General features: G+C 69.1%; 45 protein-coding genes (2 of these 45 cut by a window edge). 18 read left to right on the forward strand and 27 right to left on the reverse strand.

From position 1 onward, the window contains the following. Positions 1 to 444: the end of an alpha/beta hydrolase gene (locus OG844_RS40760; RefSeq protein WP_406388324.1), read on the forward strand. Its footprint begins 1134 nt before the window's first position; only the last 444 of its 1578 coding nucleotides appear in the window; its start codon lies beyond the left edge, outside the window; the stop codon is at positions 442 to 444. A gap of 67 nt (positions 445 to 511) precedes the next feature. Here OG844_RS40760 and OG844_RS40765 read toward each other — a convergent pair whose 3' ends face one another. The 7 genes from OG844_RS40765 to OG844_RS40795 all read right to left on the reverse strand — a co-directional run bounded on the left by OG844_RS40765 (position 512) and on the right by OG844_RS40795 (position 7010). Continuing rightward, positions 512 to 1540 (reverse strand): NAD-dependent epimerase/dehydratase family protein, encoded by a 1029-nt coding sequence (locus tag OG844_RS40765; protein WP_406396006.1) that lies wholly within the window; start codon positions 1538 to 1540, stop codon positions 512 to 514. 86 nt (positions 1541 to 1626) lie between these two features. Next, entirely contained in the window at positions 1627 to 2337 is a 711-nt protein-coding gene (locus tag OG844_RS40770; RefSeq protein WP_406388322.1) for a lysophospholipid acyltransferase family protein, read from the reverse strand. A gap of 156 nt (positions 2338 to 2493) precedes the next feature. Further along, positions 2494 to 2652: a hypothetical protein gene (locus OG844_RS40775; RefSeq protein ID WP_351178871.1), complete on the reverse strand. Its 159-nt coding sequence runs from the start codon at positions 2650 to 2652 to the stop codon at positions 2494 to 2496. A gap of 66 nt (positions 2653 to 2718) precedes the next feature. Next, positions 2719 to 3669: a cytochrome c oxidase assembly protein gene (locus OG844_RS40780; protein ID WP_406388321.1), complete on the reverse strand. Its 951-nt coding sequence runs from the start codon at positions 3667 to 3669 to the stop codon at positions 2719 to 2721. 111 nt (positions 3670 to 3780) lie between these two features. Further along, a complete protein-coding gene (locus OG844_RS40785; RefSeq protein ID WP_406388320.1) occupies positions 3781 to 4806 on the reverse strand; it encodes a 6-phosphofructokinase in 1026 nt (341 codons plus the stop codon). A 202-nt stretch (positions 4807 to 5008) separates the two neighbouring features. Next, positions 5009 to 5737, reverse strand: a complete 729-nt coding sequence (locus OG844_RS40790) for a glutamine amidotransferase (protein ID WP_351178879.1) — start codon at positions 5735 to 5737, stop codon at positions 5009 to 5011. Positions 5738 to 5771: 34 nt separating this feature from the next. Next, positions 5772 to 7010, reverse strand: a complete 1239-nt coding sequence (locus OG844_RS40795; protein ID WP_329213472.1) for a MurT ligase domain-containing protein — start codon at positions 7008 to 7010, stop codon at positions 5772 to 5774. A gap of 114 nt (positions 7011 to 7124) precedes the next feature. On the opposite strand from OG844_RS40795, the gene def reads away from it, so the two are divergent. Then, entirely contained in the window at positions 7125 to 7670 is a 546-nt protein-coding gene (gene def, locus OG844_RS40800) for a peptide deformylase (RefSeq protein ID WP_406388317.1), read from the forward strand. Positions 7671 to 7690: 20 nt separating this feature from the next. Here the strand turns inward: def and OG844_RS40805 are convergent, their stop codons facing one another. Continuing rightward, positions 7691 to 8341 carry a TetR family transcriptional regulator gene (locus tag OG844_RS40805; protein WP_383175739.1) on the reverse strand — a complete coding sequence of 217 codons (651 nt, stop codon included), beginning with the start codon at positions 8339 to 8341 and terminating at the stop codon, positions 7691 to 7693. Between the two features lie 177 nt (positions 8342 to 8518). On the opposite strand from OG844_RS40805, the gene OG844_RS40810 reads away from it, so the two are divergent. Further along, positions 8519 to 9745, forward strand: coding sequence for an acyl-CoA dehydrogenase family protein (locus tag OG844_RS40810; RefSeq protein WP_406388315.1), 1227 nt, complete (start codon positions 8519 to 8521; stop codon positions 9743 to 9745). A 61-nt stretch (positions 9746 to 9806) separates the two neighbouring features. On the opposite strand, the gene OG844_RS40815 is transcribed toward OG844_RS40810, so the two are convergent. From OG844_RS40815 to OG844_RS40825, 3 genes are read right to left on the reverse strand one after another with little or no spacing between them, the layout of a single operon-like run. Next, on the reverse strand, positions 9807 to 10298 hold the full coding sequence (locus OG844_RS40815; RefSeq protein ID WP_406388314.1) for a glutathione peroxidase: 492 nt from the start codon (positions 10296 to 10298) through the stop codon (positions 9807 to 9809). Between the two features lie 32 nt (positions 10299 to 10330). Further along, positions 10331 to 10873: a GNAT family N-acetyltransferase gene (locus OG844_RS40820; RefSeq protein ID WP_406388312.1), complete on the reverse strand. Its 543-nt coding sequence runs from the start codon at positions 10871 to 10873 to the stop codon at positions 10331 to 10333. A 19-nt stretch (positions 10874 to 10892) separates the two neighbouring features. Continuing rightward, positions 10893 to 11468, reverse strand: coding sequence for a helix-turn-helix domain-containing protein (locus OG844_RS40825; protein WP_406388311.1), 576 nt, complete (start codon positions 11466 to 11468; stop codon positions 10893 to 10895). Positions 11469 to 11616: 148 nt separating this feature from the next. On the opposite strand from OG844_RS40825, the gene OG844_RS40830 reads away from it, so the two are divergent. After that, on the forward strand, positions 11617 to 12048 hold the full coding sequence (locus OG844_RS40830) for a hypothetical protein (RefSeq protein ID WP_329213486.1): 432 nt from the start codon (positions 11617 to 11619) through the stop codon (positions 12046 to 12048). On the opposite strand, the gene OG844_RS40835 is transcribed toward OG844_RS40830, so the two are convergent. The 3 genes from OG844_RS40835 to OG844_RS40845 all read right to left on the reverse strand — a co-directional run bounded on the left by OG844_RS40835 (position 12005) and on the right by OG844_RS40845 (position 15966). Beyond that, positions 12005 to 13336: a chloride channel protein gene (locus OG844_RS40835; protein WP_406388309.1), complete on the reverse strand. Its 1332-nt coding sequence runs from the start codon at positions 13334 to 13336 to the stop codon at positions 12005 to 12007. The genes OG844_RS40830 and OG844_RS40835 overlap by 44 nt on opposite strands. A gap of 129 nt (positions 13337 to 13465) precedes the next feature. Continuing rightward, positions 13466 to 14896 carry a DUF2252 domain-containing protein gene (locus OG844_RS40840; RefSeq protein ID WP_406388308.1) on the reverse strand — a complete coding sequence of 477 codons (1431 nt, stop codon included), beginning with the start codon at positions 14894 to 14896 and terminating at the stop codon, positions 13466 to 13468. Positions 14897 to 15012: 116 nt separating this feature from the next. After that, on the reverse strand, positions 15013 to 15966 hold the full coding sequence (locus OG844_RS40845; protein ID WP_406388306.1) for a DUF389 domain-containing protein: 954 nt from the start codon (positions 15964 to 15966) through the stop codon (positions 15013 to 15015). A gap of 87 nt (positions 15967 to 16053) precedes the next feature. On the opposite strand from OG844_RS40845, the gene OG844_RS40850 reads away from it, so the two are divergent. After that, positions 16054 to 17868, forward strand: coding sequence for a glycoside hydrolase family 15 protein (locus tag OG844_RS40850; protein ID WP_406388305.1), 1815 nt, complete (start codon positions 16054 to 16056; stop codon positions 17866 to 17868). A 54-nt stretch (positions 17869 to 17922) separates the two neighbouring features. Then, a complete protein-coding gene (locus tag OG844_RS40855) occupies positions 17923 to 18153 on the forward strand; it encodes a DUF6011 domain-containing protein (RefSeq protein WP_406388304.1) in 231 nt (76 codons plus the stop codon). Positions 18154 to 18167: 14 nt separating this feature from the next. On the opposite strand, the gene OG844_RS40860 is transcribed toward OG844_RS40855, so the two are convergent. Both OG844_RS40860 and OG844_RS40865 read right to left on the reverse strand, forming a co-directional pair. Next, entirely contained in the window at positions 18168 to 19046 is an 879-nt protein-coding gene (locus OG844_RS40860) for an acyl-CoA thioesterase II (protein WP_329213498.1), read from the reverse strand. 34 nt (positions 19047 to 19080) lie between these two features. Next, on the reverse strand, positions 19081 to 21594 hold the full coding sequence (locus OG844_RS40865; RefSeq protein WP_406388302.1) for a DEAD/DEAH box helicase: 2514 nt from the start codon (positions 21592 to 21594) through the stop codon (positions 19081 to 19083). Between the two features lie 156 nt (positions 21595 to 21750). On the opposite strand from OG844_RS40865, the gene OG844_RS40870 reads away from it, so the two are divergent. Further along, on the forward strand, positions 21751 to 22542 hold the full coding sequence (locus OG844_RS40870; RefSeq protein WP_406388300.1) for a metal-dependent hydrolase: 792 nt from the start codon (positions 21751 to 21753) through the stop codon (positions 22540 to 22542). A gap of 55 nt (positions 22543 to 22597) precedes the next feature. Then, positions 22598 to 24133, forward strand: coding sequence for an ATP-dependent DNA ligase (locus OG844_RS40875; RefSeq protein WP_406388299.1), 1536 nt, complete (start codon positions 22598 to 22600; stop codon positions 24131 to 24133). 63 nt (positions 24134 to 24196) lie between these two features. Here the strand turns inward: OG844_RS40875 and OG844_RS40880 are convergent, their stop codons facing one another. From OG844_RS40880 to OG844_RS40905, 6 genes are all read right to left on the reverse strand, one after another. Next, positions 24197 to 25558: an NAD(P)/FAD-dependent oxidoreductase gene (locus OG844_RS40880; RefSeq protein ID WP_406388298.1), complete on the reverse strand. Its 1362-nt coding sequence runs from the start codon at positions 25556 to 25558 to the stop codon at positions 24197 to 24199. 145 nt (positions 25559 to 25703) lie between these two features. Then, positions 25704 to 27485 (reverse strand): ABC transporter ATP-binding protein, encoded by a 1782-nt coding sequence (locus tag OG844_RS40885; protein ID WP_406388296.1) that lies wholly within the window; start codon positions 27483 to 27485, stop codon positions 25704 to 25706. After that, the gene (locus tag OG844_RS40890; RefSeq protein WP_406388295.1) at positions 27482 to 29320 is read right to left on the reverse strand and encodes an ABC transporter transmembrane domain-containing protein; all 1839 of its coding nucleotides are present in this window, start codon (positions 29318 to 29320) and stop codon (positions 27482 to 27484) included. Before OG844_RS40890 ends, OG844_RS40885 begins: the two co-directional genes overlap by 4 nt. Positions 29321 to 29583: 263 nt before the next feature. Continuing rightward, positions 29584 to 31020, reverse strand: coding sequence for a Gfo/Idh/MocA family protein (locus OG844_RS40895; protein WP_406388293.1), 1437 nt, complete (start codon positions 31018 to 31020; stop codon positions 29584 to 29586). A 376-nt stretch (positions 31021 to 31396) separates the two neighbouring features. Further along, positions 31397 to 34339, reverse strand: coding sequence for an FAD-binding and (Fe-S)-binding domain-containing protein (locus tag OG844_RS40900; RefSeq protein WP_406388291.1), 2943 nt, complete (start codon positions 34337 to 34339; stop codon positions 31397 to 31399). Between the two features lie 45 nt (positions 34340 to 34384). After that, on the reverse strand, positions 34385 to 34831 hold the full coding sequence (locus tag OG844_RS40905; protein WP_383175683.1) for a MarR family winged helix-turn-helix transcriptional regulator: 447 nt from the start codon (positions 34829 to 34831) through the stop codon (positions 34385 to 34387). A gap of 137 nt (positions 34832 to 34968) precedes the next feature. Here OG844_RS40905 and OG844_RS40910 point away from each other — a divergent pair, with 137 nt between their 5' ends. The 3 genes from OG844_RS40910 to OG844_RS40920 all read left to right on the forward strand — a co-directional run bounded on the left by OG844_RS40910 (position 34969) and on the right by OG844_RS40920 (position 38464). After that, positions 34969 to 36774, forward strand: coding sequence for an ABC transporter ATP-binding protein (locus tag OG844_RS40910; RefSeq protein ID WP_406388289.1), 1806 nt, complete (start codon positions 34969 to 34971; stop codon positions 36772 to 36774). A gap of 52 nt (positions 36775 to 36826) precedes the next feature. Continuing rightward, positions 36827 to 37444 (forward strand): hypothetical protein, encoded by a 618-nt coding sequence (locus tag OG844_RS40915; RefSeq protein ID WP_406388287.1) that lies wholly within the window; start codon positions 36827 to 36829, stop codon positions 37442 to 37444. 423 nt (positions 37445 to 37867) lie between these two features. Beyond that, positions 37868 to 38464: a hypothetical protein gene (locus tag OG844_RS40920; protein ID WP_406388286.1), complete on the forward strand. Its 597-nt coding sequence runs from the start codon at positions 37868 to 37870 to the stop codon at positions 38462 to 38464. 340 nt (positions 38465 to 38804) lie between these two features. Here OG844_RS40920 and OG844_RS40925 read toward each other — a convergent pair whose 3' ends face one another. Next, entirely contained in the window at positions 38805 to 40643 is a 1839-nt protein-coding gene (locus tag OG844_RS40925; protein WP_406388284.1) for an SMI1/KNR4 family protein, read from the reverse strand. 610 nt (positions 40644 to 41253) lie between these two features. After that, complete coding sequence (locus tag OG844_RS40930; protein WP_406396005.1) at positions 41254 to 42354, reverse strand: FAD-dependent oxidoreductase; 1101 nt, start codon at positions 42352 to 42354, stop codon at positions 41254 to 41256. 99 nt (positions 42355 to 42453) lie between these two features. Here OG844_RS40930 and OG844_RS40935 point away from each other — a divergent pair, with 99 nt between their 5' ends. Beyond that, complete coding sequence (locus OG844_RS40935; protein ID WP_406388283.1) at positions 42454 to 42876, forward strand: YjbQ family protein; 423 nt, start codon at positions 42454 to 42456, stop codon at positions 42874 to 42876. 268 nt (positions 42877 to 43144) lie between these two features. On the opposite strand, the gene OG844_RS40940 is transcribed toward OG844_RS40935, so the two are convergent. Then, on the reverse strand, positions 43145 to 45070 hold the full coding sequence (locus tag OG844_RS40940; protein ID WP_406388282.1) for a DUF262 domain-containing protein: 1926 nt from the start codon (positions 45068 to 45070) through the stop codon (positions 43145 to 43147). A 1373-nt stretch (positions 45071 to 46443) separates the two neighbouring features. Here OG844_RS40940 and OG844_RS40945 point away from each other — a divergent pair. The 5 genes from OG844_RS40945 to OG844_RS40965 all read left to right on the forward strand — a co-directional run bounded on the left by OG844_RS40945 (position 46444) and on the right by OG844_RS40965 (position 51966). Beyond that, on the forward strand, positions 46444 to 49176 hold the full coding sequence (locus OG844_RS40945) for a KGGVGR-motif variant AAA ATPase (RefSeq protein ID WP_406388281.1): 2733 nt from the start codon (positions 46444 to 46446) through the stop codon (positions 49174 to 49176). A gap of 724 nt (positions 49177 to 49900) precedes the next feature. Further along, positions 49901 to 50074 (forward strand): hypothetical protein, encoded by a 174-nt coding sequence (locus OG844_RS40950; protein WP_406388280.1) that lies wholly within the window; start codon positions 49901 to 49903, stop codon positions 50072 to 50074. Positions 50075 to 50442: 368 nt separating this feature from the next. Further along, entirely contained in the window at positions 50443 to 50571 is a 129-nt protein-coding gene (locus OG844_RS40955; protein WP_406388278.1) for a hypothetical protein, read from the forward strand. 196 nt (positions 50572 to 50767) lie between these two features. Next, a complete protein-coding gene (locus OG844_RS40960; protein WP_406388276.1) occupies positions 50768 to 50917 on the forward strand; it encodes a hypothetical protein in 150 nt (49 codons plus the stop codon). Positions 50918 to 51018: 101 nt separating this feature from the next. Beyond that, a complete protein-coding gene (locus OG844_RS40965) occupies positions 51019 to 51966 on the forward strand; it encodes an IS481 family transposase (protein ID WP_406388275.1) in 948 nt (315 codons plus the stop codon). A 52-nt stretch (positions 51967 to 52018) separates the two neighbouring features. Here OG844_RS40965 and OG844_RS40970 read toward each other — a convergent pair whose 3' ends face one another. Next, positions 52019 to 56122 carry a trypsin-like peptidase domain-containing protein gene (locus tag OG844_RS40970; protein ID WP_406388274.1) on the reverse strand — a complete coding sequence of 1368 codons (4104 nt, stop codon included), beginning with the start codon at positions 56120 to 56122 and terminating at the stop codon, positions 52019 to 52021. Positions 56123 to 56128: 6 nt separating this feature from the next. Continuing rightward, positions 56129 to 56440, reverse strand: coding sequence for a CU044_2847 family protein (locus tag OG844_RS40975; protein ID WP_406388272.1), 312 nt, complete (start codon positions 56438 to 56440; stop codon positions 56129 to 56131). Positions 56441 to 56930: 490 nt separating this feature from the next. Here OG844_RS40975 and OG844_RS40980 point away from each other — a divergent pair, with 490 nt between their 5' ends. Beyond that, a protein-coding gene (locus tag OG844_RS40980; RefSeq protein ID WP_406388270.1) for a hypothetical protein crosses the window boundary here: on the forward strand, positions 56931 to 57671 show its 5' portion. Its footprint extends 30 nt past the window's final position; only the first 741 of its 771 coding nucleotides appear in the window; it begins with the start codon at positions 56931 to 56933; its stop codon lies off the right edge, out of view.

Below are 57671 nucleotides of genomic sequence, written 5' to 3' on the forward strand. Positions count from 1 at the left end.
TCGGAGAACGGCAACGCTGTGTACACGGCGGTCGAGTGCGCGGACGCCAAGTGGCCCACCAACTGGTCGAAGTGGGACCGCGACAACACCAGGCTGCACAAGGACAACCCGTTCATGACCTGGGCGAACGCCTGGATGAACCTGCCCTGTGCGACCTGGTCGACGAAGCAGCAGACCCCGCTGGACGTCAGGACCGGCAAGGGCCTGCCGCCCGTGCTGATCGTGCAGTCCACGCGCGACGCCGCCACTCCGTACGGGGGCGCCGTCGAACTGCACAAGCGCTTCAAGGGCTCCCGCCTCATCACCGAGAAGGACGCCGGCTCCCACGGCGTCACCGGTCTGGCCAACCCCTGCATCAACGAGCGGGTGGACACCTACCTGCTCACCGGGAAGACCGACCCGCGTGATGTGACGTGCACCCCGCACGCCACACCGAAGCCGTGAGCGTCGATCTGAAGTGAGCGGGCGGGCGGCCGGAGATCCAACCGGCCGCCCGCTGCGCCGACCGGGCTCATGCCCTGCGGTCGTACCGTTCCAGCCAGGCGTCCTCCGCCGCGTAGTCGAAGAGGGCCTCGCCGTAGTTCCGCGCCATCTTCGGGAAGGCCTTCGTCCACTCCTGTCCGTGCAGTTCGGACGCGAGCCACTCGACGGTCCCCGGAAGTGATTGCGCATAGTCCGTCACGGGCACGTAGCCGAGCTCGCGCCGGGCGAGCGCCATGTCGTAGACGATGGGATGAGCGCTGGTCCACGGCGTCTCGCCGACGTGACCCTCGGGAGGGGCACCCGCCACCAGGACCGTTTCGGTCCTCCGGCCCAGCACGTCGTCGATGGCCGCGCCGATCTCGGAGACGGTCGGCGCCTGCGGATCCCCTGCGTTGAGCACCCGCGAAGCCGGCCGCAGAGCGGCGAGACGTATCAGCTCGGCGAGGTTGGACACATGGACCGGATGGAAGCGGGACCTCCCGTCGTACGCGAGCACCCGCCGCCCGCGTCCGTCGAGCAGACGCTTGACGAAGTACAGCTCGCGCGGCGTGCGGCAGTACTCCCCGTGTATCGCGCCCGCCCGCAGCAGCGTCACCGGGAGTTCGCCGCCGGCCGCGAGCAGCTCCTGCTCCAGCTGCATCTTCCGCGTCGCGTACGTCGCGTCGCCCGGGGCCACCGTGCGCTGTGTCTCAGGGATCGGCAGCGGATAGTGAGGAGTGCCGTCGGGCTCGCCCTGGGTGTCGAAGCCGCGTCCCCTGCCGTCCTCGTAGACGGCACCGCTGGAGATGACGACGGCCGAACCGACACGGCCGGTGAGCCCGGCCAACTGCCGGGCGTGGGCGCCGTCGAACGCCACCATGTCGACCAGGACGTCGCAGCCGTCGCCGAGCGCGGCGGCCAGCGCCCCCTCGTCCTCACGGTCGAGCGACACACTGCCGACGGCCGACCCCCACGCACCGTCCCGGCCGCCCCCGCGCGACCCCGCCGTCACGTCCCAGCCGTCCTCCGCCAGGGCCCGCACGGCGGCCCGGCCGACCTGCCCCGTGGCGCCCAGCACGAACGCTCGTCCTCTGCTCATACGGGAGACGCTACGGGGCGCCACGACGCCGGACCAGGGAGATCTGCCAGGAGCAGACTCCACGCTCAGCGTTGCCGCCGAGGGAACTTTCTGGACGGCTCCGCCTGCGCGGCCTTCACCTTGACCGCGTACTCGTCGACGTACTCCTGCCCGGAGAGGCCGAGGATGGCGTACATGATCTCGTCGGTGACCGCGCGGATCGCCGCCTTCTGGTCCTCGAGCCCGGCGTAGCGGGAGAAGTCCAGGGGCTCGCCGAAGCGGATGGTGACCCGCTTGATCCGCGGCACGACCTTCCCGGGCGGCTGGATCTCGAACGTACCGACCATCGCGCACGGGACGACCGGGACGCCTGCCCTGATCGCCATCACGGCGACCCCGACCTTGCCCTTGTACAGGCGCCCGTCGTGCGAGCGGGTGCCCTCCGGGTAGATCCCCAGCAGTTCACCCTTGCTCAGCACCCCCAGCCCTTCGCGGATCGCCGCCTGACCGGCCTCCTTGCCCGACCGGTCCACCGGAATCTGCCCGATGCTGTGGAAGAACGCCGCGGTGAGCTTGCCCTTGATGCCGGGGCCGGTGAAGTACTCCGCCTTCGCGAGGAACGTGATGCGCCGTTTGATGATCGCGGGCATCAGGAAATGGTCGGAGAACGACAGGTGATTGCCCGCGACGATGGCCGCGCCCTCGGCAGGAATGTGCTCCAGTCCTTCGATACGGGGCCGGAACCCCAGCCGGAGCAGTGGTCCGAGCACGACATATTTCAGGACGTAATAGAACAAGGTCTCTCCCACTCTGGTTCGGGCTGGTGACCGTGTTCAGCCAGGTCACAGGACACAACCTCGCACATCGCCGATCGGCGTGTGTGATCGCCTGCGGCCGGGCCCCACCGGTCATGCGGGACACCCATCGGTTGCCCTGTGAGACAGGGACGTAACTCAGGTGTCGCGGGTGGCCACCATTCCCAGGGTGGCCAGCCCCAGGACCACCCAGCCGAACCAGAGCCAGCCGTTGCTCCCCAGCGCCACCGTGTACGCCGTCACCGCGACCAGCGCCCCGACGGTAAGCACTCCCATGATCTTCGTGGATCCGGACATGAGCGCACTCTCCTCATCGGCCGCACGGCCGTTGAGGCCATGGTCACCCCACAGGCGTGCCCGCCGCTACTGCCCGCGTGCCTGCAATGAGGCGAGATAGGCGTTGTACGCGTTCAGCTCGCGGTCGCCGTCCCGGTCGGCCGCCCGGTCCGCACGCTTTGCCGTCCGCTGTTCGGAGCGGTACCACTGGAAGACCAGAGCGATCAGGACCAGCACCGACGGGATCTCGCTGAACGCCCAGGCGATGCCGCCCGCCCAGTTCTGATCGCTCAGCGGATCGATGCCGAGGGACGCCGGAGGCGTCTTGTACGTCTCCACCATCGGCCCGCTCGCCATCATCAGGGCAATACCGAAGAACGCGTGGAACGGCATGCCCGCGAAGAGCTCCAGCATCCGCATCACATAGCCCGGCCGGTGCGGCCCGGGGTCCACGCCCATGATCGGCCAGAAGAACACCAGGCCGACGCCGAGGAAGTGCACCATCATCGCCAGATGGCCGGGCTTCGACCCCATCAGGAAGTCGAACAGCGGCGTGAAGTAGAGCGCGTACAGGCTCGCGATGAAGAGCGGGATCGTGAACACCGGATGCGTGACGACCTTCATGTAGCGGCTGTGCAGCAGCATGAGCAGCAGCTCGCGCGGCCCGGTGCGGTCCCGCCCCGCGACCGGAAGCGCCCGCAGTGCCAGCGTCACCGGGGCGCCCAGCAGCAGGAGAATCGGCGACAGCATGCTGATCACCATGTGCTGCACCATGTGCACGCTGAACATGACCATGCCGTAGTCGTTGAGCTTGGTGCACATCACCAGGGCGATGGACAGCACGCCGACGACGAAGAAGGTGATCCGGTTGACCGGCCAGCCGTCGCCGCGCCTGCGCAGACGCAGCACCGCGTACCCGTAGAGAGCCAGCGCGGCGACGGAGCCGGCCAGGAAGAACGGGTCCGCGGAGAATTCGAGCCCGCGTCCCAGCGTGAACGGCGGCAGATCCATGTTCATGCCGTGCCCGCTGTGATCCATCTGTTCACTCCCGCCGGGGGCGTCCCCGATTCGTGCCGGTTGTCCGGTCCAGACTAGAACCGCCCCCGGCCGCGGCTGCGGGCGGGGGCGGTTCGTGGACCTTTGTGTCGGTCAGAGCACGCACTGGGCCTCGGCGTAGCGCTCGGCGGGAACCGTCTTCAGGGTCTCCACGGCCTCCGCCAGCGGGACCATCGTGATGTCGGTGCCGCGCAGCGCCGTCATCATGCCGAACTCACCGCGGTGAGCCGCCTCCACCGCGTGCCAGCCGAAGCGGGTGGCCAGGACGCGGTCGTACGCGGTCGGGGTGCCGCCGCGCTGGACGTGACCGAGGATCACCGGGCGGGCCTCCTTCTGCAGGCGCTGCTCCAGCTCGATGGAGAGCTGCGTCGCCACACCGGCGAAGCGCTCGTGCCCGTAGATGTCCTTGGTGCCCTGGTTGAACTCCATGGAACCCGCGCGAGGCTTCGCACCCTCGGCGACGACGACGATGGCGAACTTCTTGCCGGCCGAGAAACGCTGCCCGACGAGCGCGGTCAGTTCGTCCATGTCGAAGGGCCGCTCGGGGACCACGATGGCGTGCGCGCCGGCCGCCATGCCGGAGTGCAGCGCGATCCAGCCGGTGTGCCGTCCCATGACCTCGACGATGAGCACCCGCTGGTGCGACTCGGCCGTGGTCTTCAGCCGGTCGAGGGCCTCGGTCGCGACACCGACAGCCGTGTCGAAACCGAAGGTCACATCGGTGGAGGCGATGTCGTTGTCGATGGTCTTCGGCACACCGACGATGGGCAGCCCCGCCTCGGAGAGCAGGTTGGCCGCCTTCAGCGTGCCTTCGCCGCCGATCGGGATGATCGCGTCGAGGCCGAGGTCGGCGACGTGGCCCTTGGCCCGTTCGACCCCGTCACGCAGATGGGCCGGCTGGACCCTGGAGGAGCCGAGGATCGTGCCGCCGCGGGCGAGGATACCGCCGACCGCATCGAGGTCGAGCTTGCGGTAATCGCACTCGAGGAGGCCCTTCCAGCCGTCGTGGAAGCCGATGACCTCGTCGCCGTGATCTACCACCGCGCGGTGCACGACGGAACGGATGACGGCGTTCAGGCCGGGGCAGTCGCCGCCGGAGGTGAGCACACCAATTCGCATTGCCCGGGAAACCTTTGCAACGTGGGCCGACGACCGGACCACGTCGTCCGGTTGGATCCCCGCCACCCTACCGGCGCAAGGTGGCGGGACCGAAACCACCGTCCGCCTGCTGGACGTCCACCGGCCGTACACGGAACCCCACAGCTAGGTGCAGCCTGTCAACAGGGCGTGCCCGTAGGGAGACCGTGACGGCCGGGAGGAGTCAGGCGGGCTGCGTCGCCGCGGCGATCCGTTCGGAGCGGAGCGCCTCGTACCAGCGGTCGTCGCACGGCGGCAGCGCGTTCACATCGAGGGCCAGCTTCAGCAGGTGGTCCGCGATCAACGGATTGCGTGCCAGTACGGGACCGTGCATGTACGTGCCGAAGACCGTGTCGTTGTACGCGCCCTCGGTGCCGTCGCCCGTGCCGTTGCCCCGCCCGATCCGGGTGCGGGCGAACGGCCGGGCCGTCGGGCCGAGGTGCGTGATGCCCTGGTGGTTCTCGAATCCGGTCAGGGGCGGGAGCCCCAGGTTCGGATCGATGTCACCGAGCACGTCGCCGACGCACCGGGCGCCCTCGCCGCGCGTGGAGACCACATCGAGCAGCCCGAGCCCGGGCTCCCGCTCGCCGAGGTCGTTGATGAACTCGTGGCCGAGGATCTGGTAGCCCGCGCAGACGGAGAAGATGATCGCGCCGTTGGACGCGGCCCTGCTCAGCCCGCCGTCGCGGCGCAGCCGCTCCGCGGCGAGACGCTGCGGACGGTCCTCACCGCCACCGATCAGGTAGATGTCGCCCGAGGTGGGGATGGGCTGGTCGCTGCGCACGTCGACACGCGACACGTCGAGACCGCGCTGGCGTGCCCGGCGCTCGACCACGAGGGCGTTGCCCTGATCGCCGTAGGTGCTGAGGAGGTCGGGGTAGACCCACACCAGCCGCAGGCTGTTGTTGCTCATGCTTCGTCCTCTCCGGGGGTGGCCCGCGCCGGGGTCAGTTGCCGACACGACGGCGCAGATCCTGGAAGGCGGTGTAGTTGGCGATGACCTCGATGCGGCCGGGCGGAGCCATCTGGACGGCCTCGTCCAGGGTCTCGCAGACGCGGAAGTCCAGTCCGGCGACCTCGAGCCGCACCGCGAGGTCCAGCTTGCGGTCACCGAGTACGAAGATCGGGTGGCCGTACAGCTGGGTGTAGTCGACGTCCCACAGCCAGGAGGTGTCCGTGCCGTCCGCCCCTCGGGCGTTCACCGAGAGGATCACCGGGGTGGGCGGGGGGTCGATCAGGGAGAACGTCTCGAGCCAGCCCGCCGGGTTCTTCGCCAGCAGGAGGCGCAGCTCGCGGCCGAGGAAGGTCACGACGTCGTAGCGTCCCGCAACGGCCTGCACCTGGTACATCCGCTCCAGGGCGACCTGCGGCGGCACACCGAAGACCGCGGCGACCGCGGCCGAACTGGTGGCGTTCGCCTTGTTGGCCCGGCCCGGCAGCTGAAGGTGGATCGGCCATGCGGAGCCGTGCGGGTCCAGGACGTAGTCGCCGTTGAGCGCCCAGCTGGGGGCGGGGCGGCGGAAGCCGCACTCGCCGCAGAACCAGTCGTCGCCGGGGCGCTGCATCACACCGCCGCAGGACGGGCAGGACCAGGCGTCGTCCTTCCACGCCTGTCCGGCCGCGACCCACACCACGTTGGGGGAGGAGGACGCCGCCCAGACGATCAGCGGGTCGTCCGCGTTGGCGACGATCACGGCCTTCGAGCCGGAGAGGCCCTCACGCCACTTCTCGGCCAGCATCCGGGTCTCCGCGGCGCGGTCCAGCTGGTCGCGGGAGAGGTTGAGCAGCGCGATCACCTTCGGCGTCGTATCGCGTGCGACGCCGGCGAGATACTTCTCGTCGACCTCGATCACGCCGTACTTCGCGTCCGATCCGCCGGCCAGCGCGGAGGTGATTCCCGCGGGCATGTTGGCGCCGAGCGCGTTCGACACGACGGGCCCAGCGGCCCGGAGCGCCTCGGCGATCAGCCGGGTGGTGGTCGTCTTGCCGTTCGTCGCGGACACGAGGATCACGTCCAGGTGCTGCGCCAGCCGCCCCAGCAGGTCGGGGTCGAGCTTGAGCGCCACCCGGCCGCCGATCACCGATCCGCTGCCACGCCCCGCAGCGCGCGACACCGCCGCCGCGGCCTTGCCCGCCGTCACGGCGAGCTTGGCCCGCGGCGACAACGGCTCCGTGTTGCCTGCCATCGTCCTAGATCCTCCTTGCATCAGTCCGCGCCCAGCCTATCGATGTCCGGCGCGTCGACCGCACCTCGGCACCACGGGGAACGTGGAGGTCACGTGGAACGTACGCTTCTCCCCATGCGAAACCGCCCGATCCCCGGCAGTTCCGGACTCGTTCGCGCCCTGAGTCTGCTCGGCGACCCGGTGCTCCACCGACCGTGCGAGGAAGTCACCGACTTCGGGCCCTCGCTCGCCCGGCTGGTCGAGGACATGTTCGCCACCATGTACGCGGCGCAGGGGGTCGGGCTCGCCGCGAACCAGATCGGCGTCCCGTTGAAGGTGTTCGTCTACGACTGCCCGGACGACGAAGAAGTCCGACATCTGGGACATCTCGTCAATCCGGTGCTCGTCGAGGCGGACGGCATCACCGTACGCGGACCGGAGGGGTGCCTTTCACTTCCCGGCCTCGAAGCCGGCACCCAGCGCTTCGACCGTGCGGTGGTCGAGGGCAGGTCCATGACGGGCGAGCCGGTACGGGTCACCGGTACCGGCTGGTTCGCCCGCTGCCTCCAGCACGAGTGCGACCACCTGGACGGCAGGGTCTACACCGACCGGCTGACCGGACTGCGCCGCGCCAGGGCGCTGCGCGCGGCCCGGCGGGCGCCGTGGGGGCGGACGGACTGACTCCTCAAGTGGAAGGCGGTTCAGAAGCCCTGGCCGCCCGGCAGGTCGCCGGCCTCGGCCAGCCTGCCCCAGAGCAGGTCGGCGAGGCTGCGTACGAGCTGTTCGCGCGAGCACGGGCGGTCGCCGAGCCACCAGTCGCCGGCCGCATGCATCATGCCGACGATGCCGTGGCCCCAGATGCGGGCCATCTGTTCGCTGTCCGGGCCGAGGTCGACCCGTTCGGCGATCACCTTGCCGAGCTCCTCGCCGAGGCGGCGCAGCAGCGGGGCGGAGTGCCGGCCCACGTCGAAGCCCTGCTCGGGAGAAGGTGCCGCGTCGTCGGACGGGTGCATCAGGAAGCGGTAGACCTGGGGGCGGGCCTCGATCGCTGCGAGATAGGTGTCCAGAGTCGCCTCGACCCGCTCGCGCCGCTCGGAGGGGGCGTCGAGCGCGGCCCGCAGGGCACTCAGCAGTGCGTCCGTGTGGCGCTTGCCGAGCGCGCGGTAGAGGCCGCCCTTGTCGCCGAAGTGCCGGTAGAGGATGGGCTTGGTGATCCCGGCCTCCGCCGCGATCGCGTTCATCGACGCCTTCGGCCCGTCCCTGAGCACCACGCGGTCCGCCGCTTCGAGCAGCTCCCGGCGCCGGCGTTCGGCCGCCGTCCGCTGTCGCTCGGCCCCTCGTGTGGTCTCCATGTCGTATCTCCCCGCCCCGGCCAGCTGTCATGCGATCTCTTGACGCCCGGGCAACGTAACACCATGACCTGCCGGGCGCGGATCCGCGTGTGACCGGTTGACAGTGGCTACTTGCTGGTAACAGACTGTTGTTACCGCGAGTAACGCATGTTTTTCACTGAAGTGCATGGAGGGAACATGGCCGAGTTCACGCTCGATCTCAACGACGACCAGAAGCAGGTCCGGGACTGGCTCCACGGCTTCGCCGCGGAAGTGATCCGCCCGGCCGCTTCGGAGTGGGACGAGCGTGAGGAAACGCCCTGGCCCGTCATCCAGGAGGCGGCCAAGGTAGGCATCTACTCCCTCGACTTCTACGCCCAGCAGTTCTTCGACCCTACGGGTCTCGGCATCCCCGTGGCTATGGAGGAGCTCTTCTGGGGTGACGCGGGCATCGCCCTGTCGATCGTCGGTACGGGCCTGGCGGCCGTCGGCGTCCTCGCCAACGGCACCGAGGAGCAGATCGGCACCTGGATCCCGCAGATGTACGGCGACGCGAACGATGTGAAGGTCGCCGCCTTCTGCTCCTCCGAGCCGGACGCCGGCTCCGACGTCGGCTCCATGCGTACCCGCGCGGTGTACGACGAGGCCAAGGACGAGTGGATCCTCAACGGCACCAAGACCTGGGCGACCAACGGCGGTATCGCCAACGTCCACGTCGTCGTCGCGGTCGTCGACCCGGAGCTGGGCTCGAAGGGCCACGCCTCGTTCATCGTCCCGCCCGCCACCCCGGGCCTCTCCCAGGGGCAGAAGTTCAAGAAGCACGGCATCCGCGCCTCGCACACCGCCGAGGTGGTCCTCGAGGACGCACGCGTCCCCGGGCACTGCCTGCTCGGCGGCAAGGAGAAGCTCGACGAGCGCCTCGCCCGGGCCCGTGAGCGTGCCAAGTCCGGCGGGGAGCGCGTCAAGAACGCCGCGATGGCCACCTTCGAGGCGTCCCGCCCGGCCGTCGGCGCCATGGCGGTCGGCACCGCCCGTGCCGCCTACGAGGTCGCCCTCGACTACGCGAAGACCCGGACCCAGTTCGGCCGCCCCATCATCGACAACCAGGGCATCGCCTTCCAGCTGGCCGACATGCGTACGCAGATCGACGCGGCCCGGCTGCTGGTCTGGCGCGCCTCCTGGATGGCGAGCGCCGGCAAGCCGTTCACCTCGGCCGAGGGATCGATGTCGAAGCTCTTCGCGAGCGAGACGGCGAAGTCGGTGACCGCCCAGGCCGTCCAGATCCTCGGCGGCAACGGCTACACCCGTGAGTACCCGGTGGAGCGCATGCACCGTGACGCGGCGATCTACACCATCTTCGAGGGCACGAGCGAGATCCAGCGCCTGGTGATCGCCCGCACCCTGTCGGGGATGCCGATCCGCTAGCGCCGGCCCTCGGACGTACCGCGGGGCCGGACCGGGCAACGGTCCGGCCCCGCGAGCCGTTCTACTTCTGCGGCAGGTTCGCCTCGATCGCCGCGATGACCTCGGGCGCGTCCGGCTCGGTACGGGGGCGGATCCGGGCGACCGGTTCGCCGGCCGGGGAGATCAGGAACTTCTCGAAGTTCCACTGGACGTCACCGGCCGCGCCCTCGGCGTCCGCGACCTTCGTGAGCTCCGTGTAGAGCGGGTGCCGGTCCTCGCCGTTGACATCGATCTTCGCCAGGAGCGGGAAGCTCACCCCGTACGTCGTCGAGCAGAACGTCTGGATCTCCTCAGCCGTGCCCGGCTCCTGGCCCGCGAACTGGTTGCAGGGCACGCCGAGGACGGTGAACCCGCGGTCGCCGTACTCCTTCTGGAGCCGCTCCAGACCGGCGTACTGCGGGGTGAGCCCGCACTTCGAAGCGACGTTCACCAGCAGGACCGCGGAGCCCTCGTAGGCCCCCAGCGTGGTCGGCTCGCCGGTGAGGGTGCTCAGCGGGATGTCGTGCAGGGTCATGGGGTATCTCCTCGATAGCGTGGCGTCGCTGTTCATTGTGACTCCTGGGGATTCGCGGGGCCGACCGCCTTGTAGTAGAAGGTGGTCGCCCGCAGGGTGCCGGCGGGGTCCATGGCGTACCGGGGGATCGAGCCGCACTCCGTCCAGCCCGCCGAGCGGTAGAGCCCTTCGGCGGGACTGCCGGTCTCGGTGTCGAGGATCAGCAGGGAGAGCCCCTCGGTGGCGGCCGACCGCTCGACCGCCGTGAGCAGGGCGCGGCCGACTCCTCGGCCGCGGGAGGAGGGCCGCACCATCAGCTTGGCGACCTCCGCGCGGTGCCCGGCATTGGGCAGCGCGGGCCTGACCAGCCCGATCGTGCCGGCCACCCGTTCCCCGTCACGGGCGATCCACACCTGATGGCAGCCCGTCTCGACGGAGGCCGCCCGCTCCCGCCACCAGGTGGCGGCAGCCCCGCGGTCCAGCGGTGCCAGGAAGCCCACCGAGGATCCGCCCTCCACGGTCTCGACCAGCAGGGCAGCCAACTCGTCGGCGTACGTGACCAGTTCGGGGCCGGACACGGAGACGATCTCGGTCATGCGACAGGTCCTTTCACATTCACGGCAGGACGATCATCAGGGCGTAGCGGACCCGGTCGGGGCCGGGGCAGTGGAACTGCGAGGGGCCGTGCAGCCGGAAGCGCAGGCAGTCTCCGGGGCCGACGGTGTGCGCCGTGCCTTCGACGGTGATCTCGACCGTCCCCTCGAGTACCCAGATGTGCTGCTCCACGCCGGGCACGGGCGGATTCTCGTACGTGACGACGGAGCCCGCGGCGAGCGCGCCCTCGATGACCTCGGCACGCAGGCCGGCGTGCGGCGGCGACACGGAACGGCGCACGAATCCGGCGCGCTCGTCCCGCCACACCGGCTGCTGTGCGGCGGGCACGAGTCCTGGCGGCTCCGCCTCCACCTCCATCAGCAGCCGCGACATGGTCCGCTCGTACACCGTGCACAGCTGTCCGAGCACGGTGGTGGTGGGACTCAGCTCGCCGCGCTCCAGTCGTGACAGCGTCGAGCGGCTCACGCCGGCGCGGCGGGACAGCTCGTCCAGCGACCAGCCGCGTTCGGTGCGGAGCAGGCCCAGCCGGGTCGCGAGCCGGGCATCGACGGACTCCGGCGCACCCTGTTCTCTCATATGCGGGATTGTATCTCTGATCGGAGATAGGTGTCAGGCGGTCTACGTGCCGATCGGGTGATGGTGTGTCAGTCTGATAAATGCGACATAAGCCATATGTGCGGCGCGTCCTGCGCCGCACATCGGCTGCGGAACCTAGGAGACTGACATGGCTGGAAGCATGAGTGGGACGCGAACGGGCCACGACGCCCCGGACGCGCACAAGGAGGTTCAGTCCGGCTGGACCGTCTTCGCCGCAGTGATGATGATCTTCGGCGGTGCGATGGCCATCCTCGAGGGGATAGCCGCCCTGGCCAAGGACGATCTCTTCGTCTCCACGAGCAACTACGTGTTCAAGTTCAGCCTGACCGGCTGGGGCTGGGTGCACCTCATCCTCGGCATCGTGGTCGTTCTCGCCGGCTGCGCCCTGTTCACCGGAGCGCTCTGGGCGCGTGCGGTCGGTGTCGTGCTGGCCGGACTCCTGGCCATCGCCAACTTCCTGTGGCTCCCCTACTACCCGTTCTGGTCCATCGTGCTCATCGCGATCAACGTCTTCATCATCTGGGCGCTGTGTTCGGGGTCGCAGAAGGCTCGAGCCTGAGTACGAGGACGTAGGAGACCACGACGGAGACGATCACGAGCGGCATGACCGTGATGCCCTCGGATCCCAGCAGCAGCGTGGCGAGCAGTACCGATGTCATCGGCAGCTTGAGCATCGCCACGCACATCGCCCCGAGTCCCATCGCGAAACCCGAGGTGGCGTTCAGGCCGGGCAGGTGCGACAGTGCCAGCCCGCCTGCCGCCCCCAGGAACATCGACGGGAAGATGGGGCCACCTCTGAAGCTGCTCAACGACAAGGCATACGCGAGCGCCTTGCAGGTGATCAGTACCAGGAGCGTTCCGACCGAATATTCGGCGTCCTCGGTGAGCAGACCCCCGAGGGCGTCCTGGCCCGAGTACAGCACCTCGGACGCGTCCCCGCCCGTGCTCTCGGCATACAGGAGCGCGAGTACGCCGACGGCCACGCCCGTTCCCACGGTGGCGATCACCCTCCGCTGTTCGACCCACTCCTGCAGGAGCAGGGCAAGCCTTCTGATGCCCGTGCCCGCGAAGGCCGCCGCGACTCCGAGGGCGAGCGCCCAGCCGAACTCGGCGACGGTGGGCGTGGGCGTGTGCGGCACGTGCGGGATGGCGAGGGAGTACGTCCCCAGCCCGGTCCACGATCCCAGCCCGACGAAGATGAGCGCCCCGATGCCCGAGGCGAGCAGCCCCGGCACGAGCACGAGGCCGAGCATCATCCCGGCGAGGCCGGACGCCTCCATCAGCAGGAACGCGCCGGCGAGCGGTGATCCCAGGAGGGCGCTGATGGCGGCGAAGCTGCCTGCGGCCGCAACCATGGCGCTCGCGCTCGGCTCGATGCCGGGTTTCAGTAGACGCACCGCGCACACGGCCAGCCCGCCGCCGATGGCGATGAGCGGGGCCTCGGGTCCGAGGACCGCGCCGAGGCCGAGGGACGCGAGGGCGGCGAGCGCGACCCCCGGAAGTTCCGCGGCCGTCGGTGCCCCTGATTTCACCAGGCCCTCGGCCGGCTTGTGTCCACCCGTTCCCGGGAGGTAACGGATGCTCAGTGCCGTCAGCAGGCCCGCGACGGCGAGCAACGGGACCGGCCACCACGTCGGCGTATCGTCGAAGCCCAGTGCGTGGGGCAGGTCCTTGTAGGTCAGGTTCTGGAGCTCGTGGACGAGCGCCAGGAACCCGAACGCCGCGGCGGAGATGGGGACTCCGAGGATTGCCACCATGACCAGAAGTACTGCGTAACTCCGCGTGCGGATCACCGCGCGCGGATCCGGGGACTCCGTGCCGGGTGTTCCGACCGGTGCGGCCGACATCGTCATGGTCTCCTCGGTTTCGGGTCCCGGCCGGCTCGTCCTGCCCCGCCGGGCTCCTCACGTGATACCACGATGTCCCGCTATGTCCGCGGTGTACCCGCTGTTGAGGTGGGGTGAATCCGGGTCTCGCTACTTCGTGCCCGCCCCGGTCGCGGGAAGACGGCCCGTGGCCACCGCATCGACCAGTGCCCGGTGGTCCCGCTCGTTCTGGTCGGCGTACCGCTCGGCGAACGTCTGCAGCGCCCGGTCGAACCCGTCGCCGTGGCCCAAGTAGGCCGCGATGGCGATCCGGTCACCGGACCGCGCGTGCGCACGGGCCAGCGTCATCCCGCACAACTCGCCGAAAGCGGCCATTCCGCGCGGCACCATCTGCTCCGGTTCGGCGATGCCCTTCCAGTCGCGCAACTGGCGTACGTAGAAGTCCCTGCGTTTCCCGTCGAACCCCTCCACCCGCTCCCAGCCCAGGAAGATGTCGCCGGCAGCCTGCATCAGGCGCTGACCGGCCACCACCCGCTCGCCCTGATTCCGGTAGGCGCTCGCCCCGGCGTGCGCCGCGAGCACCGAGGAGTCGGCCTCCTTGGCCTGGAGGACGAGCGGATCCCCGCCGTCCCTGCCCAGCAGGAGGATGATCCAGCAGCGCGTCCCGACGCTTCCCACGCCCACGACCTTGCGGGCCATGTCCACGGGCCGGAAGTCGGCGAGCAGGGACCGCCGGTCCGAAGGAAGGCTGAGGCCGTAGCGCCGGAGAAGCGTCCGGAACTGCTTCTCCGTCGCGCTGCGTTCCGCGTCGGGAAGCAAGTCCGCGACCGGCACGATCAGGGGTGGATCCGCGGCGATCCGGAGCTGCCCGCCGACCACCTCGGTGAGTTTGTCGAACGCCTGCAGGCTGTCCCGGGTGCGGGCCTTGGCCGTCGCTCTGGCCATGCGCTTGCGGCCCCGGGAGGCCAGTCTGTCGGCGGCCAGGGCCTTGAGACGACCCTCGTCGGTCTGCGTGTACCAGACATCGAGATTGCGCATGCCCGCGAACCGGATCATCGACTCCCGGTACGACCGGACGGTGGCCCGTACGATGCGGGCCCGCTCCTTGTCCGAGAAGCCGTTGGCGCGCCCCGCGATGACGAGGCTGGCCGCCAGCCGCTTCACGTCCCACTCCCAGGGACCCGGCAAAGTCTCGTCGAAGTCGTTGATGTCGAACAGCAGATGGCGCTCGGGGGAGGCCAGCAGTCTGAAGTTCAGCAGATGGGCGTCACCGCACAGCTGCGCCCTGATTCCCGAGGCGGGCGTCCCGGCCAGGTCGGAGGCCATGACGGCCGCGGCGCCCCGGTAGAAACGGAAGGGTGACTCCGTCATCCGCCCGTAGCGGATCGGGACGAGCTCCTGCACCCTGGCCGCCGACTGGGCCTCCAGGAGGGCCAGTGGATCCGGCCGGTCCGCCGGTGGCTCGTACACCTGGTGGCTCGACCGGGGAGCCCGCTTGCGGGCTGCCTTGCCGAGCGCGGCCCGTTCCTTCGGTGTCGAGCCCGGTACGGCACGGAGCGGTGAGGTGCGTTCCTGGGGCATGGCGGCCCTCCTGACTGCGCGCGGGGCCGTGCGGGCGGCCCCTGCCTCCCATCATCCCCGGCCGGACGGATTCCGCCCGCCCGGCGCGTTCCGGCGGCGGGGGTCGCCGTGTGGACTCAGGCGTGTCCCCGCTTCCTGGCCCGGCGGCCCACCCTCCGCCAGATCGCACGCTGGCACCGCAGCGCACCCGCGCCCACCACGATGAGCACCACGATGTTCACCAGGAGCTGGATGAGGGAACCCCGTGCCTCGGACCAGCTGGCGAAAGCAGTCGACACGCTGATGGCCGCAGCGGCCGGAATGGTGGTGACTGAGATGAACACCCCGAGGAGGGCGCTCGCGCGGGCCTCCGTGAGCGACACGATGCCGACGACAGCGGCGAGGGCGGCGACGGCGAAGGAGAAGAAGTTGGGGGTGTTGATCAGGTCGGAGACCGGCCGGAGCCCCAGGTCGAAAGCCTCCGACTGAAGACCGAAGCCGCGGATGAGGAGGCTGAAGAGGAAGGTGACCACGATCGTCAGCAGGAAGCCTGTGCACAGGGCGCCCAGCCCTGCGCGGATCATGGTCCGGTCGCCCCTGTCGATGCCCAGCGCCACGGCGACGATAGCGCCGTACTCGGGGCCGACGACCATGGCCCCGACGATCAGGATCTGGGAGTTGGTGACGATGCCGACCGAGCCGATGAGACCCGCGATGACCAGGTAGAGGTAGAAGCTCGGCGGGTACCTCCCCTCGGACCTGATGCGCGCCTCCACCTGGGCCCAGACCGGGGCGTTGACAAGTGCCCCGAGGCGGCGGGCCGCGTTCTCCGATGCCCGCCCCGAGAACGCCATGTCCACCGGCTCGATGACGACGGAACCGTCCACGTCGATCTCGAGTCCCCGCAGGCCCCGCAGTACATCGTTCGCCGCCCCCGCCAGCACATCGCAGGCGAAGGCGTCACCGTCGGGGTGGCGCGCGGCGCCACGCTGCACGATCAGGTTCAGGACGTAAGGGTCACCGGCGAGGAGCTCCACGACCCGGTCGGTGCGGTCCGGGGGGCTCACCGCGCGGACATGGATCATGTCCATTCCGTGCCCCCACGAGGCAGGGCGGGCGGCCGGATGCCGGGTGGCTGATAGTGGCATAGACAGTGACATGCCGGAGATTGGACGGTCATGGACCGATACCCTCCCATAGCCACCCACGGTCTGGTGGGCGACCTGCAGACCTGCGCGCTGATCTCCTCGCAGGGCGTCGTCGACTGGCTGGCCGTCCCCCGGTTCGATTCCCCGAGCGTCTTCGCCGCACTGCTCGACCACGACCGGGGCGGCTGTTTCCGGCTGTCGCCCGACGGCCCGGAGAGCTCCTGCAAGCAGCTCTACTACCCGGACACCGCCGTGCTGGTCACCCGCTTCATGTCGCCCGACGGAGTCGGCGAAGTGCTCGACTGGATGGCGCCGATCACCTCCGGCGGCGCCACCGGCCGGCACACACTGGTACGGAAAGTGCGCGCGGTGCGGGGGACCGTACGGTTCTCGATGGAGTGCAGGCCCCGGTTCGACTACGGGCGTGCGTCCCATGAGCTCGAACTCGGCCCGGAGGGAGCCGTGTTCAGGTCTGCGGGGATCAGCGGGCATCTGCGGACAGGCTTTCCCCTGGAGCGCGACGGCCACGATGTGCGCGGAACGGTGACGCTGGGCGTGGGCGAGTCGGCGGTCGCCGTCTTCACCGTCTGCGGGCCCGACGGACCCGCGCCGCCGCGGCCCACCGTCGAGGGGACCGACGAGCAGCTCTGGGAGGTCGTCGAGTTCTGGCAGAACTGGCTGCGCACCTCCCGTTACCGGGGCCGTTGGTCGGACATGGTCAACCGTTCCGCCATCACCCTGAAGCTCCTCACCTACGCCCCCACCGGCGCACCGGTCGCCGCCGCCACGATGGGCCTGCCCGAGCAGATCGGTGGTGAACGCAACTGGGACTACCGGTACACCTGGGTCAGGGACGGGTCACTGTCGGTGCGGGCCCTGCTGGACCTGGGATTCGTCGAGGAGGCGACCGCTTTCACCCGCTGGCTGGGCGCCCGCCTCGGGGACGGGGACATCGACGGCGAGGCACTGCAGACCATGTACCGCGTCGACGGCGAACCCCTGCCGGCGGAGGAGATTCTCACGCACCTCGAGGGCTACCGCGGTTCCCATCCGGTACGCCTGGGCAACGCCGCCTCCGACCAGTTGCAGCTCGACATCTACGGCGAGGCCCTCTACGCACTCTCCGAAGGGCACGAGGTCGGCATCCAGGCGGGCTACCGCGGCTGGAAGAAGGTCTCCCGCACCCTGGACTGGCTCGCCGACTCCTGGGACGGCCCCGACGAGGGCATCTGGGAAACGCGCGGCGGACGCGAGGACTTCACCTACAGCCGGGTGATGTGCTGGGCCGCGTTCGACCGCGGGCTGAAGCTCGCGACCGCGTTCAGCAGACCGGCCGATACCGTCCGGTGGACCCGGGCCAGGGACTCCATCCTCGAACAGGTCATGGAACGGGGCTGGAGCGAGCAGGAAAAGGCGTACGTCCAGCACTACGAGGGGGACGTTCTCGACGCCTCGCTGCTCCTGATGCCCAGGGTGGGATTCCTCGCACCCAAGGACCCCAGCTGGCTGTCCACCCTGGACGCCATGAACGACACCCTCGTCTCCGACAGCCTGGTCTACCGCTACGACCCGGCCGCCTCCCCGGACGGCCTGCGCGGCTCCGAGGGCACGTTCAGCCTCTGCACATTCCTCTACGTCGACGCGCTGGCCCGCGCCGGGCGACTGCGGATGGCCCGCTACACGTTCGAGAAGATGCTCACCTACGCCAACCACGTCGGCCTGTTCGCCGAGGAGATCGGCCCCACCGGCGAGCAACTGGGCAACTTCCCCCAGGCATTCACCCACCTCTCCCTCATCACGGCAGCCCGCACCCTCGACGAGGCACTCGACCGGCTGCGCGACTGACAGGTCGCACGGTCACCGGTCGTGCCTGCCGCCCTGGCTTGAGAGGATCCGTACGTGAAGTCCCCCGAGCCCTTCCCTGAACTCTTCCCCGGACCGCAGCCCGAAGCCGGCCGGACCGAGGGCCGCCGTACGGTGCGCTGCGGCCTGTGCGGACGCCCCCTCACCGGCGCGGACTCACGCCGCACCGGACTCGGCCCCTCCTGCGACGCCAAACTGCATCCGGCAGGCCCGGACATCCGGACCCGCCGTCACGACGTCGAGCAGGACACGCTGCCCGGCATCTGACCCCGCAGTGGGCGCTACGCGCCGTCGAGACGGCGGAACAGGCCCTCCTGCACCACCGACACCAGCAACTGCCCCTGGCGGTCGTAGATCCGGCCCCTGGCCAGTCCGCGGCCACCCGTGGCGATCGGCGACTCCTGGTCGTACAGGAACCACTCGTCCGCCCGGAACGGCCGGTGGAACCACATGGCGTGGTCCAGCGACGCCATGTCGAAGCCGCGCGGACCCCACAGCGGCTCCACCGGGATCCGGACCGCGTCCAGCAGCGTCATGTCGCTCGCGTACGTCAGCGCACAGGTGTGCACGAGCGGGTCGTCGCCCAGCGGGCCCACCGCGCGCATCCACACCGCGCTGCGCGGGTCCGCGTCCTTGATCTCCTCGTGCGTCCAGCGCAGCCGGTCGACGTAGCGGATGTCGAAGGGCTGACGCCGCGCCATCCGCTCCAGCGCCTCCGGCAGCCCGCCCAGGTGCTCGCGCACCTCGTCGGCGACCGTGGGCAGGTCGTCGGGGTCCGGCACCGTACGGGCGGGCGGCAGCTGATGCTCGAAGCCCGCCTCCTCGGGACGGTGGAAGGACGCCGTCAGATTGAAGATCGTCCGGCCCTGCTGGACGGCCGTGACCCGGCGGGTGGTGAAGGACCGGCCGTCCCTCACCCGCTCGACGTCGTACACGATCGGCACACCGGGGCGGCCGGGCCGCAGGAAGTAGGCGTGCAGCGAGTGGACGGGACGGTCCCCGTCCGTGGTGCGGCCTGCCGCGACCAGGGCCTGTCCCGCGACCTGACCGCCGAAGACCCGTTGCAGGGACTCGTCGGGGCTGCGGCCACGGAAGATGTTGACCTCGATCCGCTCCAGGTCGAGAAGATCGACCAAGCGCTCGGCGGGGTTCGTCGTCATGCGGTTCTTCTCCACTCTCGAAGCCGGTGCGTCGTCACAGCTGGCCGACGGCCGTGACGCGGACAACCGCACGGCCCTCCTCGTCGGAGGCCGCCAGATCGACCTCCGCACGGATACCCCAGTCATGGTCACCCGCCGGGTCGGCAAAGGCCTGCCACACGCGCCACAGACCGTGCTCGAGGTCCTCGTCGATCTTCAGCAGCTTCGGGCCGCGCGCGTCCGGACCCGTACCCAGGTCCTCGTGCGCTTCCCAGTAGCCGTCCATCGCCTCGCCCCAGGCGTCCTCGTCCCAGCCCGAGTCGGCGTCGAGCTCGCCCAGGTCGCGGACCCGGTCCAGGGCGGCCAGCTCCACCCGGCGGAACATCGCGTTGCGCACCAGGACCCGGAAGGCGCGGGCGTTGGCGGTGACCGGCTTGACCTCGTCGGCCCGCTCCTGAGCCTGCTCGGCGGTCTCCACCTCCGGGTTCGCCAGCTGCTCCCACTCGTCCAGCAGGCTGGAGTCCACCTGACGCACCATCTCGCCGAGCCAGGCGATCAGATCCTCCAGGTCCTCGGACTTCAGGTCGTCCGGGATGGTGTGCTCGAGCGCCTTGTACGCACTCGCCAGATAGCGCAGCACGATGCCCTCGGTACGGGCCAGCTCGTAGTTCGACGTGAACTCCGTGAACGTCATGGCCCGTTCGTACATGTCCCGGATCACCGACTTCGGCGACACGGGATGGTCGCCGACCCACGGGTGGCTCGTGCGGTACACGTCGTACGCGTGCCAGAGCAGCTCGCTCAGCGGCTTGGGGTACGTGACCTCCTGGAGCCGCTCCATCCGGTCCTCGTACTCGACGCCGTCCGCCTTCATCTGCCCGACGGCCTCGCCCCGCGCCTTGTTCTGCTGGGCGGCGAGGATCTGCCGCGGGTCGTCGAGCGTCGACTCGACGACGGAGACCATGTCCAGGGCGTACGAAGGGGATTCGGCGTCCAGCAGGTCGAACGCGGCCAGCGCGAAGGTCGACAGCGGCTGGTTCAGTGCGAAGTCCTGCTGGAGATCGACGGTCAGGCGCACGATCCGGCCCTCGGCGTCCGGGGTGTCGAGCTGCTCCACCACACCGCCGTCGAGCAGCGAGCGGTAGATGGCGATGGCCCGCCGGATGTGCCGGAGCTGAGCCCGGCGCGGCTCGTGGTTGTCCTCCAGCAGGTGCCGCATCGCCTCGAAGGCGTTGCCCGGGCGGGCGATCACCGAGAGCAGCATCGTGTGCGTGACCCGGAAGCGCGAGGTCAGGGGCTCGGGATCGGAGGTGATGAGCTTGTCGAAGGTGGTCTCCGACCAGGCGACAAAGCCCTCGGGGGCCTTCTTGCGGACCACCTTGCGCTTCTTCTTGGGGTCGTCGCCCGCCTTCTTGACGGCCTTCTCGTTCTCGATGACGTGCTCGGGTGCCTGGGCGACCACGAAGCCGGCCGTGTCGAAACCGGCCCGGCCGGCGCGGCCGGCGATCTGGTGGAACTCGCGGGCGCGCAGCGTGCGCACCCGGGTGCCGTCGTACTTGGTGAGGGCGGTGAACAGCACCGTGCGGATCGGGACGTTGACGCCGACACCGAGTGTGTCCGTACCGCAGATCACCTTCAGCAGGCCCGCCTGCGCGAGCTTCTCGACCAGGCGGCGGTACTTGGGGAGCATGCCCGCGTGGTGCACCCCGATGCCGTGCCGTACGTAACGGGAGAGGTTCTGGCCGAACTTGGTGGTGAAACGGAAGTTGCCGATCAGATCGGCGATCTTCTCCTTCTCCTCCTTCGTGCACATGTTGATGCTCATCAGCGACTGCGCGCGCTCGACGGCCGCCGCCTGGGTGAAGTGCACGATGTAGACCGGCGACTGCCGGGTGTCCAGGAGCTCGGTGAGCGTCTCGGTGATCGGCGTCAGCCGGTACTCGTAACTGAGCGGGACCGGACGCGTCGCCGAGCGCACCACGGAGGTGGGGCGGCCGGTGCGGCGGGTCAGGTCCTCCTCGAACATCCTGACGTCACCGAGCGTGGCCGACATCAGGATGAACTGGGCCTGCGGCAGTTCCAGGATCGGGATCTGCCAGGCCCAGCCGCGGTCCTGCTCCGCGTAGAAGTGGAACTCGTCCATCACGACCTGGCCGACGTCCGCGTACTTCCCGTCACGCAGCGCGATGGAAGCCAGCACCTCGGCCGTGCAGCAGATCACCGGGGCGTCGGCGTTGACCGAGGCGTCGCCGGTCAGCATGCCCACGTTCTCCGTGCCGAACATCTTGCACAGGTCGAAGAACTTCTCCGAGACCAGCGCCTTGATCGGCGCGGTGTAGAACGTGACCTTGTCCTGGGCCAGGGCCGTGAAGTGCGCACCCGCCGCGACCAGGCTCTTTCCGGAGCCGGTGGGGGTGGAAAGGATCACATTCGCCCCGGAGACCACCTCGATCAGCGCCTCCTCCTGAGCCGGATAGAGGGTGATGCCCTGCGATTCGGTCCATGACGAGAAGGCCTCGAAGAGGGCGTCCGGGTCGGCGGTCGGGGGCAGCTGATCGATAAGGGTCACGCCCCCATCTTGCCTGCCTTGTGCCCGGATGCGGGAACCGGAGGACCGACCGAAGATCACGGACGATACGCTGCCCACTCAACTCGGCCGCAGCGCACAGGCAATGGCGGCCCGGCCGTGCCGCACGGCCGAATCACGATGGGGGCGGAAACAGCCATGATGGGACCGGCACACTCTCTGTCAGGGGCAGCCGCCTGGCTGGGGGTGGGCGCCGCGGCCGCCGCCGCGGGCCACACGATGCCCTGGCCGGTCCTCGTCGTGGGGGCACTGATCTGCGCGGGCGCCGCGCTCGCCCCCGACCTCGACCACAAGTCCGCCACGATCTCGCGTGCCTTCGGCCCGATCTCCAAGGGCGTGTGCGAGATCGTCGACAAACTCTCGTACGCCGTCTACAAGGCGACCAAGGGAGCCGGCGACCCGCGCAGGACGGGCGGACACCGAACCCTCACCCATACCTGGCTGTGGGCGGTGCTGATGGGCGGGGGCGCCTCTCTCGCGGCGATCACCGGCGGCCGGTGGGCGGTCCTGGCGATTCTCTTCGTCCATCTCGTGCTCGCCGTCGAGGGCCTGCTGTGGCGGGCCGCGCGCATGTCCAGCGACGTCCTCGTCTGGATGCTCGGCGCGACCAGCGCGTGGATCCTGGCCGGGGTGCTCGACAAGCCGGGCCACGGTTCGGACTGGCTGTTCGCCGAGCCCGGCCAGGAGTACCTGTGGCTGGGCCTGCCGATCGTGCTCGGGTCCCTCGTCCACTGCGTCGGCGACGCGCTCACCGTCTCGGGCTGCCCGATCCTGTGGCCGATCCCGCTCGGCCGCAAGCGGTGGTACCCACTCGGACCCCCGAAGTTCATGCGCTTCCGGGCCGGCAGCTGGGTGGAGATCAAGGTGCTGATGCCCGCGTTCATGGTGCTCGGGGGAGTGGGCGCGGCCGCGGCGCTCAACTTCATCTGACCGCCGCGCGCCCGTTCCGGGGGCGGTGCGCACCGAGCCGTAGCACCATGACCCCATGCTGCTCGCCCGGCTCGCCCACGTGTCCCTCGAGGTCGCCGCGACATCGGCACGGACCCGGAAGGTCGCCCTGCTCGCCGGACTGTTCCGGGAGGCCGGTCCCGACGACGTCCCCGTGGTCATCCCGTACCTCGCCGGCCGCCTCCCACAGGGGCGGCTCGGCATCGGGTGGAGCACCCTGGGCGATCCCGTGGCGCCCGCGGACACGGCGACGCTGACGGCGACGGACGTCGACGCGGAACTGACGGCGATCGGGGCCCTGACCGGTCCGGGCTCGCAGGCCGCGCGCAAGGAGCGCCTCCAGCGGCTGTTCGGCGCCGCCACCGCCGACGAGCAGCATCTTCTGCGCGGGCTGCTCACCGGTGAGGTGCGCCAGGGGGCACTCGACGCCGTCGCCATCGACGCCCTGGCCGGTGCCACCGGCGCGGTGCCCGCAGAGGTGCGCCGCGCCGTCATGCTCGCCGGATCACTGGAGGCGGTCGCCCGCGCGCTGCTCGCGGACGGCCCCGGGGCTCTCCCGGCCTTCGGACTCACTGTCGGCCGGCCGGTCCTGCCGATGCTCGCTCACACCGCGCGCTCGGTCACCGAAGCCATCGACAAGCTGGGGCCGTGCGCCGTCGAGGAGAAGCTCGACGGCATTCGCGTACAGGTGCACCGAGACGGGGCGCGGGTGCAGGTCCACACCCGCACCCTCGACGACATCACCGACAGGCTTCCCGAGCTGGTCACGGCGGTGGCCGGCTTCGGAGGCGACCGGTTCGTCCTCGACGGCGAGGTGATCGCTCTCGGGCCCGACGGCAGACCGCGGCCCTTCCAGGAGACCGCCGGCCGGGTCGGATCCCGGCGGGACGTCGTCACAGCGGCTGCCGAGGTCCCCGTGGTCGCCGTCTTCTTCGACGTGCTCTCCGTCGACGGGCGCGAACTGCTGGACCTCCCCCTCACCGAACGGCACACGGAGCTGGCCGCCCTTGTCCCGGAACCGATGCGGGTGCGGCGCTTCCTCGTGACGGACCCCGGGGACGAAGCGGCACGCGGGGGCGCGGTGGCGTTCTTCGAGACCACCCTGGCGCACGGCCACGAAGGCGTGGTGGTCAAGGGACTGACCGCGCCCTACAGCGCGGGCCGACGGGGCGCCTCCTGGCTGAAGGTGAAGCCTGTGCACACCCTCGACCTCGTGGTCCTGGCGGCCGAGTGGGGGCACGGCAGACGCACCGGAAAACTGTCCAACCTCCATCTGGGAGCGAGGCGGCAGGACGGCACCTTCGCCATGCTCGGCAAGACCTTCAAAGGCCTCACGGACAAGATGCTCGCCTGGCAGACCGAACGCCTCCGGGAACTGTCCACCGGCGACGACGGACACGTCGTCACCGTGCGGCCGGAGCTCGTCGTCGAGATCGCCTACGACGGACTCCAGAGTTCCACCCGCTACCCGGCGGGCGTCACCCTGCGGTTCGCCCGGGTGCTGCGCTACCGCGAGGACAAGTCGCCGCAGGAGGCGGACACGGTCGACACGGTGCTCGGCCGACGGATCTGAACCCGGCGCCGGACGCGAGCGCGGCCCCCACCGGTGCGGCGGGGGCCCGCGCCTGACCGCTGATCAGCCGCGGGTGCCCGTCGACGCGGTGTGCGCGCGGAGCTGTTCCGGCGTGAGGTAGGCGTCGGTGTACTCGAAGTCGCGCAGGGTGGCGGGCTTGCGGGCCTGGAATCCGGTCCGTACGAAGTCGTCCCCCGCGATCGCGTTCAGCATCCAGTTCGTCAGGACCCGGGTCTTGGCGACATTGGTCCTCAGCCCCGACCAGTGGTAGCCGCGTGCCACCAACTGGGCGGGCATGCCCTTCAGCTCGATGCCCAGCGGCTTGGACACCGCGTCCCGGCCGCCGAGGTCCACGACGAGACCGAGGTCCTTGTGGACGTACGGCTGCAGCGGACGGCCGCGCAGCGAAGCGATGAGGTTGTCCGCCAGCACCCGCCCCTGCCGTATGGCGTGCTGCGCGGTGGGAGGGCAGACCGCTCCGTCGCCGGTGGCCAGGTCGGGCACCGCCGCCGAGTCGCCCAGGGCGAACACCCCGTCCACGCCCGGCACCTGCATCTCCGGGGTCACCGCGAGCCTGCCGCGTACCGTCTCCGCGTCGAGGGTGGCGACGAGCGGGCTGGCCGCGACCCCGGCGGTCCAGATGAGCGTGCGGCTGGGCAGCACCCGGCCGTCGGTGAAGGTCACCTTGTCCGGAGCCGCCTCGGCCACCGAGACACCGAGGGACACCTCGATGCCGCGCTTGCGCAGGATCTCCAGCGCGGTGCGCCCCAGCTTGTCGCCGAGCTCGGGCATGAGCTTGGGCGCGATGTCGATCAGATGCCACTTGATCAGCTTCGGGTCCAGCCGGGGGTAGTGCCGGACGGCGTTGGCGGTCAGCCGCTGCAGGCAGGCGGCGGTCTCCGTGCCCGCGTATCCGCCGCCCACCACCACGAACTGCAGCCGGGACTCCCGTTCGGCCTCGTCCTGGCTGGCATCGGCCAGGTCGAGCTGGGAGATGACGTGGTCCCGGATGTAGGCGGCCTCGGCCAGCGTCTTCATCCCCCGCGCGTTGTCGACCAGCCCAGGGATGTCGAACGTCCGGGTGACGCTCCCGGCGGCCAGCACGAGGTGGTCGTACGGCTCGTTCACGATCTCATCGGTGATCTTGCGGATGACGCAGATCTTCGCCTTCGTGTCCACACCGATGGCGCCGCCCGGCACGATCCGGGTGCGGTGGCGCCGGCTCCTGCGCAGGGAGACGGCGACCGACTGGGGGGTGAGCACCCCGGACGCCACCTGCGGGAGCAGCGGAAGATAGAGCTGGTACGAGAACGGCGTGACGAGGGCGATGTCCGCCTCACCGGGGGTGAGGCTGCGTTCCAGCCGGCGCACGCACTCGACTCCGGCGAAGCCTGCGCCGACAACGAGGATCCTGGGTCGTGCCACGGTGTGCGTCCCTTCTCGGGCTTACGCGGTCATCGCTCACCTGCCCCGTATCCGGGGCCAGTCACTCCTCATCCTCACCGGAGGGGCCGCAGTCCGCCTCTTGTGGGGCGGCGGCCGGAGGGTCACCCCGGCCGCCGCCCCGGGCTCATCCGTGCCAGGACCGCCACAGCGCCGCGTACGCGCCGTCCGCCGCCACCAGCTCGTCGTGGCTGCCCAGCTCGCTGATCCGGCCCTCCTCGACGACCGCGATCACATCCGCGTCGTGCGCCGTGTGCAGCCGGTGCGCGATCGCGATCACCGTCCGGCCGTCCAGCACCCGGGCCAGTGAACGCTCCAGGTGCCGGGCCGCCCGAGGGTCGAGCAGCGACGTCGCCTCGTCCAGCACCAGGGTGTGCGGATCCGCCAGCACCAGGCGGGCCAGCGCGATCTGCTGCGCCTGCGCCGGGGTGAGGGCCAGACCGCCCGAGCCCACCTCCGCGTCCAGGCCGTCCGCCAGGGCCTTGGCCCAGCCGTCCGCGTCGACCGCCGCGAGCGAGGCCCACAACTCCGCGTCCTCGGCGCCCGAACGGGCCAGCAGCAGGTTGTCCCGGAGCGAGCCCACGAACACGTGGTGCTCCTGGTTCACCAGAGCCACATGGGTACGTACCCGCTCCGCCGGCATCCGGGACAGCTCAGCCCCGCCCAGCGTGACCTCACCGGTCCGGGGCGCGTAGATCCCGGCCAGCAGACGCCCCAGCGTGGACTTGCCCGCACCGGACGGCCCGACCAGGGCGAGACGCGTACCAGGGGCCACGTCAAGCGACACCTCGTGCAGGACGTCGACACCGGCGCGGTAACCGAATCGCACTTCCTCGGCCCGTACCTCCCGGCCGTCCGGCCCGACCGCGTCGTCGCCCGCGTCCGGCTCGATCTCCCGTACGCCGACAAGCCTCGCCAACGACACCTGGGCGACCTGCAACTCGTCGTACCAACGAAGGATCAGACCGATCGGGTCGACCATCATCTGTGCCAGCAGCGCGCCCGTCGTCAGCTGCCCGACGGTGAGCCAGCCCTCCAGCACGAACCAGCCGCCGAGCAGCAGCACCGCCCCGAGAATCGTCACGTACGTGGCGTTGATGACGGGGAACAGCACCGAGCGCAGGAACAGCGTGTACCGCTCCCACGAGACCCACTCCTTGACCCGCCGGTCGGAGAGCGCGACCCTGCCCGCTCCCAGCCGATGGGACTCCACCGTCCGGCCGGCGTCCACGGTCTCGGCGAGCATCGCCGCGACCGCCGCGTACCCGGCGGCCTCCGAGCGGTACGCGGAAGGCGCCCGCCGGAAGTACCACCGGCAGCCGGTGATCAGCACCGGCAGCGCGATCAGCACGGCCAGAGCGAGCGGCGGGGCGGTGACCGTCAGAGCGCCGAGCAGCAGCCCGGCCCACACGACGCCGATCGCCAGTTGCGGCACGGCCTCCCGCATCGCGTTCGCCAGCCGGTCGATGTCCGTCGTGATCCTGGAGAGCAGATCGCCGGTGCCGGCCCGCTCCAGAACGCCCGGCGGCAGCCCGACCGACCGCACGAGGAAGTCCTCGCGCAGATCGGCCAGCATCTCCTCACCGAGCACCGCTCCGCGCAGCCGCATCGTCCGTGTGAAGACCGTCTGCACGATCAGTGCGAGGGCGAACACCGCCGCGGTGCGCTCCAGATGGAGGTCGGTGACGCCGTTGGAAAGGTCCTCGACCAGCCCGCCCAGGAGATACGGCCCGGTGATCGACGCGATCACCGCGATCGCGTTGACCGCGATGAGCACCACGAACGGCTTCCGGTGACGCCGGAGCAGAGAACGCACGTAGGACCGTACGGTCAGCGGTGTGCCGACCGGCAGGGTCGTCGCCGACTGCGGTGCGGCCGGGTCGTATGCGGGGGGTGCGACGCCGATCATGCCCTCTCCTCGAATTCCTCTTTCGTTTCGGTGGACTGCGACGCACCGATTCCGGCGAGCCCGTCCTGTACGGCCGGTGCCGCGATCTCCGCGTCGGTCTCACGGGTGACGACCGCCCGGTACCGCGGTTCGTCCCGCAGCAGTTCGCGGTGCGCGCCGACCGCCGCGACCGTGCCCGAGTGGACCAGGACCACGCGGTCTGCGAGGTCCAGGAGCAGCGGCGACGAGGCGAACGCGACGGTCGTACGGCCCTGGCGCAGTTGCTTGATCCCGGCGGCGACCCGGGCCTCCGTGTGCGAGTCGACGGCGGACGTCGGCTCGTCGAGCACGAGTGCCTCCGGGTCGGTGACCAGGGAGCGGGCCAGCGCGAGCCGCTGGCGCTGGCCACCCGACAGGGACCGGCCGCGTTCGGTGATCCGGGTGCGCATCGCGTCGCCGTCCGTGTCCACGGACGCCTGGGCCAGAGCATCCAGCACGTCACCGCAGTGGGCGGCCGCGAGCGCGTCCTCGGCGGTGACCCTGCCCGACGACGGCACGTCGAGCAGCTCCCGCAGCGTCCCCGAGAGCAGCACCGGATCCTTGTCCTGCACCAGCACCGCGGCCCTCGCCGAGTCGAGCGGCAGCTCGTCCAGAGCCACACCGCCCAGGAGCACCGAGGGTTCCGGGTCCGAGGCGTCGTCCGTCTCCGCGTGCCCGCCGAGCCGCTCGGCCAGCCGGCCCGCCTCGTCGGGATCACCGCAGACAACGGCGGTGAACAGGCCGCGCGGCGCCATCAGTCCGCTCACCGGGTCGTACAGATCGCCCTCGGGTGACATGGCGTCGATCGTCGAGGGCTGCGCACTGCGCCGCAGCGACAGGACCCGGACCGCACGCTGCGCCGACGGCCGCGAGAAGGAGTACGCCATGGCGATCTCCTCGAAGTGCCGGAGAGGGAAGAGCATCAGCGTCGCCGCGCTGTACACGGTGACCAGCTGGCCGACGTCGATCCGGCCGTCCCGGGCCAGCGTCGCCCCGTACCAGACCAGCGAGATGAGCAGGATTCCGGGCAGAAGCACCTGGATCGCCGAGATCAGCGCCCACATCCGCGCACTGCGCACGGCGGCCTTGCGGACTTCCTGCGAGGCACGTCGGTAGCGGGCCAGGAAGAGCTCCTCGCCGCCGATGCCACGCAGCACCCGCAGGCCGGCGACGGTGTCGGAGGCCAGTTCGGTCGCCTTGCCCGCCTTCTCACGCTGGAGATCCGCCCGCCGGGTGGCGCGGGGGAGCAGCGGCAGGACGGCGAGCGCCAGGACAGGCATGGCGATCGCGACCAGCACGCCCAGCGAGGGCAGGTAGACGATGAGCCCGATGCTGATGAGTACGAGGGCGGTGGCGGCGGCGGCGAAGCGCGACAGCGCCTCGACGAACCAGCCGATCTTCTCGACGTCCCCGGTGGAGACGGCGACGACTTCTCCCGCCGCGACCCGCCGGGTCAGCGCCGAGCCGAGCTCGGCGGTCTTACGGGCCAGCAACTGCTGGACCCTGGCCGCCGCGGTGATCCAGTTGGTGACCGCTGTGCGGTGGAGCATGGTGTCGCCCACGGCGATGAGGATGCCGAGGGCCACGATGAGTGCTCCGGCCAGCGCGAGGTCCCGGCCGGAACGTTCGACGACGGCCTGGACCGCGACTCCCACGGCGAGCGGCAGCCCGGCGATCGCGCACTGGTGCAGCAGCCCCCAGGAGAGGGATTTGAGCTGGCCGGTGAGCTGGTTGCGCCCGAGCCAGAACAGAAAACGTGGGCCTGAACGGACATCGGGGTCGCCGGGATCCGAATACGGAAGATCGCGAATCTGCATGACGTTCCAAAGATCGGAAGGGGCAGAGATCCGTGACGGATCTCGTGGAACAGTAGGTGACCAAACCGTGCAAGGTTCGCGTCATGCCCCGGTCCGAAGCAAGCGATTATTGGTGGATACGGCGGCCGGCAGCCGAGGGCGGCGGAGCGGGACGCAGGGCGCGAGGCCGGCCCGGTCCGCACAGGTCCGACACAGGTCCGACCCGTCAGGTACCGGGCACCTGCGGCGGGGCTCCGCGCCGTTCGGCGCGGAGCCCGTCCGGTCTACTCCGCGGGCTTGTCGGAGTCCATGCCCGGACGGGCCTTCTTCCATTCACCGCGGGTGAAGTCCGGGATCTGCTGCGGAACGCCCTTGGCCTTGATGGAGAGGTGGCTCAGTGGAACAGGCGCGGTCCAGGTGGCCGCGTCGTAGACGTCGAAGTCGGGCGCGAGTCCGAGCCGCATGCACTGCATCAGACGGAACACCAGCATGTAGTCCATTCCGCCGTGACCACCGGGCGGGTCGGCGTGCTCCTTCCACAGCCAGTGGTCCCAGTCGGCGTACGCGGAGAAGTCCTTCCACTGGTCGTCGGTGTGGTCGGGCTCCAGATAGATGCGTGTCGGGTAGTCCTCGAAGACGCCCTTGGTGCCACCGAGGCTGTTGATGCGTGAGTACGGGTGGGGCGTCGACACGTCGTGCTCCAGGCGGATCACCCGGCCCTTCGCCGTCTGGACGAGACTGATCGTCCGGTCGCTCTCGATGTAGGTCTCCTTCCAGCTCGGGTCACCGGCGGGCATGTGCTGCTCGCGGTACTCGGCGAGACCGCGTGCGGGTGAGCCGACGCTGGTGATGCTCACCGCGCGGTCGCCGCGGTTGATGTCCATGTAGTTGGCGACCGGCCCGAATCCGTGGTTGGGGTACAGATCACCGCGCAACCGGGTGTGCCACAGGCGCCGCCACGGACCCTCGTAGTAATCGGGGTCGAACATCAGCCCCCGAAGATCGTGGTTGTACGCGCCCGCCCCGTGCAGCAGGTCGCCGAAGAGACCGGCGTGCGCCATCCGCAGCACCCGCATCTCGTTCCGGCCGTAGCAGCAGTTCTCCAGCTGCATGCAGTGTCGCCGGGTCCGTTCGGAGAGGTCGACCAACTGCCAGAGCTGGTCGAGCTGGAGAGCGATCGGACACTCGACGCCGACATGCTTGCCGTTGAGCATGGCGGTCTTCGCCATCTCGAAGTGGAGGTCCCAGGGAGTCGCCACGTAGACGAAGTCGATGTCCCCGCGCTTGCAGAGGTTCTCGTAGTCGTCCTCGCCGTTCGTGTACACGGCGGGCACGGGCTGACCCGCCGCTGTCACCTTCGCGGCCGCCTGTTCGGCCTTGGCCTTCACCGGGTCGCAGACGGCGACGACCTGTACTCCGGTGACGGCGAGGAAGAGGTCGATCATGCTGCCGCCACGGTTGCCGAGGCCCACGATGCCGACCCGCACGGTGGAGCGCCGGTCGAAGCGAACCCCGGCCATGGTGCTGCCCTGGCGTGCGGGGACGGTCGCCGGATTCGCCTCCGCCGTTGCTGCTGCCGTGCCGGTGCCGAGTGTTCCGAGTCCGAGTCCGGCGCCTGCTATTCCGGCCACTCCGGCCGTGGTACGAAGCACGGAACGACGGCTCATAGAGCCGTCGTCCGTGTTCTGCGGGTCCTGATCCTTTGGTGCGTCGTCGTTCATCGAGCCTCCAGGAAGGGGGATCTGACGGTGCGCGTAAGGGTGTGGGAAGCCCTGGGGCATGACGGGTTCCCGAACCTCGGTAAGGACCCTGGACGGTGGGACTGCTGTTGCGCAAGGGATGCGTTTGGACTCGCGCGTGGACTCTCGCGCCGAAACCATGGACTTTCCGGCGGTGTTGACGGAGGACGGGCGTGCCGGATCCGGACGGCCGGCGGACGCCCGGGACCGGGGTACGCACCGGGTTCAATGACCGGCCGGGGGGTCGCAGGTGTGGTGCGCGCCTGGGTTCAGAGAACCGGCCGGGGGGCGGAGGGCCGGTGCGCGCCGGGGTTCAGAGAACCGGCCGGGGGGCGGAGGTGTGGTGCGCGCCCCGGGTTCAGAGAACCGGCCGGGTCGCCCGCTCCAGCTCCATCAGTGCCGAGTAGTACGTGCGGCCGGTCGCCCGGTCCATGCCGATCTCGCACATCCGGTTCGCCGACAGATACGCGTCGTACTCCCGGGTGTTCACCTCGGCCGCCTCCTTGGCGGTCGCCGAGTCGGTGAGCTCCTTGTGCAGCATGCCGCGGTCGCCCGCGAACGCGCAGCAGCCCGCGTCGTCGGGGATGACGACGTCCTCCGCGCATGCCTCGGCGACCGCGCGCAGCTGTGCCACGTCTCCCAGGTGCTCCATCGAGCAGGTGGGATGCAGGACGGCCGAGCCCACCCTGCGGAACACGGTCAGCGAAGGAAGCAGCTCCTCGGCGGCCCAGACGAGCGAGTCGACGACAGTCAGCTCACGGTGCAGGTCCCGGTTGGCCTCGGTGAGATAGGGCACCACCTCGTGGGACATGCCGAGCGTGCACGAGGAGGCGTCGACGACCAGCGGCAGCCTGCCGCCCGCGGTCCAGCCCCATGCCGCCTCCACGATGCGGTTGGCCATCACGGCGTTGGCCACGTCGTACCCCTTGGAGTGCCAGATCGTCGCGCAGCAGGTACCCGCGACGTCCTCGGGGATCCACACGGGCTTTGCGGCCCGGGCGGACAGGGAGACGACCGCATCGGCGAGCGACGGCGATCCCTCGTCCTCGGGTCCGGCGAAGATGCGGTTCACACAGGCCGGGTAGTAGACGGCGTGCGCACCCGCCCGCGAGGTGGGAGGCATCCTCCGGCCGGCAGCGCCGGGGATCTGGGGAAGCCACTCCGGAACCAGATCGGGGCGAACGGCCTTGCGGGCCAGCCGGGTCACCGACTCGAGCAGACGGTCGCCGACCCGGTCGGAGACGGCGTCGGCCGCGGCGACCGCGAGCCGTGCCGAGACCTCCACCGCCTTGAAGTGCTTCGCCGTGAGCGCCGCGATGCGCTCCTCGCGCGGCGAGTGCCGGTGATGACGGAAATCCTTCATCATCGCGCCGGTGTCGATGCCGACCGGGCAGGCCAGCTTGCACGTGGAGTCGCCCGCGCAGGTGTCCACGGCGTCGTACCCGTACGCGTCGAGGAGACCGGCCTCCACCGGGGAGCGGTCCGGCTGGCGCATCATCTCCCTGCGCAGAACGATGCGTTGACGGGGCGTGGTGGTCAGGTCCTCGCTGGGGCAGGTCGGTTCGCAGAAGCCGCACTCGATGCACGGATCAGCGACCGGCTCGACCTTGGGGATCGTCTTGAGCCCGCGCAGGTGCGCCTTCGGGTCGCGGTCCAGGACGATCCGCGGCGCCAGCACCCCGTCGGGGTCGATGATCTGCTTCGTACGCCACATGAGTTCGGTGGCCTTCGGGCCCCACTCCAGCTCCAGGAACGGCGCGATGTTGCGGCCCGTGGCGTGCTCCGCCTTCAGCGATCCGTCGAAACGGTCGACGACGAGCGAGCAGAAGCTGTCCATGAAGGCGGCGTACCGGTCGACGTCCGCGGATTCCGCGGCGTCGAAAGCGAGCAGGAAGTGCAGGTTTCCGTGCGCCGCATGACCTGCGACGGCGGCGTCGAAGCCATGGACGGCCTGGAGTTCGAGCAGGGCCTCGCAGGCCTCGGCAAGCCGGGACGGCGGCACCGCGAAGTCCTCAGTGATCAGCGTGGTGCCCGAGGGGCGGGAGCCGCCGACGGCGGTGACGAACGCCTTGCGGGCCTTCCAGTAGCCCGCGACCGTGGCGGCGTCCCGGGTGAACGCGTTGGTCACGGACACGGCCGGCACGACGAGGTCGAGCCCCGTGACGACCGAAGCCGCCGCCTGCTCGTAGGCCTCCAGAGCCGCCTCGTCCGGGGCGCGGAACTCCACCAGGAGCGCCGTCGTGTCCCTGGGGAGGGACGCCCAGTCCGACGGGACGCCCTGGACGCGCACCGATGCCCGCAGCGTGTTGCCGTCCATGAGCTCCACGGCGATCGCACCCGCCTCGTTGAACTGCGGCACGGCCGCCGCGGCTGCGGTGAGGGAAGGGAAGAACAGCAGAGCGGAGGAGACCAGGCGGTCCAGCGGCAGCGTGTCGAAGACGACCTCCGAGATGAAGCCGAAGGTGCCCTCGGAGCCCACCATCAGCCCGCGGAGGATCTCCACGGGGGTCGATCCGTCCAGGAACGCGTCGAGCCGGTAGCCGTTGGTGTTCTTGATCTCGTACTTGGCGCGGATCCGGGCGGTGAGCCGCTCGTCCGCCTCGATCTCCGCCTTGACGGCCAGCAGCCCTTCGCACAGGCGCGGCTCGGCGTGACGCAGCAGCTCGTCGGCGGCCGGTTCGGCCGTGTCGACCACTGTGCCGCTCGGCAGGACGAAGGTGAGGGAGGAGACCGTGCGGTACGAATTGCGGGTCGTGCCGGCGGTCATTCCTGAGGCGTTGTTCGCGACGACACCGCCGATGGTGCAGGCGATGGCACTGGCGGGATCGGGCCCCAGCAGCCTGCCGTGCCGGGCGAGCGTGGCGTTGGCACGCATGACGGTGGTCCCCGGACGGATGCGTGCCCGCGCCCCGTCGTCGAGGACTTCGATGCCCGTCCAGTGGTGGCGGACGTCGACGAGGATGTCCTCGCCCTGTGCCTGGCCGTTGAGGCTGGTGCCCGCGGCCCGGAAGACCACGTTGCGGCCCTTGCCGTGGGCGTACGAGAGGATCGCCGAGATGTCGTCGATGTCCTTGGGGACCAGGACGACCTGCGGCAGGAAGCGGTAGGGGCTGGCATCCGAGGCGTACCGCACGAGGTCGGAGATCTTCCACAGCACCTTCTCCGCGCCGAGCAGGGCGGTCAGGTCGGCGCGCAGCGGTGTGGGTGTGCCCGCGGCCTTCCAGCCCGGCACCCGGTCGGGGGACGGCGCCCGTGCCGTACCAGGACGGAGGGCTTCCGGCTTCGGCTCCAGCAGCGGCATCTCAGGATCTCCTCGACGACACGGTGCGGTGCCCCGCACCGCGCCTCAGCAGCGGCGGCGCTCCGGCATCCCGTCCACCAGAGCGGTCAGCAGCCCGCCGAGCACCTCGCGCTGCTCGGCGGTCAGTGGAGCCAGGATCTCCTCTGCGGCGGCCTTCCGCGCGTTGCGCAGCGAACGGAGCGTGGCCCTGCCCTCCTCGGTGATCTCGATGCGGACCACCCGGCGGTTGGTCGGGTCCGGCGCGCGGCGCACCCGGTCATTGGCCTCCAGGCCGTCCACCAGTGTGGTGACCGCGCGCGGGACGACGTCGAGGCGCTGGGCGAGATCGGCCATCCGGGGTGGATCCTCGTAGTGCGCGACCGTGCGTAGCAGCCGGAACTGCGCCGGAGTGATGTCGATCGGCTCCAGCTGGCGGCTCTGGATGCGCTGAAGTCTGCGGGTGAGACGCAGCAGCTGTTCGGCCAGAAGACCGTCGGGATCGGGGGAGTCCATGAGGGAACGATATCAGGACCTCGTTCATTGTGAATAGAGGTAACAATGAGCTAAGCTCCGTAACGTCGAAATTCCGCACGTCCGCCGCCGCACGCCTCCACCCGGGGCCTGTCGGCCACACGCTCTCGAAGGAGCACATGAAACCCGACGAACCCACGTGGACACCCCCTGCCGGTGATGCCCAGCAGCCGCCCGCCGAGCTGCGCCGCATCTTCCGCCTCTTCCGCCCCTACCGCGGCAGGCTCGCGATCGTGGGGCTGCTGGTCGGCGCCTCGTCGCTGGTGTCGGTCGCCACCCCGTTCCTGCTCCGCGAGATCCTGGACACCGCGATTCCCCAGGGGCGTACGGGACTGCTCACGCTGCTCGCGCTCGGCATGATCCTCACCGCCGTGATGACCAGCGTCTTCGGCGTGCTGCAGACCCTGATCTCCACGACGGTCGGCCAGCGCGTCATGCACGACCTGCGCACCGCCGTCTACACCCAGCTGCAGCGGATGCCGCTCGCCTTCTTCACCAGGACCCGCACGGGCGAGGTCCAGTCGCGCATCGCCAACGACATCGGCGGGATGCAGGCGACGGTCACCTCCACCGCGACCTCGCTGGTCTCCAACCTCACCGCCGTCATCGCCACCGTGGTCGCCATGCTCGCGCTGGACTGGCGGCTCACGGTCGTCTCGCTGCTCCTGCTGCCCGTATTCGTCTGGATCAGCCGCCGGGTCGGCCGTGAGCGCAAGAAGATCACCACCCAGCGGCAGAAGCAGATGGCCGCGATGGCGGCCACGGTCACCGAGTCGCTCTCGGTCAGCGGCATCCTGCTCGGCCGCACCATGGGCCGCTCGGACTCCCTCACCAAGGGCTTCGCCGAGGAGTCGGAACGCCTGGTCGACCTCGAAGTGCGCTCCAACATGGCCGGGCGGTGGCGGATGTCGACGATAGGCATCGTCATGGCCGCGATGCCCGCCGTCATCTACTGGGCGGCCGGCCTCACCCTCCAGTCGGGTGCCACGGCCGTCTCCATCGGCACGCTGGTCGCCTTCGTCTCGCTGCAGCAGGGCCTGTTCCGGCCGGCGGTGAGCCTGCTCTCCACCGGCGTGCAGATGCAGACATCCCTCGCCCTGTTCCAGCGGATCTTCGAGTACCTCGATCTCGACGTGGACATCACCGAGCCCGAGAAGCCCGTCCGGCTGGAGAAGATCAGGGGCGAGGTCGCCTTCGAGAACGTCACCTTCAGCTACGACGAGAAGAGCGGCCCGACGCTGAGCAGCATCGACGTGACCGTGCCCGCCGGCCGCAGTCTGGCCGTCGTCGGCCCCACCGGCTCGGGCAAGTCGACGCTCAGCTATCTGGTGCCGCGGCTGTACGACGTCACCGGCGGCAGGGTCACCATCGACGGGGTCGATGTCCGGGACCTGGACTTCGACACCCTCGCCAGGGCCGTCGGCGTGGTCTCCCAGGAGACCTATCTCTTCCACGCCTCCGTGGCCGAGAACCTTCGCTTCGCCAAGCCGGACGCCACCGACGAGGAGATCGAAGCAGCGGCCCGCGCCGCTCAGATCCACGACCACATCGCATCACTGCCCGACGGCTACGACACGCTCGTCGGTGAGCGGGGGTACCGCTTCTCGGGCGGTGAGAAGCAGCGCCTGGCCATCGCCCGCACGATCCTCCGTGACCCGCCCGTTCTGATCCTCGACGAGGCGACCAGCGCGCTCGACACCCGTACGGAACACGCCGTGCAGCAAGCCATTGACGCGCTGTCGAAGGGGCGCACCACCCTCACCATCGCGCACCGGCTCTCCACCGTCAGGGACGCGGACCAGATCGTCGTCCTGGACGGCGGGCGGGCGGCCGAGCGCGGCACGCACGCGGAGCTGCTGGAGAAGGACGGCCGGTACGCGGCCCTCATCCGCCGCGACGGCGACCTCGCCCCCGCGGCCACATGAAGGCGCGATCGCGCCTGTGCGGCGGGATGCCCGTACGGCATGATCGCCGTCCATGAGAGCTCTGCTCGGGGTGGAACTCCCCGGATACCGGCCCGTGGACAACGACGCCTGGGTGAATGACGACGGTGATGTGCTGTCGCTGCACTACTTCGGACTGCCGCCTGACCTTCCTGCCGCGCTGGAAGACGGCCCGACCCTGCGCAACACGCTGACGCACTGGACCGCGCAAGCGGGCGGCGGGCTCATAGAGGCATCGGTGAAGACGCTGGGCGGGCTGCCTGCACTGCGTCAGATACTCAAGGTGCCGCTGCCCCAACAGGCCCACGGGCAGGTGTTCATCGGCAGTTTCACGGTGCCCCGGGCCGGATGCAGCACGGTGGTGAAGATCCAGGCGCCCGAGCGCGGAATGACAGGCATGCGGGAAGCCGTCGTCCTCGCGAAGCTCGACCCCGACCAGTACTTCCGGCCGCACCCCTATGCCCCCGAGGTCCAAGGCGGCCTTCCCTTCCACGCGGCGGATCACGCCAGGTGGGACGCGGAATTCCCGGACCACCCGCTGCCCCGGGTCCGGCGGACACTCGACGCGCTGGTCGAGGCGGTCACCGTGGACCCCGGATTTGCCGCGCTGGCGCCTTTCGCGGGCCCGGTCGAACCTGCCCCCCGCGGCTGACGAGCCGCGCAACACGGCGGCGCCGCCGCTCCCGTGGGACGGGGAGCGGCGGCGCCGGTCGAGCAATGGCCAGACGAGCCAACCCACGAGTGGACGACGCCGGCAAGCAGGTGGGTGAGGAAGCTATTCGGTGCCTCTCCTTGTGCATGGTGCATAGGTGGGACTGCGCAGTCGCGGTCTGCCCGTTGCCCGCGCCCTGCAATCATCAGGCTGCGCACCGGAGTTGATCGACGAGATGCGAGACGATCACATGTTCTGGCGAAATCCCGATCCCCTGTTCGTGTATGAGGCCGGGAGTTTGCAGCGAGTGCGGAATGCAGCGGGCTTGGAGGGCGGAGGCGCTTCGTGAGATGTGTTCGCAGCGTCGGCGCAGGCTGGCAGACTGAAGGGCGCCACGGCGGCGCAGCGAGAGAGGTTGTGCGCATGTCGGCTGGGCCCGGGGTTGCAGAAACGATCATGATCGCGTTGGCGACGGCGCTGGTCACAACCGTGGGCACCGGGTGGTTGGTGATGCCGCGGTTGGAGGCCCGGAAGCGGCGGATCATGGATGCGCACCAGGCCCGGGACCGGTTCCTGGCCACGATGCTGCGGATCTTGTCGGCAAGCGGCAGACTGCAAAAGTTCGAGGCACCGAACCCGGACGATGCGGCGTGGACGCCAGTTATGCGTGAGCGCGTTGAGGCGGAGCGGGCCCGTTGGGTGAAGCAGCTCGACGAGGCGACCGAGTGGATGGTCGACAACGTGGAAACGTACGCGGTCAGCTGGCCGACGGACTTCCTGCGCGGTCTGATCGGCACCTACGTGCCTTACGCCCGGGCGGTGATGATCTCCGAGCGCGAGGACGACCGGAAGGCCGAACTGCTGGAGTGGCTCACCACGCCTGTGTGGGAGGTCTTCGGCTCGCGGGGCTGGCAGCGTAGCCCTCGCCGCCTGGCACGGGCGCAGCGTCAGCTTGGGGCGCGTATCGCAGAGATCGAGGCCGAGGCGGACCGCCAGAACGCCGCGGCGGTCGCCGCCTGACCGGGCAGGACCTTGCCCGTGGTGGGCGATGCAAGCTGATCATTCACCTATGAGAGCCGAAGTGCAGGCGTTCGTTGCCGCGGCCCGCTCCCAGACTGGGATGCAAGCGGAGAAGAGATCGACAGACGTGTCGAGCAACTCGAAGCGATCCCCGAGCCGGTCACGGCAGAGGAAGCCCGAGCGCTCCTCTCCTGCTTCGGCCCCGACGACTGCTACGGCGTCGCAGGGACCCCGCTGCACCTCATCGAGACCGATCCGAACCCCGTCCTGACCACCGATCCCGGACCTGACGCCAACGAGTGGCACAAGCGGCTCTACGACCGGGCCGTGCACGCAGGGCTCATCCCGAAGACTTGACGGCCTGGTCGGCCTGGTCGGCCTGGTCGGCCTGGTCGGCCTGGTCGGCCTGGTCGGCCAGGTCCGCCGCCAGCTCGTCGCGCCAGTGTAGGGACATGCGCAGGCTCAGGACCGTCTCCGCCGCTGCGGGCAGGGGTAGCAGCAGGAACCGGCGCAGGGCCCCGGCCGCCGCGTCCCGTCCGTGCCACGCCGCGAGGTCGGCCGCGGTGACGGGCGCAAGGTCCGGCTGGTGGCGGGCCGCGTCGAGCAGTCCGCGGACGGCCCGGGTCTCCGCCCGGATGGTCCGCATCCGCAGGTCGAGTGCCCCGTCGGCCGGGAGACCCACCAACTCGCCCCGGCCGGTCTGCTCCAGTGCCCGGGCGATCTCCGGGTAGCCGTCGATACCCGTCTCCGACGCCAGCCGGGCGAGCTGCGCCGCCACCGCGGAGCGCAACCGCTGCGGCGGGGTCCGCTCCACGAGGGCGCCGAGGTCGAAGTCGCGTACGACGGTCACCGGGTGCCCCGCCTCCGGCACCTCGTCGAGGACCGGCAGCAGCAGCGCGCCGGCCAGCGGCGCCGCTGCGTCGTCCGCCGGGTCCCAGCTGATGCCGTGCTCCGCCGTCAGGCCTGCCAGCAGCCGCGCGTAGGCGGCCGTCGAGCCGGGCCAGGGATCGACGCCGAGCTCCTGCCACTTCTCCCCGTCGGGGCCGGTCACGTAGTCCTCGCGCGGCGATTCGACCCGGTGGCCCGCCTCCGGCCGCTCCGTGCCGTCTTCCACGACGGTCACGCGCACCTCGGGTCCCTGCTTCGTCAGCCGCACCACCCGGGTTCCGCGGGACAGCCGTCCCAGCACCTCGGGACGGCCGAACTGGGCGTCACCGCCCTCCTGCGTGGCGTACGACCACCCATCGCCGCAGGACCCGGCCCGGACCATCGGGCGGTGCGCGGCCCAAGGCGCGCCTGCGGACAGCCGCGCCTGCTCCCGGCTGCGCGGCCCGGCGGTCGCGGGCACGGAGCCCAGCCGGTCCAGCAGCTCCCCGGGGTCGATGCCTGCCACGAACACGACGTCCGGCTGCACGGGCGGTGCGGGCTCGGGTCCGAAGAGTCCGCCGCTCCCGAAGGTGATGACGGCGTACACCCCGTCGGGCTGCGGGACGGGCGCGGCCGGCTCGGGCGCGGGTGGTACCTGCGGCTCAGGGGCCCCGGCGGCGAGGCCCAGGGCGGAGATCGGGTCGGCGACGACTGTCCCGCCTCCGTCCCAGATCAGCCGGCCCTCGTGGGCCAGGGGTGTCCGCCCGTCGAAGGGCAGGCCGTGCTCCAGGGCCGTGGCGAAGTCGGAGAGGACGTGCCGCAGCCCCGGCCAGGGGGTGAAGGTCGAGCCCGTCTCGTCGAAGTACCGGCCGACCCGCCCGTGGTGCGGGCCGGGGCGGGTGACCAGGAAGAGCCCGTCGGAGGACTGCCAGCCGATGCCCAGGGTGATCAGCAGTCGTTCGTGCGGCCAGTACGCATACTCGTCGCGCTCCTCCTCGTCGAGCTCGGCCTCCTCCTCGGCAACGTCCTCCCCGGCCTCGCGCAGGAGCTCGGCGCTCTGGATGATCTTCCCGACTCCGGACGGTGGTCCGTAGTAGTCGAGCCTGAGCGTTCCGTCCTGGAGCTCCACACCGTCGTGCCGCAGCAGCGACTCCCTCAGGTCGGGCGGGAAGGTCACCCCCAGCCGAAGTTCGGCCGCCGCGATGGCCGCCGGGGGAGCCGGCGGTCGCAGCAGCCCATGGGTGACAGGGGCGTGCCGCGCGAGCCAGCTCTCGATGCGGTCCCAGGACTCTTCGACAGTGAACACGATCATGCCCGGCACCCTAGGCGCGGGCACTGACACCGGGCAGGCCCGGGCTGTCCGTCGTCCTCTCAGCCCCGGCGGGCGACCATCCACTGGGGCACCGCCCCTTCCGAGTTCCGTACCTCGCCACCGGCGGCGATGGCGGCGTGTGCTGCTTTGCACGCGCTCGTCTGGTCGGTGAGTATCGCGGCGATGTCGGGGTGACGTTGGGTGCTCGTCCTGGCAATGCGCTGCCTGTAGAGACTGAATGTGGGTGTTGCTACAGGATTCGGCGTGGCCGTGAGCTGGCCGGAACCAGGTCCCCGGCAGGAACGGACCAGAGGAACCGGTGTTGCTGTCCTACTTCGCCGTAGCTTCGGGAGAACAGGGCCTACAAGACCGCTCGCGCTATGAGGTCCGCTCACGCGGCCGGCTCCGGGGGCACTTCGTCGTGATCATCGGGATGGCGGCCCCTCCGGAGTTTGCACGCACACGTCGGGCGGCCCCGATCCTCGCCTCACTGTCCCTGACCGAGCGTCACATAATTGCAGAGAGTACTGGCCACTTCGTCGCAGCTCCGGGAGAGCAGGGCCTTGCCGGCTCGATCGAGCAGTGGTGGGTCTGTTGCGCTCGGTGCGGGTCAGACGGAGGCGCCCTGCGCGGCGGGCGTGCCGCTGCCGGTCCGCTCCAGCAGACGGGTGATCGAGCGTGCCGCGGCGCGTCCCGCCCGGTTGGCGCCGATCGTGCTGGCCGACGGCCCGTACCCGACGAGATGGACGCGCCCGTCCCGTATCGCCCGGGTGTCCTCGACGCGTATGCCGCCGCCCGGCTCGCGCAGCCTCAGCGGGGCCAAATGATCGACTGCGGCCCGGAATCCGGTCGCCCACAGAATCACATCGGCCTCTGCAGTCCGGCCATCGGCCCAGGCCACCCCGTCCGGGGTGATCCGCTCGAACATGGGGAGCCGGTCGAGGACCCTCTCCTCGCGTGCGCGTCGGACAGCGTCGGTCAGCGGCAGTCCGGTCACGCTCACCACGCTCTGCGGCGGAAGCCCACGCCGTACACGCTCCTCCACCATCGCCACGGCGGCCCGCCCCTGCTCCTCGCCGAACGGCCCCTCCCGGAACACCGGGGGCCGACGCGTCACCCAGTACGTCGCGGCCGCCACTTCGGCGATCTCCATCAGGTGCTGGGTCCCCGAGGCTCCACCACCGACCACGATGACCCGTTGTCCGGCGAACTCCGCCGGCCCCGGATAGTCGACAGTGTGCAACTGCCGCCCCCGGAAGGTCTCCTGGCCCGGATACCGCGGCCGGAACGGCCGGTCCCAAGTCCCCGTCGCGTTGACAAGGGCACGCGTGGCGTAGGTGTCCTCGGACGTCTCGACGAGCAGGCGGCCGTCCTCTCCTTCGCTGCCTTCGCGCACGGCCTTCACTTCGACGGGACGGTGCACCCGCAGGTCGAAGCGGTTTTCGTACGCGTCGAAGTACTCGGCGATCACCTCGGACGAAGGGCGGCCGTCGTCGGCACCCGTCAGCTCCATGCCGGGCAGGGAGTGCATGCCGTGGACCTTGCCGTAAGTGAGCGACGGCCAGCGGAACTGCCAGGCACCCCCGGGCCGCGGGGCGTGGTCGAGGACGACGAAGTCCCGGTCGGGTTCGAGGCCGGCGCGCCGCAGATGGTAGGCAGCGGACAGCCCCGCCTGCCCGGCGCCGATCACGACCACGTCCCGCTCGCGCATCCCGAAGTTGTTCACCCTTCTACCAACTCTGGACGGCTCCCGGATCTTCCCGGACCGACCGGGGGCGCGACCGCCTGCCGACGGCGCCAGAATGGAGCCATGCCCGACTCCTTCGCCACGCACCTGCTGAGCATCGCCACCGGACGGACCGAGACGGTCACGGACCTGACGGCGGACTGCGAACAGTTCCTCGCCCGTGTCGCCCACGGCAGGGACGGCCTGCTCAACGTCTTCGTCCCTCACGCGACCGCCGGAATCGCGGTCCTGGAGACCGGAGCGGGCAGCGACGACGACCTCCTCGCGGCCCTGCAGACCCTGCTCCCCGCCGACGACCGCTGGCGCCACCGCCACGGAAGCCCCGGCCACGGCCGCGACCACGTGCTCCCCGCCCTCGTACCGCCGCACGCGACCCTGCCGGTGATCGGTGGAGGGCTGGAGCTCGGGACGTGGCAGTCGGTCTGCCTGGTCGATACCAACATCTCGAATCACAACCGTCAGGTGCGGTTGAGCTTCCTCGGATAGGACGCTGACTCGGTGCGGACTGTAGATAGCAAGTCCGGCCGCGCCAACTGCCCCCGGATTGAGGCTGCTGTCAATGCTGCCGACGGGTTCTTGGTCTGCTAGTGGTACAGCACCCTGCCCCCATGCTGAACACTGAGTGAGCTTCTTCGAGTTGGCCACCGATCGGGTGATGGGCCGTGAAGCGCAACGAGCGAGGCCCGGGCTGTTGATCGAGATGTCTGACGTAGGCCGGGCGGCAGACAACGTGCACGGCCGTTGCTGCCGCTCTTCACCGAATGCTTTGCAGGAGCGCCCCCGTGGCCGTGACGGTCCAGAACGACCATCCGTTGCGGTTCGGGTTGACGCGCGGGTTGAGAGCCCGGACCATGGCTACCGCCGCCCCGCTGGGGGATTCGTACACGCCGCGGCCGGGGCCGGAGGGGATCGTCACGGCGCGGGAGGGCGGATCGTAGTAGGCGGTGGTGCGCCGGCCATCGTAGACGGCGTGCAACTCGACGCCCTGCTCCGTGCGCAACGCCTGCACGTCTGCCTTGACCAGCGCGGGCGCGGAAGTGTCCTCAGCGATCACGGTCTCGTCGGCCGGCATCTCGTCGGCGTCCTGACGGATGGCACTCCCGTCGTAGGCGGGCAGACCCAGGAGCTCGTTGAGGACATTGGCCAGCAGGCTCCTGCGCGCGGCCAGGAAGTCGGGGAACCGGTCCAGGGACCGCAGCTCCGGGTCGCTGGGGATCCACTGTTCGGCCAGGCGCTCCGGCGCGACGCCCGCCATGTACTCGGCTGGCAGCTTGGAGGAGATCATCTTGTTGGTCTGGCCGGTGACGAAGGCCAGGTTGGCGAGGCTGTTCCACTCCTCCTTCGCGCAGGTCCCCTGGACCCGGGCGCGAGGGAACACGTGGTGGAACTCGATCCTGGAACCGCTGTTCATCGGCTGATCGTTGATGGCGATGTTGGTCGACCAGTCCCGCGCCCTGCCCCGCAGCGCGGCGATGTAGAGCAGTTTGAAGAAGGCGTGCGTGGAGTACTTCTGCTCCAGGTCCCTCGGGTGCAGTGCGCTGTCCAGTGAGCGGGGGCCGGAGGCCCGGCGGATGAGCTCGGCGAACAGGTCCTCCCCGGCACGGGACCTGATCAGCCGGGCCTCCGCGTCGAGCTTGCCCTCGACCTGCAGCGAGTAGTGGCTGAAGGCCATCGCCGTGTACACCCAGCGACGCAGCAGTTGCGCCTCTCCCGGACGCAGCTTGCCGCTCCGGTGATAGAGCAGCAGCGCAGGCACGATCGTGACGTTCGGGGAGGAGAGGATCTCGGACCGGGGGATCGAGCACTCGCCTTTCAGGAAGTCGATCGCGAAGCGAAGGGCCCTTTCGGTGGCGTGCCACGCCTCCTTCAGCGCGGTCTCGTTCACCTCCGCTCCGATGAGCTTGATGTGATGGGCGCCGGTGCCCGCGAGGAGGCTCATGAGGCGCAGGACGGCTTCCCTGTTCAGGTCGAAGTCGCTGTCCCGTAGTTCCTGGTGAAAGGCATCCATGGTGTCCAGGCCGGCGGACCAGCGGGCCGCGATGGCGCTGTACACGAGATCGCCTTTGGAAAGCCGTCGGCCGCCCTTGTTCAGCCGGGCGAATAGCTCGGCGACCTCCTCGTAGTCGTCGGACTCATAGGTGATGACGGCGATCTGGTGATACCGGATGTTGTTCACCTTCTGCAGCCGCTGCATCCAGGTGCCGAAGTCCGGGTCGTCGGGGGACACCCCGGCCTTGTTCAGGACCGGGTAGAACTGCACGTTCTCCTGCAGGAGCGTCGACACCGGGATCAGGAGCGGATCCTTGCGCTGCACGGCGCTCGGGGTCACGAATTCCTCGGTACGCACGTCGAAGCGCAGGTCTATGTGCCGACCGTCGGCCTTCGACTGGGGTCGGTAGACCCAGGCGAGGGAGGTCAGCCGCTGCTGTCCGTCCAGCAGATAGAGGGGTTGGTTCGTCGTTTTGTCGGTCTGGACGACGGCGGCAGTCTTGAACGGGACGTTCAGGCCGGTCTTCCACAGCAGCAGGGCGCCGACCGGATAGCCTCGGTAGAGCGAATCGAAGAGATCACGTACGTCAGGCCGCATCCAGACGAAGTCGCGCTGGATGGAGGGAATGACGACCATGCCCCGCAGCAGGTTCTCCACCTGGGAAATAATCTTCTCGTTCGCCAGTCCCATGCCGCCCCCAGCATTCCGGTGATCCGTCACATCCACGGTAACCGCCATCCGGGTGCGGCCGGCTGGTTTCGGATCTTTGCGCTACTCCAAGCGATGGCCACACCTGCATGGCCCGATCGGTCGTCAGCCCCTCACCAGTGGCTCCGCTTGTCCGCACAGACGATCGTGGAGTGAGCCTCGACACCCCGGTACGGCTCTCATTGAACTTCCCTGACGTCTTGTGGCGCGCTGCGGGAAGACCGCTCCGTCGTGTCGTCGTTGGATTGCAGCGCAGGTCGACCGCGAGGTCGACAGACCCTGAACGAGCACGAGCGCATGGTTGGCAGACAACTCTGTCCGCCGAGTTGACCCCTACGAACTGCCGCCTGCTCGCACGTGACGGTCCCTATCACGTCCAGCCCCACGGCGAGGGTGGCCAGCTATTCTCAGGGTGCCTTAGTGGAGTTTGGCGGACACGAACGTCGACAATGCGGAACGTCAGGTCCGTCTGTCGTTCCTCGGGTAAAGCTGCGTCTGCCGTCGCTGTAGGAGTGATGTCCGGCCGGACCAAGCGTCCACCAGCACGGCCGGGGAACTTGCCCTTCCTCTCCATCCGCGAAGCGGGAAACCGCGGGGATGAGGGCGTGACATGGTTGACCACGGGAGGCTGTCCACTCACCGTGACGACTTACGCGTCAGACCTTGTCGGGGGAGTCGTCGACGGGTTGTTCCGGGGAGCGGATGGAGGCCGAGATCACCGCGCAGGACGGAGCGGAAGGTCGCGAGCCGGTCCCCACTTGCTGGCTGCCGCAACGGCCGCCGAGGCAAGCGGGTAACCAAGGCGGTCGGTGACCCGGAACCGGCGATACCGAAACTGCGGACCGGCTGACGGGGTGGGCCGGAATCGAGGCTGATGCTACCCGGACGGTGAGACGATGGGACGCATGGTGCTTCATGTGGGTGTGCACGCCCTTCGCAGTCGTCGGGGCCAACTACGCGGTAGCGCAGGCAAAGTAGCGGAGTGCGGGGATGCCAGCACGTCGTACCTCCTGCTCTTTTACGCGACGGAGTGCGCGATCAAGGAGCGAGTACTGAGCCGTAGGGGACAGCGGAATACATCAGGGTTGGAGCCCACGCACGACCTGCGGAAGCTTGCCAAGGAGCTGTGTCTGCCGCGTTCGGTCAGCGACCACCTTGCCAGGCTGGATCGCTGCCGAATGAGCGCTCAGGGTGCTGGAAAGGTTGCCCTCGCTGACCTTCACCAGGCATGGCGTTATGGTGCGAAACTGAATGAAGAAGACGAAAAGAATGCTCAGGCGTCACTGCACGCACTCATCGCATGGTGCGAGCAGGACTGAGACGTGATGAACAGAGCCGCGGAGGAACTGGGGACCATGGACAGCAGCACAGCGCCTCCCGCGCACCTTTTCAGCTGGGTGGACGTCGACGAGCACCTGGCCCGACTGGCGACTCTGGGAAGGTGGCCGGAGTGGCTCGTCGCCGCTGACGGCTGGTGGGACTGTCTGGAGCTCGTCGTCGACGACGGCACGGACCAGGAGCTGGTGCGGCAGTGGCTGGAGGAGGCGTTCGGGGCGGGCTCCGCGGCTCAGCACGACGGAGTATTGATGCTGGGTCTGGACGACCCACGTACGAACGAGTTCACGGGCCTCCGGGTGCAACTGAGCATCGAGCCGGAGGTGCCCGACGGACCCCTACGGCTACCGCTTCTACGGGAGAAGCACATCACCCGTCACCTGGCGGAGCCATTGCGACGCCCTCAGCGTGACGGTTTCACGAACGACGTCCAGGTGATGGCCTTTCACTCCTTCAAGGGCGGCGTCGGGCGCACGGTGCACGCCGTTGCCGCTGCAGACAAGCTCGCCAGGCGCGGCGGTAACGTTCTGCTGATCGACGCGGACCTGGAGGCGCCCGGTATCTCTTGGATGCACAAGGAGCAGGGCGGTCAGTGCGACTTCAGTTACGAGGACTTCGTCACACTGATTCAGGGTGACGAGGACAACGGCTGGCAGTCGGCCGTGGACATCGCGGCGAAGTACCTGCCCAACCAGCAGGTCGGTCACTACACGGGCGGGGGCCGTCTCACCGTGGTGCCGACCAGCCGTAGGGTGTTGCTTGGGCCGCCGCGTATCGAACCCGCGGACCTGTTCTCCCCAGGCCGTTCCCCCTACCTTCTGACCGAGGCCATCGCTGCACTTGGCGCCCGCATGGGCGCGGACACCGTGATCGTGGACCTGCGTGCGGGAGCGTCCGAGCTGTCCGCGCCGATCCTCCTTGATCCGCGGGTGCAGCGTGTCTTCGTCACCACGCTGAGCCATCAGTCCTTGGCCGGCGTCGAACTGATGGTCCGGCAACTCGGGCAGAAGGCGCCTGCTGTCCAGGGACTGGACCCCGCCAGCTCTGTGATCGTCACTCAGTATCGCCTGGACGCGCACGGTGCGCAGGCAGAGGCTGCCCGTAGCGCGCTTGGCGGCGCACTTGCGGCGACGATCGGACGCCCCACGGCCGACTCCGCGGACGGCACGGAGGCTGTGGATACAGGGCTGCTGGTCCAGCCGGTCATGAGTCCCTTCCGGGAAGAACTCCTGGCTCTGCCCTCCACCTGGGACGCGGTTTTGAGGGTTCTCGGCTCCTGCGGGATCGCCGATGCCCTTGACCCGATTCTTCCTAGCCCCACCCCTCAGCTGCTCCTCACAGGCGGGCCGCCGGATGGGGGCAAGGCGAGGACCGACTACGCGCAGCTGCGGCGGAACCTTGCTCAAACCGCAGGGGAACTGATCCACGCGGAAAAGAAGGGGCTCTCGTCGACCGGCGGATTCCTAGTCACGGACCCTTTGCGTAGGCTTCTGGGCGACCACCGCACTGAGTTGCCGCTTGCGCTCGTGGTCGGTGCGAAAGGGGCCGGAAAGACGTTTCTGTATTCCAAGGCGTGTGCGGCGCGCACGTGGGAGAGATTTGCCGAAAAATCTGGGGTTGACGGAGTTGATCTGCGCGCACCAGTGGTCCCTGTGCTGGAGTCCGCCAACTTGGAGTACGGCGAACTGGAGCCGCAGGACCTTCGCGACGACTTCGCCAGGCAAAACGGTGGCCCAGCGGATGTCGATGCTGCTTCGGGGAGAAGCATCAGTGACAGGTTGAAATCCGGGCTGGCCAGGTTGGACGGTCAGAACGAACTTGCCTGGCGGAGTCTCTGGCTGGAGTGTCTGGCCGTCGCCGCAGGGGTGGAGCCAGCGGACGGACGGAGTCCGGAGGAGGCGCTAGCAGAGCTCGGCAAGCGAGCCAAGGCCGTGTTCGTGATCGACGGCCTGGAGGATCTGCTGCAGAGCCTCGACGCTGAGGTGAAGAGCACGGCGCTGCGGGTGCTGCTGATCGATGTACTTGGCTGGCTCCGATCCCTGCGCGGGCGGCCCTTCGGGCTCATGGTTTTCGTCCGCAGGGACCTGGTCACCTGGGCTGTACGGCAGAACAGCGGTCAACTTCTCGGCCGGTACGACCGCTATGCACTGCACTGGAGTAAGGAGGAAGCCCTGCGGCTCGCGCTTTGGGTAACCGCACACGCGCAAGCCCTGCCCACTCCTGTGGACCTTGTCGCGGTCACTGAACTTTCCGAGGACGATTTGGTACAGAGCCTCGTTCAAGTGTGGGGTTGGAAGATGGGGACGGAGAAGTCGCGGGAGGCACGTTCGCACCTGTGGGTGCCTGCGGCACTCGGAGACTTCAATAACCAGGTTCAGGCTCGGGACGTCGTGGTGTTCCTTGCCAAGTCTGCCGAACTCTCTAGCTCTTACGACACGGTCGAGGACCGGGTCCTGGTGCCTGGCGCGATGCGAAAGGCACTGCTTGCGTGCAGCAAGAACAAGATCGAGTCGATTCGGGCCGAGAATCGTGAAATCGGTGAGCTACTCACCAAGCTGGAGCGTCTGGAGACCCAGGTCACTGTCCCGTTCGAACTCGAACGGGTCGGTCTCACGGTTCAGGAAGCGGATACGCTCATCGACTCCGGGGTTTTCAGCAAAGGCACGGACGGCCGCTACTGGGTTCCGGAGATCTACCGGCACGGCCTGGGTTTCAACAGCGAGCGCCGGGCGCGGGTGCTTTGGGGTGGATAGCATTCCCGAGCTGGTGGGGTGATCTCTGGGCGCGCAGGTTGTCGACCGGGCCGGAATGGCGTGTACCGGTGGGGCTATGCCTGCGGCCGAGGCGACGGTCGTTTCACCGAGGAAATGGTTCTGGAAAGACTCAAGAAGTCGGACGCGGTGTACCACTCGACACCGGGCGGAATCGACCGTGATGGTGGCGGGCGAACTGCTGTGTCTCACCCCGCTTCGACTTCCGGGACTTCCGCGTGCGCATCGCGGAGTATTCGAACGTAGAGGAGCGCGGCGCGTTCCATCTGGATACCTTCGGCAGTGGGCCGTGGCTGGGAAGCGCCTGATGAGTCCCGGGTCCACCGCCAAGACCAAGACCTGGCCGGCGCCGAGTTCCAGGTCTTCGGTGAGGCCGCCGACCCCGAGGACTCTGCCCGCCATCCCTGACCCCCGCTATCGACCCGGGAGGTCTTCGCGTGGACGAGGCCCGGGACTTCCGACTGGAGGTGACGACCGAGCTCTGCCGTGCCCCGGAGGACGCCGTGCTGACCTGTCTGCGTGACCTCGCGGTTTTGACGAGCTGCTGGAGGCACGCATCTGAATCGCCCCGACGTGGCACTCCTCGTCCAGGATGGTACCTTCGTCGGCTGGAGTCTGACCGAACCGGCCCGTTATGTGACCACGGGGTTCGCCGCCCCCGACCCGGCGCCCCGCCCCGTCCACCCGGCTCCTGTTCTCCACGTGCATGGACCTCGTCAGCACGCCGTGGCTGGACGCGATGCGGCGCCGTGATCCGGCCGCAGTGTCCGGCCTGCGGGGACTTGACCACAGGCTGCGCGACCAGCGTAAGGATCGGAACCGGGCCGACGCGCTCCTCGCTGTGATCGGCGAGCTGGTCGAGGACTACGGGAGCCGGTGACGGTCGGTCGATTCGACAGTGAGTCCTTCTGGTCTTGTCGCGGCGACATGTTCACCCCAGTCACGTTCGGCCCTCTGCTGAAGTAGGAGCGCGCGCAACTCCATTGCAGCACTGGACTGTTCGTGCAGACCAACCGTGAGGGTACGCTGCGGGTTGCCGTAACGGATGTTGGTCGATACCAACAGGGACAATGCCGACCGGCAGGTACGGCTGTCGTTCCTCGGGTAGGGCTGCGTGTGTCGTCACTGTAGGGGTGATGTCCGGCCGCACCAACTGAGCGAGCCCAAGCTCTGGGCAGGGCTGGGCGAGCGGTGCCGCGCGGCGATGTAGGCCTGGGGGACGCGCGAGCAACTCCCGGTGACGCGCCCGTGGTGCTGAACGAGCACGATGGCCACTGGGGAGCGTTCGCCTGTCTTCCGAAGCTGGCCGTCGCGCCGACCTCCGGTGGCGCCGCCGGTGATCTCGCCGGTGAACTTGAACGCGGGCAGCGGCTGTAGCCCACCTGCACGGCCGAGGAACTTGCCCTTCACCTCGCCATCCGCGGCGCGGGAGACCGCCGGGCGAAGGCGACGTTATGGGTGACCACGGGAGGCTACTCACTCTCCGTGACGACTAGTCCCCCTAGATGCTGACCCATGCAAAACCATGTTCCGCAATGCCCTCGGCAATGGATGGATCGATCAAGAAGCGAAGTTGGCTTCGGTACTCCTGCGGACTTACCGCAATCTGGTTCACCCGCTCGCCGAGAAGCGAGCCAAGCACAGCGCGGACTTCGATACAGCCGACCTGTGCTGGTCCACAGTCAACGCCGTCCTCAACGACCCGGCGGCGAGCAACGTCTAGCTGTATTGATCACGAGCGTTGTTGACACAGGGGTCTTGATCAAAGGCGCAGACCTCCGGTGTGGTGGAGCTGTCTAGGACTGCACCGCACTGGAGGTCTTCGTGTCCCACCGTAATGCCCGGCTGACCGTCTTTGGCAGGAGACTGCTGGTCGAACGTGTCTGTTCGGGCCGTCCTGTCGCGCACGTTGCTGCGGAGATGGGCGTCTCCAGGGCAACGGCGCACAAGGGGATGCGCCGCTGGCGGAACGAGGGTGAGGCGGGGCTCCATGACCGGTCCAGCAAGCCGCTCACGACACCGCACCTCACCTCGCCCGACGTCGAGGCCAGGGTGTGCCGCCTGCGGACCGACCGCAAGCTGGGCCGTGCCCGGATCGGCCCGGTCCTGGGCCTTCCCGCCTCGACCGTCCACCGCATCCTGACCCGGCACCGGCTGGCCTGGATCGACCGCCCCACAGGCACCGTGATCCGCCGCTACGAACGCGAACGGCCCGGCGAACTCATCCACGTCGACGTGAAGAAGCTCGGACGGATCCCCGACGGCGGCGGACACAAGACCCTTGGCCGCCAGGCCGGCCGGGCCACCCGCAGCCAGATGGGCTTCGACTACGTCCACTCCGCCGTCTACGACCACTCCCGCCTGGCCTACAGCGAGATCCATCCCGACGAGAAGGTTGCGACCTGCGCGGACTTCCTCACCCGCGCGGCCGCGTTCTTCCACAGCCACGGCATCACCCGCATCGAACGCGTGCTGACCGACAACGCCTGGGCCTACCGCAAGGGCCTGGCCTGGAAAGCAGCCCTCACCAAGCTGGAAGCGACCGGGAAACTCACCCGGCCCTATCGCCCCCAGACCAACGGCAAAGTCGAACGGTTCAACCGCACCCTGCTCGACGGATGGGCCTCCCTACGGCCCTACACCAGCAACGACGAACGGTCTCTGGCCCTGGCAGACTTCCTGCACACCTACAACCACCACCGCTGCCACACCGCACTCGACGGACACCCGCCGATCAGCCGCGTCAACAACGCTGAGGGGCAATACATCTAGCCCTCAGTAGGGAACGGGAGCGCGTAGCTACGGTTCGGCCGATTGTCCACATTCAAAGCCTCAGGTGTTCCGGCTCACCCACCGGCGGTGTACTACTCACCTCCCCTAGCGATAGTGCGAGGAGCCCGTGGTCGAGCCCAACGATCAGCCGCTGTGACACCCATGTGACGGCAAGTGCAGGATGATGTACGGGAATCTCTTCAACCAGCGCTTGGCCCGACACGTCCCACAGGCGTACGGTCCTGTCGCTACTGGCGCTGGCGAGGAATGTCCCGCCCTCACCGATCATGCTCACTGCGTTTACTGCGCCCGAGTGGCCTGAGAGGGCTCCGATGGGTTCGCCACGCGCGGCATCCCACAGGCACACTTCTCCATGTGCGTGCGCGGTGGCGAGCGCGGTCTGCCCCATCATGGGCAGCGCGCACATTGCAAGGGTCTCGGTTGCGGCGACCAATTTGTGGCGCTGACCAGAGGTGGCGTCCCACAACCACACCGCGCCGTCCTGACCGTCCGTAGCCGTTGCGACGTATGGTTGGCCAGCGATTTCCAGGGGACACATGGCGTAGATCCCGCTATGGAAGCGGGCAAAGTGTGCGGTCTCGTTGCTCAGTGGGTCCCAAAGCCATGCGCTTCCGTCGGTGTGGCCCGTAGCTAGTAGCGTTTGGTCGCCGACGCGCACGGAGCACACGGTGTAGGCGGGTTTGTTGCCTGGACGTCGAGACGACCGCGGCACGGCTTCCGTAAGGTCGGACAGCCACACTGCTCCGTCGTCACCGCACCCGGCGAGGTACGACCGGTTGAGGTGGGTCACGGTACATAGAGCCCGCACCCAGTCGTGATTTCCACTCAACGAGTTGACGACCGAGCCAGAGCCAGGATCTCGCAGTTGGGTCACGCCGTCGTCACCGCCAGCGGCCAATAGCAAACCGTTACCGCTGGATGCGGGGGAGAGCGCGCGTACAGCGCTCACACTGCTGGCGCGCGGCGCCGACGGGTCCCACAGCCGCACGGTGTGGTCGGCGCCCCCACTGGCGATCAGGTCTCGGCCGTTGACGTGCAGCACGCAGAGGGAGTCCACGGAGTCGGAATGGCCTTGGAGGGTGATGGCGATGCGGCCGCTCTCCGGGTCCAGCAGTCGGACCAGGTCGCCGCTCGGGCTGGCAAGCAGCGACTTTCCCTCGACTGTGAGGGCGCGCAGTCTAAAGGCCAGGTCCTCCCCGGGGAGGGTACTTACACACCAGCCGCTGATCGGGTCCCACAGACGAACCGTCTTGTCGTCTCCGAGACTTGCCAGCAGGGTGTGATCTCCCATCTCCACCGCGGACAGGGCGATGACGGAACTCTCGTGCCCTTCGAGGATGTGGACGCGTTCGCCGGTGTCGGGACGCCAGAGAATGATGGAGCGGTCATCTTCGTCTCCGCCCGACGCCAGGAGAGTTCCGTGGTTGACCGCTACCGTGCACACACTCTCGACCCAGCCGCCGTGCTCCGACAGGACCGCTGTGCACTCTCGGGAGGCGGGATCCCAGATCCGGACTGTTCCGTCCGCGCTCCCTGTTGCAAGGCGAGGCCCGTCGGCCGTTTCGAAGGCACACAGATCTCGGATCGAGCTGACGTGGCCGCGCAGGTACCCCGCTGCGCGTCGCAGGGACTCGTTCCACAGCCAGACGTCCCTGTCCGCAGCGAGAGCGAGGTAAGTCTGCCCGTCGACGATCAGGCCGCACATCGCACTGACGCGCCCGAACTTGGGAGTGAGGCGTCGTACCGTCCGGGCGGTCACTGGGTCCCAAAGCCGGACGGTCCCGTCGCCGGCGGCGCTGGCGAGCAGGGTGCCGGTCGGGGGGCCGAGGGCGCATACAGCGCGGATCTCGCCGCTGTGGCCCTCTAGAATTGCGTCTTCGGCGCGGGAGGCGACTGCTGCCCACTCGGCTCGGTATGGCCCCTTCACTGCCAAGGGCCCGTAGACCTGTCCGAATCCTTCCTGCGCCTCGGTTACGCTGAAAAGGGCCGCGCGCCTGGTGGGGACACAGTCGATGGCTTGCGGCGTCCGGCGTAGAACCTGGGCGCGTTCCTTGGCCGCCCGGGAGACCGCCGAACTGCTCGCCGGGATGAGGCGTCGCAGATCTGCGTGGAGCGCGTACTCCGCGTCCGCAAGCAGCTCGTCGATGACCCGGCCGCCCACGGCGTGCCGGGGTAGCGAACGCAGCAGGTACGCGGGCGCACGGTCCCAGCCCAGCCGTCGGCCGTAGGAGATGAAGGAGCGCGTGAGGGCGCGCTCGTCGGTCACGTTCGATCCGAGCTGCGCGCGATTTTGCCGCAGCGCGTCATTCAGGGCTTGGTGGAATAGCCGGAACACACCCGTGTTCTGATCGCTGACGCCGCTCTCGATGAGAAAGTTCGCGGCTGACGAGCGTGCCAGAGAACGGAGCTGGTTCTCAGTGAGGTGGTGGCCCGTAAGTTTCTCCACTGCAGCGCTCCACAACGGCAGTGGGAGCCCTGGAGCCTCGGCGTAGGCCAGGACGCTTAGGGCATCAGCCGCCGGAGCGCCGTCAACTGCAGGCAGTCGTGAGAGGTATTCCTCCAGTGCTGCAGCGACGGTGGGCGTGAAGGCAATATCTGCGGGCGCAACAGCGCGAGTATCGTGCAGGCCGTGAGCGCGCGCGGTGAGACCGGCCACGAGAAAGTTCGCGTCGGCGAGTTCTGCGATGCGGGCAGCAACCGGGCGCGCGGTGCGCTTGTCGGCATATGGGTTATCGGGCCGCTCGTCGCCCAACAGTTGGAGCGTAGCCATGGTGTACGCGGCGAGGTCCGCTGTGGCGAAGAACTCGGGAGTGTCCAAGTCGATGACACGGACCGCCGCGCCGAATGGGTCGAGCAAGCTACCGGCGTCGTCCCTGCGGCGGCTACCAACTAGAACCCGGACATGGAGATCCGCGCAAGTCTCAGCCAGCGGGATGGCAATGTGTCGCGCGATCAGGCGGGCCTGCTGCGCGCTGGTGGCCTCGTCAAGAGCGTCGATGACGATGACGAAGGGCGTTTGCGCGGAGGCGGCTCGTTCGGACAGCGCGGCCCGCAGTACGGAGGCCAGGTCGCTCGCGCGTTCGGGTGGCGCGGCCGAGGCCGCAGCGGCAATCTCCTCGGCTACCTCGAGAGCGGTCTTTCCCTTGGCGTGAACGGCGCAGGAGACCGCACCGAGGGGGGCACGCAGGGCGTCGTCATCCGCCGGGAGTGACGCGGCGATACCGAAATCTGCTGAGGTGACCACGCGCCCGAGTACTGCGGACTTGCCCACGCCGGGTGACCCGGTCACCATCAAGACTTTCCGCGGTGCGGTGACGCAGGTCATCCAGCCGATGATCTCGGCGAGCGCTGCGGTGCGGCCTCGGAACCGGAAGCCCTTTTCGGAGTCGGTGCTCACGCCGCGGGCGCGCGGCTTCCAGTGCCGGCCAGCTTCCGGGTCGTCGTCCAGCGTCCAGCCCCACGCCGCGAGCGCTGTTTCGCCCGCTGCCTCGGCCGACCAGTCGGCGAGCAGCGCGATCTTTTGTTCGGGCAGACACCTATCGGCCTGATAGAGCGTAAAGGCTCGGGCGTCACCCGAGCCGCTGGCTTGCCCGACCAGACCCACGATCGCCTGGTACGTCGATGACCACAATGCGGCACCGCTATAGCCGGGCTTGACGGGATAACGCGATGCCGTGTCGAGTCGCACCCACCCGTAGGCGAGCGCTTCGCCGACCGTCCCGTCCGACGAATTGCCGAATAGGTCGCCGTCGGGGAACCCGAATGCCCACCACGCGTCACCTACGAGGGCGGAAGGCGTCGGCCGCCGCAGTCGCCCTGCCGGCTCACCGGAGACCGGCTCCGAGAGTACGAGGACGGCTACGTCCTGCGCGCGGTGCTTTGCTGGAGCTTCCGGCGCGAACACATCTCGTACTCGGAAGCGCCGGTCCATGAACTGGTCCGACTTGGGGAAGGCCACCCACAGCTCCCGCGTTCTTTCCCACGTTGGGCATGCGACATGCGCGCAGGTAAGCACCCGATGGTCGTCTATGAGGAAGCCGGATCCCAGGGCCTTTTCGTCGTGCTCCGTGCCGTGTGCTGCGGCTACCCAGGCATCGGTGCCCGGGCGCGGGCCCGAACCGACAGCGGCGTTCATCGAGGCTCAGGCCCCGTCCGCCGCCTCGGGTCGCCAAACCATGGACACCTCGAAGTTCGCGTCCGTCGAAGCCTTGGCCACGAGCCAGTTGGCCGTCCCACTGACCTTGATGCCGAATTTCACCTGGACCTCCGCAGGGCGGAGCGCCACAGCCTGGTCGAGTACTGTCCGGGCGGCTTCCACAGCCGGCCGTACCGCTTCGCGGACCTGGCCCACGATCTCTGCGGCGCTGACCTGGTGGAACTCGTCTGTCGGCTCGATCTCGAACCGGATGACCGTCTCGTCGTCCAGCGCGTACGACACCACCTGATCTGCCATTGCGGCCCCCTCGATAGATTGCGAACACAGCTTAGAGCCAAGCCGTCGCTCACATGGGTAGTTGGCTGACCGCGCGGGCTGCCCGATGCGTCGCTCTTGCTCCTTCCCCGTGCTGCCCCCGCCGAGTTCATCGCGGTCGAGGGTAGCCACGGTACTGATCAGGTCCACGTGGGTCCGGATACCCTGGGGTTGCCTTAACGGAGTTTGGTGGATACGAACGTCGATAATGCGGACCGCCGGGTGCGGCTGTCGTTCCTCGGGTAGGTCCCAAGAGGTGGGACTGTAGGGGTGTTTCTCGGCCGCACCAAGTGAGAGGGACCAGCTCTGGCGGGTGACCCAGGCGACCGGGTGACCTCCGTCTCAGGGCAGGTGGGCAGCCCGCTCTCTACGTCTTCAGCCGCACTACATCGAATCGACCTTCAAGGACGCCTTCACCCGGCTCGGTGGCCGGATCGTCAAGCGCGAACAGGGGCGTTACGAGATAGCCAACGTGCCCCAGCACATCCGCTCGGCAGGCAGCGGACCGATCGCCACCAAGTACAACCGCATCTCCTTCGACCTTAGCCACGTCCAGCCTGACGACCGCGCCCGCGCCGACCTGCTCGCCCCCGGCCACCCGCTGCACGACGCCGTCATGGACGAAACCATCCGGAACTTCGGGGGCGCGCTGAACCAGGGCACCGTCCTCGTCTCAGCCACCCTCAAGGAAGCGCACCTCCTCGTCGGGGTCGTCGAGGAGGTCGCGGACGCCACCGGTGAGTCGGTGGCCCGACGGTTCGCCTACGCCTACGTCGACAGCCACGGCACCGTGCACCCGGCCGGCCCCGCGCCCTACCTGGACTGTGCCGCGGCGCCGAACGGCGCGGCGACCCACGTTGCATGTGGCCTTCCCTGGCTCGCAGACGCCGAGGACAAGGCAACCAGCTGGATCATCGCCAACCAACTTCCCGAATACCTGGCCGAGGTCCAGCCCCGTCGCCTGGCGGAGTTGATCAGGACCCGGGAACTGGTGACCAAGCGTCTGACCTCGGAGACCGAGCGGTTGCTCCTCGATGCTGCGGCAGCCGCCGAGAAGGAACGGAGGGGCGAAAAGCCCAAGGAGTCCGCCGAGAGCCTCCGCCGCAAGGCTGTCGAACTCGATGTACGCCTTCGAAGGCGTCTCGCACTGCTCGATCAGCAGCAGCTGATGTCGACGAAGCCACCGCAGATCCTCACCGCGGCGCTTGTGCTG

Source organism: Streptomyces sp. NBC_00887 (genome assembly GCF_045207585.1).

What these genes read in the sequence shown, in the direction of transcription:
- OG844_RS40775 (WP_351178871.1), bottom strand. Translation starts at nt 2,652, where the DNA reads ATGTCCGGATCCACGAAGATCATGGGAGTGCTTACCGTCGGGGCGCTG.
- OG844_RS40780 (WP_406388321.1), bottom strand. Translation starts at nt 3,669, where the DNA reads ATGGATCACAGCGGGCACGGCATGAACATGGATCTGCCGCCGTTCACG.
- OG844_RS40785 (WP_406388320.1), bottom strand. Translation starts at nt 4,806, where the DNA reads ATGCGAATTGGTGTGCTCACCTCCGGCGGCGACTGCCCCGGCCTGAAC.
- OG844_RS40790 (WP_351178879.1), bottom strand. Translation starts at nt 5,737, where the DNA reads ATGAGCAACAACAGCCTGCGGCTGGTGTGGGTCTACCCCGACCTCCTC.
- OG844_RS40795 (WP_329213472.1), bottom strand. Translation starts at nt 7,010, where the DNA reads ATGGCAGGCAACACGGAGCCGTTGTCGCCGCGGGCCAAGCTCGCCGTG.
- def (WP_406388317.1), top strand. Translation starts at nt 7,125, where the DNA reads ATGCGAAACCGCCCGATCCCCGGCAGTTCCGGACTCGTTCGCGCCCTG.
- OG844_RS40805 (WP_383175739.1), bottom strand. Translation starts at nt 8,341, where the DNA reads ATGGAGACCACACGAGGGGCCGAGCGACAGCGGACGGCGGCCGAACGC.
- OG844_RS40810 (WP_406388315.1), top strand. Translation starts at nt 8,519, where the DNA reads ATGGCCGAGTTCACGCTCGATCTCAACGACGACCAGAAGCAGGTCCGG.
- OG844_RS40815 (WP_406388314.1), bottom strand. Translation starts at nt 10,298, where the DNA reads ATGACCCTGCACGACATCCCGCTGAGCACCCTCACCGGCGAGCCGACC.
- OG844_RS40820 (WP_406388312.1), bottom strand. Translation starts at nt 10,873, where the DNA reads ATGACCGAGATCGTCTCCGTGTCCGGCCCCGAACTGGTCACGTACGCC.
- OG844_RS40825 (WP_406388311.1), bottom strand. Translation starts at nt 11,468, where the DNA reads ATGAGAGAACAGGGTGCGCCGGAGTCCGTCGATGCCCGGCTCGCGACC.
- OG844_RS40830 (WP_329213486.1), top strand. Translation starts at nt 11,617, where the DNA reads ATGGCTGGAAGCATGAGTGGGACGCGAACGGGCCACGACGCCCCGGAC.
- OG844_RS40835 (WP_406388309.1), bottom strand. Translation starts at nt 13,336, where the DNA reads ATGTCGGCCGCACCGGTCGGAACACCCGGCACGGAGTCCCCGGATCCG.
- OG844_RS40840 (WP_406388308.1), bottom strand. Translation starts at nt 14,896, where the DNA reads ATGCCCCAGGAACGCACCTCACCGCTCCGTGCCGTACCGGGCTCGACA.
- OG844_RS40845 (WP_406388306.1), bottom strand. Translation starts at nt 15,966, where the DNA reads ATGGACATGATCCATGTCCGCGCGGTGAGCCCCCCGGACCGCACCGAC.
- OG844_RS40850 (WP_406388305.1), top strand. Translation starts at nt 16,054, where the DNA reads ATGGACCGATACCCTCCCATAGCCACCCACGGTCTGGTGGGCGACCTG.
- OG844_RS40860 (WP_329213498.1), bottom strand. Translation starts at nt 19,046, where the DNA reads ATGACGACGAACCCCGCCGAGCGCTTGGTCGATCTTCTCGACCTGGAG.
- OG844_RS40870 (WP_406388300.1), top strand. Translation starts at nt 21,751, where the DNA reads ATGATGGGACCGGCACACTCTCTGTCAGGGGCAGCCGCCTGGCTGGGG.
- OG844_RS40875 (WP_406388299.1), top strand. Translation starts at nt 22,598, where the DNA reads ATGCTGCTCGCCCGGCTCGCCCACGTGTCCCTCGAGGTCGCCGCGACA.
- OG844_RS40885 (WP_406388296.1), bottom strand. Translation starts at nt 27,485, where the DNA reads ATGATCGGCGTCGCACCCCCCGCATACGACCCGGCCGCACCGCAGTCG.
- OG844_RS40890 (WP_406388295.1), bottom strand. Translation starts at nt 29,320, where the DNA reads ATGCAGATTCGCGATCTTCCGTATTCGGATCCCGGCGACCCCGATGTC.
- OG844_RS40895 (WP_406388293.1), bottom strand. Translation starts at nt 31,020, where the DNA reads ATGAACGACGACGCACCAAAGGATCAGGACCCGCAGAACACGGACGAC.
- OG844_RS40900 (WP_406388291.1), bottom strand. Translation starts at nt 34,339, where the DNA reads ATGCCGCTGCTGGAGCCGAAGCCGGAAGCCCTCCGTCCTGGTACGGCA.
- OG844_RS40905 (WP_383175683.1), bottom strand. Translation starts at nt 34,831, where the DNA reads ATGGACTCCCCCGATCCCGACGGTCTTCTGGCCGAACAGCTGCTGCGT.
- OG844_RS40910 (WP_406388289.1), top strand. Translation starts at nt 34,969, where the DNA reads ATGAAACCCGACGAACCCACGTGGACACCCCCTGCCGGTGATGCCCAG.
- OG844_RS40915 (WP_406388287.1), top strand. Translation starts at nt 36,827, where the DNA reads ATGAGAGCTCTGCTCGGGGTGGAACTCCCCGGATACCGGCCCGTGGAC.
- OG844_RS40920 (WP_406388286.1), top strand. Translation starts at nt 37,868, where the DNA reads ATGTCGGCTGGGCCCGGGGTTGCAGAAACGATCATGATCGCGTTGGCG.
- OG844_RS40925 (WP_406388284.1), bottom strand. Translation starts at nt 40,643, where the DNA reads ATGATCGTGTTCACTGTCGAAGAGTCCTGGGACCGCATCGAGAGCTGG.
- OG844_RS40930 (WP_406396005.1), bottom strand. Translation starts at nt 42,354, where the DNA reads ATGCGCGAGCGGGACGTGGTCGTGATCGGCGCCGGGCAGGCGGGGCTG.
- OG844_RS40935 (WP_406388283.1), top strand. Translation starts at nt 42,454, where the DNA reads ATGCCCGACTCCTTCGCCACGCACCTGCTGAGCATCGCCACCGGACGG.
- OG844_RS40940 (WP_406388282.1), bottom strand. Translation starts at nt 45,070, where the DNA reads ATGGGACTGGCGAACGAGAAGATTATTTCCCAGGTGGAGAACCTGCTG.
- OG844_RS40945 (WP_406388281.1), top strand. Translation starts at nt 46,444, where the DNA reads ATGGACAGCAGCACAGCGCCTCCCGCGCACCTTTTCAGCTGGGTGGAC.
- OG844_RS40950 (WP_406388280.1), top strand. Translation starts at nt 49,901, where the DNA reads ATGGACCTCGTCAGCACGCCGTGGCTGGACGCGATGCGGCGCCGTGAT.
- OG844_RS40970 (WP_406388274.1), bottom strand. Translation starts at nt 56,122, where the DNA reads ATGAACGCCGCTGTCGGTTCGGGCCCGCGCCCGGGCACCGATGCCTGG.
- OG844_RS40975 (WP_406388272.1), bottom strand. Translation starts at nt 56,440, where the DNA reads ATGGCAGATCAGGTGGTGTCGTACGCGCTGGACGACGAGACGGTCATC.